The 57,671-nt window shown below is 35.1% G+C and carries 50 protein-coding genes (1 of these 50 running past the window's edge); 36 read left to right on the top strand and 14 right to left on the bottom strand.

Annotation, left to right across the window (positions count from 1 at the left end; genetic code table 11):
• The 19 genes from murC to DYH56_RS11745 all read left to right on the top strand — a co-directional run.
• A protein-coding gene (gene murC / locus DYH56_RS16010) for a UDP-N-acetylmuramate--L-alanine ligase (protein ID WP_158539146.1) crosses the window boundary here: on the top strand, positions 1–997 show its 3' portion. It extends 332 nt beyond the left edge of the window; only the last 997 of its 1,329 coding nucleotides appear in the window; its start codon lies beyond the left edge, outside the window; its stop codon occupies positions 995–997.
• On the top strand, positions 994–1,836 hold the full coding sequence (murB, locus tag DYH56_RS11830; RefSeq protein WP_114643083.1) for a UDP-N-acetylmuramate dehydrogenase: 843 nt from the start codon (positions 994–996) through the stop codon (positions 1,834–1,836). Before murC ends, murB begins: the two co-directional genes overlap by 4 nt.
• Positions 1,837–1,846: 10 nt before the next feature.
• A complete protein-coding gene (locus tag DYH56_RS11825) occupies positions 1,847–2,716 on the top strand; it encodes a D-alanine--D-alanine ligase (RefSeq protein WP_114643082.1) in 870 nt (289 codons plus the stop codon).
• 73 nt (positions 2,717–2,789) lie between these two features.
• A complete protein-coding gene (locus DYH56_RS11820) occupies positions 2,790–3,479 on the top strand; it encodes a cell division protein FtsQ/DivIB (RefSeq protein ID WP_158539145.1) in 690 nt (229 codons plus the stop codon).
• Positions 3,476–4,786 carry a cell division protein FtsA gene (ftsA, locus tag DYH56_RS11815; RefSeq protein WP_114643080.1) on the top strand — a complete coding sequence of 437 codons (1,311 nt, stop codon included), beginning with the start codon at positions 3,476–3,478 and terminating at the stop codon, positions 4,784–4,786. Before DYH56_RS11820 ends, ftsA begins: the two co-directional genes overlap by 4 nt.
• A 26-nt stretch (positions 4,787–4,812) precedes the next feature.
• On the top strand, positions 4,813–5,871 hold the full coding sequence (gene ftsZ / locus DYH56_RS11810) for a cell division protein FtsZ (protein WP_114643079.1): 1,059 nt from the start codon (positions 4,813–4,815) through the stop codon (positions 5,869–5,871).
• Positions 5,872–6,014: 143 nt separating this feature from the next.
• Complete coding sequence (rpsF, locus tag DYH56_RS11805) at positions 6,015–6,296, top strand: 30S ribosomal protein S6 (protein WP_114643078.1); 282 nt, start codon at positions 6,015–6,017, stop codon at positions 6,294–6,296.
• Positions 6,297–6,333: 37 nt separating this feature from the next.
• Positions 6,334–6,774 (top strand): single-stranded DNA-binding protein, encoded by a 441-nt coding sequence (locus tag DYH56_RS11800; protein ID WP_233500034.1) that lies wholly within the window; start codon positions 6,334–6,336, stop codon positions 6,772–6,774.
• Positions 6,775–6,792: 18 nt separating this feature from the next.
• Positions 6,793–7,017, top strand: a complete 225-nt coding sequence (gene rpsR / locus DYH56_RS11795) for a 30S ribosomal protein S18 (RefSeq protein ID WP_114643077.1) — start codon at positions 6,793–6,795, stop codon at positions 7,015–7,017.
• A gap of 518 nt (positions 7,018–7,535) precedes the next feature.
• On the top strand, positions 7,536–8,066 hold the full coding sequence (locus tag DYH56_RS11790) for a hypothetical protein (RefSeq protein ID WP_114643076.1): 531 nt from the start codon (positions 7,536–7,538) through the stop codon (positions 8,064–8,066).
• Positions 8,038–14,979 carry a vWA domain-containing protein gene (locus tag DYH56_RS11785; protein WP_114643075.1) on the top strand — a complete coding sequence of 2,314 codons (6,942 nt, stop codon included), beginning with the start codon at positions 8,038–8,040 and terminating at the stop codon, positions 14,977–14,979. The genes DYH56_RS11790 and DYH56_RS11785 overlap by 29 nt, the downstream gene beginning before the upstream one ends.
• Before the next feature lie 119 nt (positions 14,980–15,098).
• Positions 15,099–16,442: a hypothetical protein gene (locus DYH56_RS11780; protein ID WP_114643074.1), complete on the top strand. Its 1,344-nt coding sequence runs from the start codon at positions 15,099–15,101 to the stop codon at positions 16,440–16,442.
• 158 nt (positions 16,443–16,600) lie between these two features.
• Entirely contained in the window at positions 16,601–23,365 is a 6,765-nt protein-coding gene (locus DYH56_RS11775) for a vWA domain-containing protein (RefSeq protein WP_114643073.1), read from the top strand.
• 166 nt (positions 23,366–23,531) lie between these two features.
• The gene (gene pilB, locus DYH56_RS11770; RefSeq protein ID WP_114643072.1) at positions 23,532–25,256 is read left to right on the top strand and encodes a type IV-A pilus assembly ATPase PilB; all 1,725 of its coding nucleotides are present in this window, start codon (positions 23,532–23,534) and stop codon (positions 25,254–25,256) included.
• A gap of 26 nt (positions 25,257–25,282) precedes the next feature.
• Positions 25,283–26,482 carry a type II secretion system F family protein gene (locus DYH56_RS11765; protein ID WP_114643071.1) on the top strand — a complete coding sequence of 400 codons (1,200 nt, stop codon included), beginning with the start codon at positions 25,283–25,285 and terminating at the stop codon, positions 26,480–26,482.
• Between the two features lie 18 nt (positions 26,483–26,500).
• Positions 26,501–27,259, top strand: coding sequence for an ABC transporter ATP-binding protein (locus tag DYH56_RS11760; RefSeq protein ID WP_114643070.1), 759 nt, complete (start codon positions 26,501–26,503; stop codon positions 27,257–27,259).
• Position 27,260: 1 nt separating this feature from the next.
• A complete protein-coding gene (locus DYH56_RS11755) occupies positions 27,261–28,013 on the top strand; it encodes an ABC transporter permease (protein WP_114643069.1) in 753 nt (250 codons plus the stop codon).
• 783 nt (positions 28,014–28,796) lie between these two features.
• Positions 28,797–29,435 (top strand): tetratricopeptide repeat protein, encoded by a 639-nt coding sequence (locus DYH56_RS11750; protein ID WP_147269614.1) that lies wholly within the window; start codon positions 28,797–28,799, stop codon positions 29,433–29,435.
• A gap of 277 nt (positions 29,436–29,712) precedes the next feature.
• On the top strand, positions 29,713–30,204 hold the full coding sequence (locus tag DYH56_RS11745) for a pilin (protein ID WP_114643067.1): 492 nt from the start codon (positions 29,713–29,715) through the stop codon (positions 30,202–30,204).
• A gap of 496 nt (positions 30,205–30,700) precedes the next feature.
• Here DYH56_RS11745 and gshAB read toward each other — a convergent pair whose 3' ends face one another.
• From gshAB to DYH56_RS11725, 3 genes are all read right to left on the bottom strand, one after another.
• Positions 30,701–33,028: a bifunctional glutamate--cysteine ligase GshA/glutathione synthetase GshB gene (gene gshAB / locus DYH56_RS11740; protein WP_114643066.1), complete on the bottom strand. Its 2,328-nt coding sequence runs from the start codon at positions 33,026–33,028 to the stop codon at positions 30,701–30,703.
• A gap of 308 nt (positions 33,029–33,336) precedes the next feature.
• Positions 33,337–34,692 carry an MATE family efflux transporter gene (locus DYH56_RS11730; RefSeq protein WP_114643064.1) on the bottom strand — a complete coding sequence of 452 codons (1,356 nt, stop codon included), beginning with the start codon at positions 34,690–34,692 and terminating at the stop codon, positions 33,337–33,339.
• Positions 34,693–34,918: 226 nt separating this feature from the next.
• Complete coding sequence (locus DYH56_RS11725; protein WP_114643063.1) at positions 34,919–35,212, bottom strand: ArsR/SmtB family transcription factor; 294 nt, start codon at positions 35,210–35,212, stop codon at positions 34,919–34,921.
• Positions 35,213–35,399: 187 nt separating this feature from the next.
• Between DYH56_RS11725 and DYH56_RS11720 the strand changes: the two genes are divergently transcribed.
• The 11 genes from DYH56_RS11720 (at position 35,400) to rplQ (ending at position 41,513) form a co-directional block, all read left to right on the top strand.
• Positions 35,400–35,801 carry an arsenate-mycothiol transferase ArsC gene (locus DYH56_RS11720; RefSeq protein ID WP_114643062.1) on the top strand — a complete coding sequence of 134 codons (402 nt, stop codon included), beginning with the start codon at positions 35,400–35,402 and terminating at the stop codon, positions 35,799–35,801.
• Between the two features lie 72 nt (positions 35,802–35,873).
• Entirely contained in the window at positions 35,874–36,068 is a 195-nt protein-coding gene (locus DYH56_RS11715) for a (2Fe-2S)-binding protein (RefSeq protein ID WP_114643061.1), read from the top strand.
• Positions 36,069–36,203: 135 nt separating this feature from the next.
• Positions 36,204–36,845: an adenylate kinase gene (locus DYH56_RS11710; protein WP_114643060.1), complete on the top strand. Its 642-nt coding sequence runs from the start codon at positions 36,204–36,206 to the stop codon at positions 36,843–36,845.
• 302 nt (positions 36,846–37,147) lie between these two features.
• Positions 37,148–37,918, top strand: a complete 771-nt coding sequence (gene map / locus DYH56_RS11705) for a type I methionyl aminopeptidase (RefSeq protein ID WP_114643059.1) — start codon at positions 37,148–37,150, stop codon at positions 37,916–37,918.
• Between the two features lie 196 nt (positions 37,919–38,114).
• On the top strand, positions 38,115–38,333 hold the full coding sequence (infA, locus tag DYH56_RS11700; protein ID WP_028854821.1) for a translation initiation factor IF-1: 219 nt from the start codon (positions 38,115–38,117) through the stop codon (positions 38,331–38,333).
• A gap of 24 nt (positions 38,334–38,357) precedes the next feature.
• Positions 38,358–38,474 carry a 50S ribosomal protein L36 gene (rpmJ, locus tag DYH56_RS11695; protein WP_114643058.1) on the top strand — a complete coding sequence of 39 codons (117 nt, stop codon included), beginning with the start codon at positions 38,358–38,360 and terminating at the stop codon, positions 38,472–38,474.
• A gap of 164 nt (positions 38,475–38,638) precedes the next feature.
• On the top strand, positions 38,639–38,998 hold the full coding sequence (rpsM, locus tag DYH56_RS11690) for a 30S ribosomal protein S13 (RefSeq protein WP_028854823.1): 360 nt from the start codon (positions 38,639–38,641) through the stop codon (positions 38,996–38,998).
• Positions 38,999–39,050: 52 nt separating this feature from the next.
• Positions 39,051–39,443, top strand: coding sequence for a 30S ribosomal protein S11 (gene rpsK, locus DYH56_RS11685; protein WP_028854824.1), 393 nt, complete (start codon positions 39,051–39,053; stop codon positions 39,441–39,443).
• Between the two features lie 81 nt (positions 39,444–39,524).
• A complete protein-coding gene (gene rpsD, locus DYH56_RS11680) occupies positions 39,525–40,112 on the top strand; it encodes a 30S ribosomal protein S4 (protein WP_114643057.1) in 588 nt (195 codons plus the stop codon).
• Positions 40,113–40,152: 40 nt separating this feature from the next.
• Complete coding sequence (locus DYH56_RS11675; RefSeq protein WP_114643056.1) at positions 40,153–41,133, top strand: DNA-directed RNA polymerase subunit alpha; 981 nt, start codon at positions 40,153–40,155, stop codon at positions 41,131–41,133.
• 29 nt (positions 41,134–41,162) lie between these two features.
• Complete coding sequence (gene rplQ, locus DYH56_RS11670; RefSeq protein WP_114643055.1) at positions 41,163–41,513, top strand: 50S ribosomal protein L17; 351 nt, start codon at positions 41,163–41,165, stop codon at positions 41,511–41,513.
• 102 nt (positions 41,514–41,615) lie between these two features.
• Here rplQ and DYH56_RS11665 read toward each other — a convergent pair whose 3' ends face one another.
• The 6 genes from DYH56_RS11665 to DYH56_RS11640 form a co-directional block, all read right to left on the bottom strand.
• A complete protein-coding gene (locus DYH56_RS11665; protein ID WP_114643054.1) occupies positions 41,616–42,512 on the bottom strand; it encodes a DMT family transporter in 897 nt (298 codons plus the stop codon).
• A gap of 14 nt (positions 42,513–42,526) precedes the next feature.
• Positions 42,527–43,096, bottom strand: a complete 570-nt coding sequence (pth, locus tag DYH56_RS11660; protein ID WP_114643053.1) for an aminoacyl-tRNA hydrolase — start codon at positions 43,094–43,096, stop codon at positions 42,527–42,529.
• Between the two features lie 212 nt (positions 43,097–43,308).
• A complete protein-coding gene (locus DYH56_RS11655; protein ID WP_158539144.1) occupies positions 43,309–44,430 on the bottom strand; it encodes a TetR/AcrR family transcriptional regulator in 1,122 nt (373 codons plus the stop codon).
• 130 nt (positions 44,431–44,560) lie between these two features.
• Complete coding sequence (locus DYH56_RS11650) at positions 44,561–45,571, bottom strand: electron transfer flavoprotein subunit alpha/FixB family protein (protein WP_114643051.1); 1,011 nt, start codon at positions 45,569–45,571, stop codon at positions 44,561–44,563.
• A 12-nt stretch (positions 45,572–45,583) separates the two neighbouring features.
• Positions 45,584–46,369: an electron transfer flavoprotein subunit beta/FixA family protein gene (locus DYH56_RS11645; protein ID WP_114643050.1), complete on the bottom strand. Its 786-nt coding sequence runs from the start codon at positions 46,367–46,369 to the stop codon at positions 45,584–45,586.
• A 186-nt stretch (positions 46,370–46,555) separates the two neighbouring features.
• Complete coding sequence (locus tag DYH56_RS11640; RefSeq protein ID WP_114643049.1) at positions 46,556–47,701, bottom strand: acyl-CoA dehydrogenase; 1,146 nt, start codon at positions 47,699–47,701, stop codon at positions 46,556–46,558.
• A gap of 454 nt (positions 47,702–48,155) precedes the next feature.
• Here DYH56_RS11640 and fabG point away from each other — a divergent pair, with 454 nt between their 5' ends.
• Both fabG and DYH56_RS11630 read left to right on the top strand, forming a co-directional pair.
• Complete coding sequence (gene fabG, locus DYH56_RS11635) at positions 48,156–48,875, top strand: 3-oxoacyl-ACP reductase FabG (RefSeq protein WP_114643048.1); 720 nt, start codon at positions 48,156–48,158, stop codon at positions 48,873–48,875.
• 71 nt (positions 48,876–48,946) lie between these two features.
• Entirely contained in the window at positions 48,947–50,155 is a 1,209-nt protein-coding gene (locus tag DYH56_RS11630; protein WP_114643047.1) for an acetyl-CoA C-acetyltransferase, read from the top strand.
• A gap of 118 nt (positions 50,156–50,273) precedes the next feature.
• Here DYH56_RS11630 and DYH56_RS11625 read toward each other — a convergent pair whose 3' ends face one another.
• On the bottom strand, positions 50,274–51,248 hold the full coding sequence (locus DYH56_RS11625) for an NAD(P)/FAD-dependent oxidoreductase (protein ID WP_114643046.1): 975 nt from the start codon (positions 51,246–51,248) through the stop codon (positions 50,274–50,276).
• Between the two features lie 154 nt (positions 51,249–51,402).
• Here DYH56_RS11625 and DYH56_RS16475 point away from each other — a divergent pair, with 154 nt between their 5' ends.
• Both DYH56_RS16475 and DYH56_RS11615 read left to right on the top strand, forming a co-directional pair.
• Positions 51,403–51,867, top strand: coding sequence for an HU family DNA-binding protein (locus tag DYH56_RS16475; protein ID WP_158539143.1), 465 nt, complete (start codon positions 51,403–51,405; stop codon positions 51,865–51,867).
• A 75-nt stretch (positions 51,868–51,942) separates the two neighbouring features.
• Positions 51,943–52,365 (top strand): hypothetical protein, encoded by a 423-nt coding sequence (locus DYH56_RS11615; RefSeq protein ID WP_114643044.1) that lies wholly within the window; start codon positions 51,943–51,945, stop codon positions 52,363–52,365.
• A gap of 137 nt (positions 52,366–52,502) precedes the next feature.
• Here the strand turns inward: DYH56_RS11615 and DYH56_RS11610 are convergent, their stop codons facing one another.
• From DYH56_RS11610 to DYH56_RS11595, 4 genes are all read right to left on the bottom strand, one after another.
• Positions 52,503–52,745: a hypothetical protein gene (locus DYH56_RS11610; RefSeq protein WP_114643043.1), complete on the bottom strand. Its 243-nt coding sequence runs from the start codon at positions 52,743–52,745 to the stop codon at positions 52,503–52,505.
• A 12-nt stretch (positions 52,746–52,757) separates the two neighbouring features.
• Positions 52,758–53,570, bottom strand: a complete 813-nt coding sequence (locus DYH56_RS11605; RefSeq protein WP_233500035.1) for an ATP-binding cassette domain-containing protein — start codon at positions 53,568–53,570, stop codon at positions 52,758–52,760.
• A 218-nt stretch (positions 53,571–53,788) separates the two neighbouring features.
• Complete coding sequence (locus DYH56_RS11600) at positions 53,789–54,484, bottom strand: GTP-binding protein (RefSeq protein ID WP_114643041.1); 696 nt, start codon at positions 54,482–54,484, stop codon at positions 53,789–53,791.
• Between the two features lie 293 nt (positions 54,485–54,777).
• A complete protein-coding gene (locus DYH56_RS11595) occupies positions 54,778–55,992 on the bottom strand; it encodes an ABC transporter substrate-binding protein (protein ID WP_114643040.1) in 1,215 nt (404 codons plus the stop codon).
• Positions 55,993–56,184: 192 nt separating this feature from the next.
• Here DYH56_RS11595 and DYH56_RS11590 point away from each other — a divergent pair, with 192 nt between their 5' ends.
• The gene (locus tag DYH56_RS11590) at positions 56,185–56,859 is read left to right on the top strand and encodes a Crp/Fnr family transcriptional regulator (protein ID WP_114643039.1); all 675 of its coding nucleotides are present in this window, start codon (positions 56,185–56,187) and stop codon (positions 56,857–56,859) included.
• Between the two features lie 346 nt (positions 56,860–57,205).
• On the top strand, positions 57,206–57,385 hold the full coding sequence (locus DYH56_RS11585; RefSeq protein ID WP_114643038.1) for a hypothetical protein: 180 nt from the start codon (positions 57,206–57,208) through the stop codon (positions 57,383–57,385).
• The last annotated feature ends 286 nt before the right edge of the window (positions 57,386–57,671 follow it).

Here is a 57,671-nt window from a genome sequence, read left to right as displayed (position 1 = left end):
GAAAACTACTACCAGCTCTATGTTAGGAGCTGTGATGCTGCCCTTAGATCCATCCATTGTAGTAGGAGGAATCTTACCTGAGATAAACTCCAATGCACATTGTGGTACTGGGGAATTTTTGATAGCAGAAGCAGATGAAAGTGATAATTCATTTTTATATCTACTGCCGGAATACTCTATCATAACCAATATAGAGGCGGATCATTTAGAAAATCACGGCAGTTTTGAAAACATAAAGAAATCATTTGTCCAATTTTATGAGCAGACTAAAAAACTCACTCTGCTGAATATAGATTGTTTGGAATCTGAAAATATACTGGGATCCAAGGATAAAATTGTGACTTATAGTATAGAAAAAAAAGCTGGGATATATGCAGATAATATCAGAATAATAGACGGAAAGAGTGTCTATGATGTAATCTTGGACGGAAAACTTTTAGGAGAATTCAGGTTGTCTGTACCAGGAAGACATAATATTTCCAATAGTTTAGGGGTTATATACCTGGCTTATACTTTAGGAGTATCTCTAGAAGAGATAAAAATCAGGCTGGAAAAATTTAAGGGTGCCAAAAGAAGGTATGACATTCTTTTAGATGGAGATACAAGGATCATAGATGATTACGCACATCATCCGACTGAAATAAGAGCTACGTTGGAAGGTGCTAAAAAAATAGAAACTAAAAAAATCACAGCGATCTTTCAGCCCCATAGATACAGCAGAGTAAAGTTTTTATATGAAGAATTTAAAGGGTGTTTTGATCTGGCAGATGAGGTAATCTTACTTCCTGTATATTCTGCAGGAGAGGAAGATATCTACGGAATTACACTGGAAGAATTGGCTGCGGATATCTACACTTCTGGAAATGCAAAGATTTTAACTACTGTGGAAGAAATATTGGAAGAAGTGAGAGCTGAAGACAGAACCTATATCTTTATGGGAGCAGGAACAATATCACAGATGGCATATAAGGTAGTTGAAAAGTTGGAGGTAAGATGAAAATATACAAAAATCATCATATGAAGGAATATTCTAATATGAAAATTGGTGGAATGGCCAAAGAATTGATAATAATAGAGAAAAAAGAGGAAGCTGTTGAAGTTTTAAAAACCAGAAAAAAAACTTTTCTTATAGGTAATGGAACTAATACACTGATCCCGGATAGAGATATGGATATATCCTTTATAAGTTTAAATAAATTAAATAATATAGAGGATCTGGGAGATGGAAGAATCTATGTAGAGTCGGGATTAAATTTTGATGACCTGATCGATTTTACAGCAGAAAAAAATTATTCAGGATTAGAAAATCTAGCGGGGATTCCCGGAAGTGTAGGAGGTCTGATCTATATGAATGGAGGAGCTTATGGTTCTGAAGTTTTTGACTATATAGAAGAGATCGAGATAATAGATGAAAATTTTGAGATCAGAAAAATAAAGAAATCAGAGATCTATGTGACTTACAGGAATACAGAGATTCAGGAAAAAAAATGGGTAGTCATAAGTGCTGTATTTAAATTTGAAATGGGATTTGACAGGGAGAGAGTTTTAGAATTAAAGGGAAAAAGAGAAAGCAGACACCCTTTAAGTATGCCTAATCTGGGAAGTACTTTTAAAAATCCAGAGGGACATTTTTCAGCTAAATTAATAATCGCAGCCGGTGTACAGGGACATAAAGTAGGAGATATGCAGGTTTCCAATGTTCATCCGAATTTTTTGGAAAATCATGGAAGTGCTAAATATAATGATGTTATTGAGATAATCAGGACAGTGAAGGAAAAAGTAAAACTGGATTCAGGGATTGAACTAGAGGAAGAGATTGTAATTATAGAAGACTAGGAGAGAAAATATGAGAATAGCAGTATTGATGGGGGGGGTCTCCTCAGAAAGAGAGATATCACTAATGAGTGGAGGAGCCATATTGCAGGGGCTTCTAAATTTAGGATATGATGCTTTTAAGATAGATCTGGTGGAAGAAAATTATTTGACTGCACTTATGGAAAATGAATATGACTTAGCATATGTAGCTTTACACGGGGAATTTGGTGAAGATGGAAGAGTGCAGGCAGTCTTAGATATTTTAAAAAAGCCATACACAGGATCAGGTGTAACAGCCAGTGCTGTATCTATGGATAAAGTTTTAACAAAAATAATTGTAGATGATTTTGGAATTAAAACACCAATGAAGTATACTAGTATAGATGAGGTGGAAAAATATCCAATAGTTATAAAACCTTCTAAAGAGGGGTCCAGTGTGGGTCTCTATATCTGCCAAAATTCAGAGGAAGCATATCTGGCAGTAGAGAAATTAAAAGGGATAGATCTGGTGATAGAGGAATTCATCGCTGGGGAAGAACTGACTGCCGGAATCTTAAATGGTGAAAAATTAGGAGTAGTAAAGATAATACCTAATTCGGGAACCTATGATTTTGAGTCAAAATATACAGTCGGAAAAACTATTTATGAAGTTCCTGCTATAATAGAGGAAAACTACTATGAGGAAGCTATGGAAATTGCATCTAAAGTGCATGATATATTAAATCTTAGAGGGATGAGCAGAAGTGATTTTATTCTGTCGAAAGATGGATTATATTTTTTAGAAGTAAATACCAGTCCCGGGATGACCACTACAAGCCTGCTGCCTAAATTAGGAAAGCTAAAAGGTTATAGTTTTGAAACAATATTAGAAAAAATAGTATCAGAACTTAATATTTTATAATAGTTTTAGGTATATATTGTAAAAAGCAGCTAAAAATGTTATATTTTAAAATAATAGACTAGGTGAAATGAATATGAAAAAAATATTGCAGATAATATTCATAGGGATAATATGTTGGTATACCTATACTGAATATGGAGACTTTAAAAAAGCCTCCTTATTTGACGTTACCGAAGTAAATATAAATGTGAAAAATTTAGAGTTAATAGACGATTTGGTAAAGGGTATAAAAACCCTGAAAGGTAGAAATATATTAGAGATAGATAAAGAAAAAATGAAAGAAAAAATTTTAGAGGATGTAAGGGTAAAAGATGTAGTTATAAAAACTTGGATGCCTGATATTTTAATATTTAATATAAAGGAAAAGGAACCTTTTGTATATATAGAATATAGAGGTAAGATTTATATATCCGATGAATTGGGGAAAGTATACGGATATATGAAAGAGAGTAAAAAATATAATATGCCTTTATTTCGGATAGATCATGAGGATGAAATAAAAAAATTTATTGAAATCATGGAAAAAATTAGTTTTAAAGATGAAATATCTCAGGTGTATAAGGTAGATAACGGAATAGCGATCACAACAAATACAGGACTTAAAATAATCACGAATATAGATGTAGCCACTAAAAAATATGGAGTTGTGAAGAAGCTATACGATCAAGTAAGACCTAAAAATAGAAATAAAAAACAGATAGAATATATTGATTTGAGGTTTGAAGACTACATTATAAAAAGGGTAGAGGGTGATCAAAGATGATGAGAAGGATAAGAACGGGAATAGATATAGGGTCATCTAAAACAACTATTATTGTAGGTGAATTATATGATTCCGGAAAAAATATAAAAATATTGGGACAGACTATTATCCCGTCCAATGGAATAAAAAAAGGGGAAATAATCGATGGGGAATTATTCAGCAGGACCCTGAGATTGGGAAAGGAAAGACTGGAAGAGCAGATTGGGATTGTAATAAAAAAGGCTACTATAGGAGTCAGTGGAAGTGACATAAAATCCAGTACCACAGACATTGAATATAAACTTTCCGATGAGGATATAGAAGTTACCGAAGATCACTGTGATGAAATTTTTAAAATCTCTAAAGAAAAGGTGGTTAAAGAGGACGAACAGGTGATAGCCAAGGAAATCTATAACTACAGAGTGGATGATTCTGGAATAATGAAAAATCCAGTGGGGAAAATTGGAAATAAATTAAAGGTAAATGTTCACCTCATAAGGATACCGAAGTTAAAGGTTAAAAAAATAGTAGAAACACTAAATAAAGCTAAGATAGAGGTAGACAGCCTCGTATATAACGGCGAAGCATCATCTAAAGCCACTCTAAAAAAAATAGATAAGGTAAACGGTGTAGCACTGGTAGATATCGGGTATGGTTTAACAGAGATAACAATTTTTAAAAATAACAGGCTTATCAATACAAATGTAATCCCCATAGGCGGGATGCACTATGTCAATGATCTTAAGTATGTGCTGGAATTAAATAGTGAAGTAGTGAAGAACATCCTGTCAGAGATAAAAAATAAAGATATAGATGAAAAAATTACCGTGTCTTATCTGGAAAATGGTGAAAGCATGACTAAGACCTTTGAAGTTAGATATTTAAGGGAGATAATAGATGCCAGGACCGATGAGATATTGGAGTACATTTCAAAGAGTATAGAGGCTTCCGGATATAAGGAATACCTGAAAAGCGGTATAGTATTGGCTGGAGGAGTCGTAGGAGACTACGGGATTCTAGAGAAATTAAAAGCTCTGCTGAACTATGATATCAGGATAGGAACAACTATTAAGATAGATGGAATGACAACTACACTAAAAAATCCTGCCTGTATTACGGGAATGGGAGTACTGCTTACAGCTCTTGAAGATGAATACAGCGACCTGCAAAAAACAAATGTAGAAGATAAGATAGAAAAAGTAAAGGAAAAAACAGAAACTGTGAATGTAACAACTGTGAATAAGGCAGAAAAAAAAGAAGCAGCTAAGAAAAAGAATGTAACTAAAAGCCCGTCGAAGTTTAAAAAATGGTTGGGGAATTTTATATAGAGTCTATAGTCTAAGGAGGAAGATGGATGATACACACAAATGAGCATTTGGTGAAGATAAAGGTAATGGGGATAGGGGGTTCCGGAGGGAATGCAATAAATGATATGATTGAAGCAGGAGTAACAGGAGTAGAATATATTGCAGCCAATACAGATGCCCAAGATCTACACAACTCTTTAGCTGATATAAGAATACAGCTGGGGGAAAAATCAACAAGAGGATTGGGAGCGGGAGCTAACCCAGAGATTGGAAAACAAGCAGCAGAGGAAGATATAGACAAGATAAAAACTCTATTAGAGGAAACAGATATGTTATTCATAACATCTGGAATGGGTGGGGGTACAGGTACAGGTGCAGCACCGGTAATAGCCAGAGTAGCAAAAGATATGGGAATTCTGACAGTTGCGGTAGTTACAAAACCATTTACTTTTGAAGGAAAGAACAGAATGAAAAATGCAGATATGGGAATAGTTAATTTAAAAGAATCTGTAGATGCACTTATTATAATACCGAACGATAAATTGTTCGAACTTCCAGAAAAAACTATAACACTACAAAATGCTTTTATGGAAGCTAATAATGTTTTAAAAATTGGAATTAAAGGCCTGGCTGACTTAATATTAAAAACAGGATTAATAAATTTAGACTTTGCTGATATTAAAACGACAATGTTGGATTCAGGGGTAGCCATGATAGGATTTGGAGAAATGGAAGGGGAAAACAGAGCCATTAAAGCTACTGAAAAAGCTCTTCAAAGTCCGTTATTGGAAAAATCAATATCTGGAGCAAGCAAGATCCTAATCAATATATCAGGATCATCGGCACTGGGATTAAATGAAGCTTTTGCAATTTCAAATATGGTAAAAGAAGCTGCAGGAAAATCTGTAGATGATGTGATGTTTGGTGTTACAACTGATGATGAGATGGGAGACAGGCTGCAGGTAACTCTGGTAGCTACTAATTTTAGTGATGAGGCTACAGAAAAAAAAGTAGTAGCAATAGAAAAACCAAGCTTAGCTAAAACAGTAGAGAAAAAAGAAGAGGAAGATTTAGAGATCCCTGCGTGGATGAGAAGAAATAATTAATTAATATAAAAAACTAATCTAAATTTATTTGGGTTAGTTTTTTATTTATCCTTGCTTTACTTTTACAGATATGATATAATTAATGCACCCTGTTTGAGTGATTTATCACTTGGACAAAATCCAGAGGGAAGGAGGTCAAATTGATGACAAATTACGAAATAATGTACATTATCAACCCAACAGTTATGGAAGATGCAAGAGGTGCAATCATTGAGAAAGTAGAAGCTATCTTAACTGCAGCAACTGCAACTGAATTAAAAACTACAAAAATGGGTGAAAGAAAGTTAGCTTATCCAATCGAAAAGAAAGGAACAGGTTTCTACGTATTAACTACGTTCAAAGCTGAAGGGCAAAACTTACAAGCTGCAGAAAACAAGTTAAACATTACTGAAGAAGTTATGAGATACATGATAACTAAGAACTAATAAGTTTAAGTAAATTGTTTGATTTAGGAGGTATATTATGTCTATGAACTTAGTAGTTTTAACAGGCAGACTGGTTAGAGATCCAGAATTAAAGTATGGGCAAAGTGGAATGGCTTATTGCAAATTTACACTAGCAGTCAATAGAATGAGAAAAGATGATCCAGCAGATTTTATTAGTTGTGCTGCCTTTGGTAAGACAGCTGAATTGATTGGAGAATACCTAAGAAAGGGTAACAATACCGGAGTACAGGGTAGAATTCAAACAAGTACTTTTGAAGTCAACGGTGAAAAAAGATACAGAACAGAAGTTGTTGTGGATAGAATCGAATTTTTAGAGTCTAGAAGCAGTGGAGCAAATAGTTTTGAATCTGATTCAAATTCTAAACCTAAAACAACAAATAGCTATAATCAACCAAAGTATACAGAACCAAAGCAATCGGGCGTTGTCGAAGAAGAAGATGACGAATTCCCGTTCTAATTTTAGGAGGTGGCTGAGTTGGCAGAATTCAGAAAGAGAAGAAAAAGAGCAAAATTAAGAGTTAAAGCTGAAGAGTTAAACTATAAGAATGCAGATTTATTAAAAAGATTTATGTCTGATAAAGGTAGAATCAATCCTGCAAGAGTAACTGGTGCAAGTGCTAAGTTACAAAGAAAGTTAACTAGAGCAATAAAGCAAGCTAGAAACATTGCTTTATTACCTTACACAAACATAGAAAAGTAAGAAATTACTTTTTTGAGCCAAGAATTTATTTCTTGGCTTTTTTTGTAACTGAAAAAAAGATAACAAAGGCGATATATCATAGTAAAATATCCGGAAATAGTGTAATATTAAAAGTGTAATGACAGGGAATAATTGAAAATAGTCTGAAAGGAGTCTTAATAATTAAAACTTAGTCACGAATTACGCAAAAGATATACGAATATTAAAGTCGGTTCACGATTATTAAAATTAAGTGTACTAAAAAAACTTGGTTTTAAATGTGAATTAATAAAGAAATTTAAATGTATCACGAAAAAATGGAACGCGGATGCTTGTAGCATACACAGATAAAATACAGATTATCGCAGATAATTTAAATTTTTAGGTTTTAAAACCTAAAGAAGAGATCCGTGAAAATCCATTAGATCTACGTCATCCGTGTTCTATAGTGATCTGTGTCAAAAAAAATTTTGAATGTAATTATACATTGTTAATTATTAATTATACATTCGACCAAAGGTCGTACAGGGGGGAGAATTATGAAAAAAAAACATTTGATATTAGGAGCTATACTGCTTGGAATCTTGGGATTATTTATACTGTTTCCGAAAAAAGAGGAAGTGGTAATAAAAAGCAGGGAAGAAATAATAAAGATAGAGAAAGAAAAGAAGTTACAGGAAGATTTAAAAGAAGCTAAAAAAGAATTGGAAGAAACTGTAAAAAGAAACAAAGCTATGATAAAAGAGATGGAAGAGAAGGAAATAGAGGAAGAGAAAGCCTTGGAGGAGATAAAAAAAGAAATTTTATCTGAAATAGACGAGGTTAAAAGATCGGAAAAGTTAGATGGCTTATTAGAGGAGATAGATAAGTATAAATACAGCAGGGAGTTCAGTATCCCGGCATTGGTAGAATTAAAGGGAAAGTTACCGGAAACCGAAATTAGGAAAATAAACGAAAGACTTTATAAACTATACAGAAGCACAGATGAATTTGATAAGGCAGAGAAGATAGAGAAGGAATTAAATGGGGGAGGAAATATAGATGGGGAAGATGATAAGAAAGAGTTATAGGATATTCGTATTATTTTTGCTGGTGAGTATGAGTGTTTTTGCATTAAGCTATGAAAGAGTCGCAATAGAGGGGATTGATTCAGAAAATTACGATCAAATAAAGATAAATTTAGTCAGTATTACCGATAAGGATTTAAATCGGGTAGAACTTTTAAATGTAAAGGAAGTAAGAGATGGAGTAAGAAAAAATTATGATCCTATAGAGACTAAAAAAATTAGATTTAGTAATGGGGATAAAGTTACTATCGCTGGAAATGAATATAAAGTATCGAACAATAAAATACAGATAAACAGAAAAGATCAATTTGTATATAAATGGAATGGAAGTTATTATAGCAATTTTTTGGAAGAAGAAGGGGAAGTGCGGACAGTTTCTTTTAAAGAAAAAAGATATTTTAAAGTAGGAGGTAGTTATTCTAAGCTTGTTTTAACTGAAGAATATACAGAACCAACTAAAGCAGAGCCTAGTCCAAAGATTGGAGAGCAATGGATCTATTCACAAATAACAATGGGATCGTTAGTTAATTCAGAGAAGTATACAATTGATTTCTATGAAAATATAGATAGGATAAAAACAATAGATGAAGATGGAAGTTTAGAGGAGTTATTAACTAATAATAAGTCTTATGATGATGATGTTTTTACTCATGATGAGTTAGAAAGATATAGTTATGCTGGAACTCCTAAGCCTATTGTAGAATTTAAACTGAAAGAAACTTTGGAAACACCTAAAAATGGAAAATTTGAACTGACAATCGAAGAAAATAATGTTTTCAAAAGAAAGATAAATGAAAGTTATACAATACCTGTTCCTATCACTGATTTTGAGGAGGAGGATTTAGAATCATCTAAAAATACATTTACTTATAAAGATAAGTATGAATTAGAAAATTTGAAAGCCTATAAATACCAGGAAGTGGTGTTTAGACTCTATACAGGGTCTAAGCATGATGAAGTACGTCCAATAAAAAGAATAGAAGAGAATGATTTAAATAATATAAAAAATAGTTATGTAGACTTTGTTTTTGAAAATAACGGCTCTGCACAGGAGATAGAAAAAGATGGAATAAAGGGAAGGTTTATAGAGGGAAAATTTGAAATTATGGGTTTAGAAAATGGTATTGATTATAATTTAGATTTTTATACCCTGAGATATAGGAATAACAACAATAAGGGGAACTATGCAGCTATAACCTATGAGGGGAGTATTGGAAAATTTAAGGGGAAGAATATAGCTTCTACAGATGATACCATCTGGTTGGAAGATATAGATACATCTGGATATAAAAATATACAACTAAATATGATAAGTATAACGACTGATAATTTATCGCTATTAAATTTAGAAAATTTAAAAGAAAAGAGAAATAATGATACTAAAAATGTTTTGAATCCCCCTCTTACTTTACAAGCGATACCTGTAATTGGAAAAATTATAAACATTGGCAGTAACAGTTATACAGTAAATGAGGATAATCAGATAATATTAGATCCAAATAATAAAAGATATGTCTATAGATGGAAAGCAGAATATAAAACAATTTTTGATGACAAAAGTGGGGTAGAAAGGGAAGTTAAATTTGATGTATTAGGAAATGATATTGCTAAATTATCTTTAACAGGTAAATATATTGAACCTGCAAAAATAGAAGAAGATAAGACCCCTTCCCATCAATGGGTAATATTTGAGTTTGATCCTGCAAAAGAATTTAAAGATCAAAATTATGAGATTGAAGACAGGGTTTTAAGCCCTGAAAGAAAAGGATATAGGCGTCTAAAAACTGTAGATTATGAAAGTAATTTGGATGATGTTTTATATGGTAGAAATGGATATAAGGCAATAAATGAATTTGATTACAGTGATGGAGTATGGAATTATAGGGAGCCAATTCCAGAAAAAATTAGTTCTGCAGGTCTAATAATCGAAAAGACCATAACCGAATCTAAGGGAACTTTAAAAGATGAAGATGAAAATACTTTATTATTTTATACGGATAACAAAGGTGATGGAATAGAAAAAATAGTTAGTGAATCTAAAGGGAATAAAGCGACCTTTAGATGGAATGAGGGGCCGCTAAATACCAACGGGGAGATATTAAACTATGATAAGGTGATTTTTAGAATAACTAAAAAAAGTGCTGGTGCAGATTATTCTTGGGATCCCTATGAGAATAGTAACTCTATAAATTTAATAGAGCCAACAGTTGAGGGGAATAAAGAATTAGAAGAGTTTTTGTATGGAAATGTTAATGATGAAACATATAGCTCAAATTATGTGGATATAGTACTGGATGCCAGTACCAGTAAAACTATGACCTTTACTAACGCCATAATTTCATATGAACAGACCAATAAAGAACTCCGAATAGTTGGTCTTCCGGTAGACAATTATACCATTCAATTTTATAGTGTAAAAAGGGGGCATGACGGCAGATATAAAGTTATTACCCGGGAAAATCAGAGGGAATTTAAGATGGATGTGTCGGACATTGCCAGTCTGGATTTTGAGAAGGAAAAGAATATTCATAAGATAGATTTTATAACTACTGGTACCAGCGGTGGAGCTATCCAGGTAAATGTAAACTTTATTACCAAGATGGAGAGGGAGATAGACTTAACAGTTGATAATCTAAAATCTGGTAAATTTAAAATCGAAGAAAAAAATGAGGGGACAGGAAAAATAGAGGGAATTGGAGAGGCTGGAAATATAAGCTTGAAGGAATCAGGGATGAAAAAGTTCCTATTCCCGCTGGATGTAGTCTTTGTCATAGATAACTCTGGTTCCATGCAAAATGAGATAAATAACGTAAAAGACGGGCTGTCAGCCTTCGGACAGGAACTCTATGACAGGGGATTTGATGTGAAATATAATCTGATTACCTTTGGTCCCCAACAGAATCGAACTTATGAAGACTGGGGGAACTATGTTGTTCCTACAGGGGACTGGAAAAATAAAATAGCAGAGTATTATGATTATAGTTATATGGCTATTTATAAAGATAAGTGGTTTGACGGAGCTGCTTTGGATAAAACTTCATCCCGTGAAAATGATTTAGAAGAATTGCTAGATGCCTTTGAAGAAATAAACTCTATTTCTGGATATTATGGAGGTCAGGAAAATAGTGCCTGGGGGATCCACTACGCCATAGAAAAACTACGTACCAATGGAAGATATCTGAGTTATTCTGGGGAGATAGTAGAAAAAGGAGAAAAAGGGGCATATATGCCATCGGAAAAGATGATAATCTTCCTGACCGATGAAGATATGGATGAAGATAATCTTCCTTCTGGTTATGAAAATAAAAATATATTGGAAGAATTATCTAAAGAGTTAGCGGATGAAGAATTTAATGGTCTGCCAGATGTAATAGATTTAAATGGTATTTTCCATGTAAGAAAGAGAGGTAATGATGCACCGGGTGCAAATAATACTAAAACTACTTATGATGAAGTTCCAGGTTTAGGATACAAATATTCAACTGGAAGACGGCGACCTGATGGAAGAGCTCATTATTGGGAAGAATGGGATGACAATGAAATCCCCATACTGGGAGAAGATACATCAAATGTATCGAATCGAAATGATCCACCTGAAATCTCCCATACTGACTTTAAGTACTATAATACCGCTAACAACTTTTTCATGTATGAGATGAAAAATAATGGAAGCGGTGTAGAGGGTGCATTAAATCGTGCGATAAATAATTTGGGAATTATCCAGAGATGGGATCTGTCCTATCTGACACCGTTCAACGAATATGACGGAACGACGAGAACTGTTGATTTTGAATTAGTAGGTCTTAAGGGAAGAGATGAAAAATCTATTGATGGAGAAATTACCAACTTAAACGAAGAGGAAGATAAACAGTACACTGTAAAAGAGGAAAAATTAGCCTTGGAATTTAAAGACCCTAGTGTAGATAACTTGAAGTTATCCATAGCAGACGGTAGGGGAACGATAACTTTTAGAGGGAAGGCAAGATACAATGAATTTGATGAAGATAATCATCCAATAGTGGTAGAAGACATGATAAATGAATATAAATTGGATGTATTAGATAGCAGCAATAAATTATTATTTAGCAGAAATACAGATAATATAACTATGAGTTTATCTGATGATGGGTGGTTAGAAACCAAAGTTACTAAAAATGGAATTTCTAAAATCTTAGAAGGAAGAGAAAAATCATGGGTAGAAGTTATAAATAACTCAGGGAAAGATATTTTGAGTTATATAGATAAGGTCAGATATACGGTAGAAGGAGAGAATACCTATAAGATTGAGTTAATGGTTTCTGAGGTAGAGAAAATAAAAACACTTAGTACAGGTGATCTGAAATTAAAGGTAGGAGGATATGACATTGAAGTTGATGAAAAAGAGTTTGAAGAATTAATGAAGGACAGATCGGATACCTGGTATGAATTAAAAAACACTTCTAAAACTTCCAATTTGTTGGATGATATTAAAAATGAAGATTTTGAGAAAATTAAAGATAATGAATACAGGATAAAACTAAGAGATTTAGGATTAGAAAATTTACTAAATGGAGTTAGTGGAAATGAGGAAGGGATAGAATTAAAAATTAGTAACACCAAGCTGGAAGAATTATCGGATACGGAAAGCTTGGAAGATACCTTTGGAGACCAGGGGTGGTATGAATTTAAAGTTGATTTAACAGAGGAAGAGATGCAAGCATTAATAAATTCAGAAGCTGTAAAATCATCCGAAAAAATCAATTTAGAAGCAAGGATAGTTACCGATTTATTTAACAAAACAGGGATACTGAAAGATGTAAAGGTGGATCTATCTACTCCTAAGATTATAAATGTGGATTTAAAGAATAAAACTATATTGAATTTTTTAAAAACCATGGTAGATTTAGATGGTACAGGTGTAGAGAACCCCGAAAAATATTCAGGCTATATTGATGAAGTGGATGGGAACTTTACTTTGCCGGAAGTTGGAAGTACAGGAAAGGTCGGAGATGAAATAGAGTTAGAAACAATTGTAGAGGGAAAAAACATAGATGAATTTGATGTCTATAATGGTATAGATGTAGAGGGGTGGACAGGAAAAACAGTTGAAGAAATATCGGACGCAGGTAATGATATAAAAAGATTCAAGGTTACTTGGACCGATAGAGTGGAAAAAGGCGATAAGATAACTTTGGTAAATGATGTAAAGAACTCCTATGGAATATCTAAAAACCAAAGTATAGACGTTTTAAAAGTGGATAATACGAGTATAGGTGTAGAGCCAGAAGTAAAAACTGCGGGAAATTCTGTAAATAAAATAGGTGGAACTTATTATATTAATTCTAATAGTGCGATTAATATAAATCCTAAGAGTGATAAGAGTATGGCTGGAATAGTTCTATTTGAGTACGATAAAGAGGTCGCAGATAAAAATAGTGATGGAAATTTGGGAAATCCAAAATATCCTAAGATAGGAGTTAGTGATAGCGGTAAGGGGTTATACGCAGGTGGAGTAATGGGTAATACTATTTCAATGGAGGTAGATACTACAGACAAACATACAACCGATGGCCAGTATATAGGTAGTGTTTATGGAATGAGTAAGAGCGGGAAATTAAATGAGATAACGGGATATGATGGAACATTTAATGAAATATTATTAGGGGACATTTCAAGACCTAAAAATTTAACTGTTATAGTAGATACAATAATTCCTAAAATCACCAATATATTGATAGAAGAATCAGCTGAAATTTCAGAAAAAAATTATTATTACTTTAATCTATCTTTTGATATCGAAGACTTCAATGCTAGTTATGAAAAATTAGAGGATAGCATTAAAGGTGGATATTTATTGGGAATAAAAAATGATAATACAGAAATTTTGGAAGAACCAGTTTACGGTGGCGATAAAACTGTAACGTATAAGATTAAAGTAAAGAAACCAGAGACTTCAAATGGATTAATAACAGAAATTACAATAACAGCAGAAGATAAAGCTGGAAATAGAAAAGAAGAAAAAGTAAAAATCAGAGTACCTAAGGATATAAAATTAAAAGTTTATGAAGATGTTCAGGGCTGGGGTGATTGGAAAAAAACAAAGATAAAAGATTCTGACAGAGAATATACCTTTACAAAGGGGGGATCAATTTCTTTAATTAATGATCCGGCAATATATGCTGTTGTTCCTAAAAGTACAGGTCCAGATGACGATACTGAAATAACTAAATTAAAAATTGAAAAGTTAAATGAAAACGAAAATCCTGTAGCTAAAAAAACATTAGATTTACCGGGAGGATCAGAGAATATTGAGATAAAATTTAATTTTTCTAGAGAAGGGAAAAATATAGTCAGGGTAACCCCAATAAGTAAAGCTGGGATAGAAGGAAAATCTAAAATGCTGAATTTTATAGTAGATACCAAGATAAATACTTCTTATTTAGATAATGAAATAATAGGCAGCTTAAATGGTAAAAATGTTGAGGTAGATCTTTCTAGGATAGAAGAATTGTCTGGCGTGGAAGGATATGAATATGTTTTTACTGTAGAAGGAAAAAAATCTGAAAAAATTACCAAAAGAAATTTAAAAGGAACATCATTTACTACTCCTACAAAAGGGTCTATAAGTGGAATTATAACAATTGAGACTTCTGGATTCATAGGCGGATCGAAAGGAACTTTACTCTTTTCAGTCTATGATAAACTAGGGCATAAAAAAGACTTTAGAAAAACTTATTTTATTCCTACAAAACCTAGTGGAATAATAGCAAAAGTAAGTGGTGAAACGAAGCAGAGGAACAGTAAAATAACGATACTGGCAGAGGGAAGCGGCGATAAATTTGAAGTAGAGAGCAATGTAGACGGAAGTTCAGAGGAAGAAACCGGTGCAAGCGTAAGTTCAGAGGAGGAAAAAGAAACTACTGTAAGTAGAAGTTAAAAAAAATTACAGCTATAGGCTGGGAGCAGAAATGCTTCCAGCCTATTTTGTTTTTTTATAGGAAATAAAAATAAACAAGGGTATATTAATAAACGGAAGATTTATAGGGAGGACGGCAGATGAAGAGTTATAAAATATTTATATTGTTTTTGCTGGTGAGTATGTCGATTTTTGCAGATAAACCAGCGACACCACCTGGTCAAGAAAAAAAAGTGCCTGTTGTAACTACCAAAAATGATGTGATTAAGGGAACTGCCATACCTTATGAAATGACAATAACATCAGGAAATGGCGGAGGAAATGAAATTGTGAAGGGATGGGTAGATTACCTGGTTTACAAGAGTGATACTAGAGAAATACAAATAGTTTTAGAATGTAAGAATAGTGGTGAGAAAGATGTTAAGGAACTGTATGAAAAAATAGCTGAAAATGAACCGGTTACAACATTTGAGAATGAAGTAAAAATAGGGAGATACTATACCTTAAGCCAGGATGGAAATATATGGACATTGACTTATACTTCGAACTTAAAAGCTGAGCCGGGAGATGAAGTGGAGATATCTTTTTATATTGGAAAAGGAGGCTTAAATGGAAATGGAAACCTGATAACGGTAAAATATAGAGTGCCTTATTCCCCTTTTGATATAGAGGTAAAAACCTATGAAGAGCTATATCAAAAGGAAAAATCAAATTCAATAAAAGATGGGTATAAGTTTACCAAGGGAGGATTAGGGTCAAATAATCTAAATCCAGCAATTTATGTTGTCGTTCCTGAAAATAAAGATAGTGACAAGAAAGGACAGAGAATAAAAAAAATAAAAATAGAAAAATTAAATGCAGATGGAAGCCTTATAGCTGAAAAAACATTGGATTTATCAGGAAAAACAGGTGATGTTGGGATAAGCTTTAATTTTTCCAGAGAAGGAGCCAATAGAGTGAGGATAACCCCTGTAAATGAATATGGAATGGAAGGAAAATCAGAAGAACTTAAGTTTGTAGTGGATACCAGGGTAAATACCTCTTATCTAGATAATGAAATAATAGGCAGCTTAAATGGTGAAGATGTTGAGGTAGATCTTTCTAAGATTGAAGAACTGTCTGGTGTGGAAGGGTATGAATATATGTTTACTGTAGAAGGAAAAAAATCTGAAAAAATTATTAAAAGAGATTTAGAAGGAAAATCATTTACTGCTCCTGCAGAAGGATCCATAGATGGAATTATAACAATTGACACTTCCGGATTCACAGGAGGATCCAAAGGAACTTTACTTTTCACCGTCTATGATAAACTAGGAAATAAAAAAACCTATGAAAAAACTTATTTTATCCCTGCAAAACCTACTGGAATAATAGCCAAGGTAAGCGGTGAAATGAAGCAGAGGAACAGTAGAATAAAGATAGTAACAGAGGGTAGCGAGGATAACTTTGGAGTAGACAGTAATATAGATAGGAGTTCAGAGTAAGAAGATGCTGCCATAAGTAGAAGTTAAATAAAATTACAGCTACAGGCTGGGAGCAGAAAGAAAATGCTACCAGTCTATTTTGTTTTTTGTCATAGAAGGAAATAAAAATAAACAAGAGTATATTAAGAAATAGAAGATTTATAGGGAGGGCGGGGCAGATGAAGAGTTTTCAAGTGTGGGCATTATTTTTACTCCTAAGTATCACGGTGTTTTCAAGTGATCAATATATATATTCACAGATAACAAAGGATAATTTAGTGGTAACGGACCAATATATCGTAGATAGATTTAATCTAGATGGGGAGGAGTCTGTATTCTCAGTTGAAACAGGGGATATAAATTTGGAAAATTTTTTAAACTCCGGCACCGCCTATGATGAGACAGTATTTACTAGAATAGAAAATGAACGGCATGATTATAATGGCGTTCCTAGATCTATGGTGAAGTTTAATCTAAACAAAAACACAGGAATACCCAAAGAAGCTGATTTTAATCTGACTCAAACGGATGAAAGCGGGGATATTCTGATATATAAAAGGTTGATAGATGAAAACTATACCATACCTGCTCCTACAAGTAATTTTAGAGAAGAAGAATTGGAAAAATCTAAAAATACTTTTCTTTACGATGACGAATACCGGCTGGAGCACCTCATAGCCTATAAATATCAAGAGGTAGTATACAGACTCTATACAGGAGCAAAACATGATGGAATTCGTCCTATAAAAAAAATAGAAACTGGAGATAATTTATCTGAATTTTTAAATGGAAATATTAATTATATAGATTTTATTTTTGAAAATAATGGAACTGTACAGACAATGGAAAAAAGTGGGATTACAGGTAAATTTATAGATGGCAAGTTTGAACTTATGGGATTAGAAGATGGAAAATCTTATAATTTAGACCTGTATACCCTGAGATATAGAAACAATAACAATACAGGAAACTATGTGGTAGCTACCTATGAAAGCAGTTTGACTTTTAATGGGAAAAATCAAAGCTCTATCCAAGGGAATACAGGATGGCTGGAAGATATAGATATATCCAATTATAAAAATATAGGTTTAAATGTAATCACTCTAACCAATGATGATTTATCCCAGATAAAGTTAAAGGATATAAGTGAGAAAAGGGAGATAGCTGTAAATACAGTTTCGGATATAGTTATAGATGCTCCTGCAGGTCTCAGCGGATCCAGTATAAATATAGGGGGAACCACCTATAAGGTCACAAATAATCAGATAGTGGTAGGGAGTACAACGTATAGTGAGTATGTAGAAGTAAGCGGAGTAAAATATCCGGTTATCAATACGAAAGTAACAATAGCAGGAACAGTATATACTGTAGCGGATGATAAGATAACTATAGGAACTATTAATTATTCTGTAGTAAGTGAAGATTTAATAGTAGATGAAAAAAAATATGTGTACAGGTGGACAGGCATCTATGATAGCGGTTTTACCCAGGAGGAGGGGAAAAAAAGGGTAGTTTCCTTTGATATAGAGGGAACTGATATCCCGCTAAATAGACAAATTGGAATATACATTGAGCCGGCTCCGGTAGTAAAAGATGAAAGGTATCCCCACCAAAGGGTGATCTTTGAAAGAAAGGATGGTTCGGGGAATCTAATAAACTATGAACTAAAAGATCAAAATTATAAAATGACAGACAGGATCTTGATACCGGCCAGACTGGGATACCGTCAGATGAAATCTATAGATTATGGGTCGACCTTGGGAGAATATCTATTAGGCGGGAACTATAAAAATATAAATGAATTTAAATTTGAAAATAATAACTGGAGCTATCTGGTGGATGAAGGTGTAGAAGGGATAATGGCGGAAAAAGTTATTTCGGAAGCTGCAGCTGAGCTGACAGATGAAGATGGAGAGAGCATCTTATTCTATACAGATGATGTGGGACACGGCCTGAACAAAGTGGAAGAGGGAGGAGACAAAGTTGTATACAACTGGACTGAGGGACCAACAAATACAAATGGGGTAATATTAAACTACGATAAAGTTATGTTTAGAATTATCAAGGTGCCTGAAGATGGAGTTATTACAGAAAATGTCAGCTATATGGTGGGAGAAGATGAACATACAGCAGAATTACCTAAATATTACTGGAATCCATATGATAACGCTAACCCTATAAATTACTTAGATGAAACAACAGATGGAAACTTAAGGTTAGAAGCATTTTTATTCGGTAATCCAGATGGCGGCACAAATGAAGAAAACTATATAGATCTAGTGATGGATGCCGGTTCAGATAAGGAGATAACATTCTCAAATGCAGTAATCTCGTATGAAGCTGCTAATAAAAATCTGAGATTGATAGGCTTGTCTATAGGAAAATATGCAGTGCAGCTTTATACGGTAAAAAGAGGTCATGACGGGACTTATAAGGTGATCACCTATGAAAATTATGACACCTTTGCCATGGATATACCAGAGATAGCCAGTGAGGAATTTGACAAGGAAAATAATATACATAAGATCGATTTTATAACTACCGGTACCAGCAGTGGAGCTATCCAGGTAAATGTAAACTTTATTACCAAGATGGAAAGAGAGATAAATTTAACAACTTCCAACCTTCAATCTGTTGGTCTGCCAGCTTTCAAACTATCGGAAAAAAACGAGGGGACAGGAGAATCAGAGGGAGTAGGAGACATTGGTCAGATAAGTCTGAGGGAATCGAATCAAAAGAGATTCTTATTTCCTTTAGATGTGGTATTTGTAATAGATAATTCGGGGTCTATGCAAAATGAAATAGATGCAGTAAAGGATGGATTATCAGCTTTTGGGCAGGAACTCTATGACAGGGGATTTGATGTTAAATATAATTTAATTACCTTTGGACCAGAACAAACTTCAAATACGATTAGAAATTGGTCAACTAAGGTAGATCAATATCTTGATGTTAGAAATTCGTGGTGGGGAGGAACTTCTCATTATATGGCTATTTATAAGGAAAAATGGTTTGATGGGTTGACACTGGGAGGAGTTAATCCTGAAAATAGGAGAGAAAAAGAAAAAGATGAACTAATCGACGCTTTTAATAATATAAGGGCAAGTTCTGGATATTATAGAGGGCAGGAAAATAGTGCCTGGGGACTCCATTATGCCATAGAGAAACTCCGTGCCAATGGCAGGTATTTGGATTATTCAGGGGAAATAACAGATGACAGCAGCAGCGGGTATATGCCGTCCCAGAAAATGATAATATTCTTGACCGATGAAAATATGGATACAGATAATATCGGTAGTCTGGGATATAACTCGGGAGATGTGCTGCAAAAATTATACGCTAAATTAAACAGCACTCATAACGGGATGGCTGATAACATCAATTTAACCGGATTATTCCATGTAAGAAGAAGAGGAAATACAGCTGATAGTGCAAATACGGAGTTAACTAAATATGAAGAGGAAGGAGTCCCAGATCTAGGTTATAAATATTCATGGGGAAAAAACAAAAATAATAATTATTGGGAGGAGTGGGATGATAGAGAAATTCCTATCTTAGGGATAGATCCATCAGATACCGGAAATGTCTATCATACGGATTTTAAATATTACAATACAGGAAACAACTTCTTCATGTATGAGATGGGATCTAGCGGGGAACATGTAGGAGATGCTCTTCAAAGTGCAATCAGTAATATAGGAATCATCCAGAGATGGGAACTTTCCTACCTTACTCCATTCAATGAATATGACGGTACTACCAGGACTGTTGATTTTAAATTAATAGATGTAAAGGGAAAAGATGGAACGCCAATATCCAAAACAATCAGAGATTTAGACGAATACCAGGATAAACAATATGCGGTACAGGAAGAAAAATTAGTTGTAGAGTTTAAAGATCCTACCGGGACTTCTCCTAAACTAAGTATAGTGGATGGAAGGGGAGTTATAACATTCTTGGCTAAATCCAGATATCATGAGATGAACAGCAGCGGGGAAACTATAATAATAGAAGATGTTATCAAGGAACGCAGCTTGAATGTATTAAAAACCGACGGGACTCTGTTATTCAGCAGAACTACAGATGATATAACTATGAGTTTATCGGAAGACGGATGGTCACCTCTTAAAATAACTGTGGTAAATCTAGAAACAATATTAGATAACAGGGCAGAATCCTGGGTAGGAGTAGAAAATCTTCCCATAGGAACAGATCCTGTAAAAGAGATACTCAGTTATATCGATAAGGTGAAATACAGGGTAGATGGTTCAAACAACTATGAGATGTGGTTAAAAAAATCAGAGGTGGATGGATTGATAGCTCATGATCTGGGAGATAATCCGGCAGTACCTTATTTTAACCTGGTAATAGCCGGCTCTCCTGCACGGGTAGATGAGGAATATTTTAAAGGTTTGATGGGAGACAGATCCGATGCATGGTATGAACTGAAAAATAGCTCCAGCGACCCGGACTTATTTTCTGGAATATCAAGTGATGATTTTGAGAAATTAGATGGGACCAGATATAGGATAAAATTGGGTGACCTGGATCTAAAGGAACTCCTGACAAGTACTGATGGGGAAGATATAGAACTCAAGATAAGTAAAACAAAGCTGGAAGCTATAGATGGAGATTCGGCTAATTTTGAAGACTTTGGCCAGCAGGGTTGGTATGAATTTAATGTAGTTTTAACAGAGACAGAGATGCAGATATTGAGGGATGCAGAGTTAAACGGAAACCCTATAGAGTATATTGATCTGGAAGCTACAGCAGTTACCGACCTGTTTACTCAGACTAAGATTTTAGAAGATGTAGCAATAGATGTAATACCTCCAAAGATAGTGGAAATAAGGGTAATAGATACAACGTTGAGAGCATTTTTAAAATCAATGAAAGTACTTGAGGATACGCAAGTATTTACAAATACAGAAGCTGAAAATTATTCCGGGTATTCAGCAGCCAATGAATCGGAGCTGGAAGACCTCCTGAGTAATGTTGGAAGTTATGTGAAGAAAGGGGACCTGCTGGATATTACTCTGATAATTGAAGATAAAAATTTAACTGAAGATGATATCTATATCGGTATAGACGAGTTGGGATGGAGGGTGCCTGATATCGATCCAGAACCCGATGGTCCTAATGGGGAGAAAAGATTCAAACTTAGCTGGCCAGGGGTAGAAGTAGGAGGAGCATCAGGTACCATAGGGATTGAAAATACTATAGAGGACAGGTATGGAAACACAGGGGATCAAAATATAAGTATATTAAATATCAATATGACAGATATCGTACCTGGCAGGACAATGACGGATATTAGTGATAATCCTATAAATGCTCATCCATCAGACGGCAAATACTATGTAAACTCCGATTATAATATTACTTTAACTGGAATTGGAAATATGTATCGTGCTGGAATAGCAGCTTTTAAATATGATAATACTAAGTCGGATAACAAAGATGGAGTGCCGACATACCATCATTCAGAGAATGGGCTTTATACAGGCGGGATAAAAGAGACTGAATTTGAAATTGAGATAGATAGTACTCATAAAACAGACGGAGAATATATAGGTAAGATCTTTGGGATGAGTAAGAGCGGGAAATTAATAGATATCAGCGACTATTCAGACGATGATTTTGATAAGATATTGGATACAAACTATGCCAGTTCCCCACTGAGTCAAACTACTATTATGGTAGATACAGTAGAGCCGGTGATATCAAATGTATCGATAATAAACAGGACATTTATGGATGTATACGGGGTAAATAGTGTAAATAGCAGTGGTACAACCTATGTAAAGGATGGGGATAAGGTAGAAATTTCCTACGATATCAAAGATTTTAACATGCATGATAAAGAGATTGTAAGTGGTATCAAAGGTGGATATCTATTGGATCTAAAAGGATATAGCGTGGATAATTTAAGTAGTGAGATAGCTTCACCTGCTGAAACAGGATTAGCAGATACCTATACTGTGACTTATACATTTACAATCAATGACTCTGGTACGACTGAAACAGATATAGATTTTAATATAAAAGGTGAAGATAAAGCTGGAAATCAAAGGGAACAAGAAGAAATTATTGTCTTGAATAACAATAAGCCAAAAGCCGTAATATTGAAAGTCTACGAGGGGGTAAAAGATTGGGACAATACAACTACCCAAAGAACTGGAGACAGCGGTCTTTCATCAGGGGGCTATGAATTCACCAAGGGAGGAGCAGGATCTTTAATAAGTGATCCCATGATCTATGCTGAGATCAGTGGAACAGGTGCAGATGTAAGGTATTTAAAAATAGATAAAAATGGAACTATAGATCCATTACTTGATATCTTGGGGGAGACAAGTGAAATCAAAATAGACGGCAGCAATGGTACAAAGTTTGGTACCGATACTACGAATATTGCTGTGATTACCCCTATAAGTGTATCAGGAGTACCAGGAGATGAAATGGAGTTTAAATTTATTGTGGATACAAGGATAAATACTTCCTACCTGGAAGGCGGGATCATCGGAAGTTTGACAGGGGGACATATAAATATAGATCTATCTGATTTGGAAGAATTAGTAGGAATAGACGGATATAACTATGATTTTGTTGTAGGAGGAAAGGTTGTGCAGCAAGGTGGAGAAGATGATCTTAACGGGAACAGCTTCACCACGGTACAGGGTGGATCTATAACAAGTAATAATATTGATATAGATACTTCGTTATTTACAGAGGGATCCAGAGGAGATTTAATAATTACGGTCTGGGATAGACTGGGACATGAAAAAATCTTTGAGAAAGCCTATTTTATACCTACAGAATCTCTGGGTGTTAAAGCCACTATAGAAGATGAACTCAAACAAAGAGAGAGTAAGTTAAAGATCATTGGTGAAGGAACCAGTGATAAATTTGAACTGGAAAGCAGCGTGGATAAGAGTAGTGAATAAAAGATAAAAAAGGGGTTTACCTGCTAGCAGGTAAACTTCTCTTTTAAAAGTTTCCGATGCAGAAAAAAAGAGTTAATTGGACATAGGGGGTAGAAAAAAATATCATTATAATATAATATATAAGGTATAGAAAAAATAAGTTATGATGTGAACAGAGGGGAAAATTATGGTAGTAGTAAAAAGAAGGATGGGGATCGGAGAGATACTAATAGAGAAAAAATTGATAACCAGAGATGCTTTGGAAAAAGCCCTGGAAGAACAAAAAAAAACTGGGGAAAAATTAGGAGAAATTTTAATAGAGATGGGTTATTTAGATGAGGAAAATATGCTGGGTGCCCTGGGTGAGCAAAATAAAGTAAATGTAAAAGTAATAGATGAAAAAGATCTGAAATTAGATGTGTTGGCAGTCCTGCCGGAAGAGTATATGAGGGAAAAAATTGTCCTGCCATTGCGGATAAATGGAAAAAAACTCATGATAGCCATGGAAAATCCAAAAGATACCTTTTTGATAGATGAATTGCAGATGAAAACCAACATGGTTATTAAACCGGTACTTGCCATGAAATCCAATATAATGGAATATTTGGGTAAATATATCCATAAAAGAGATGAGAAAACAGAGACTCAAACGGACAGTGTATTGGACGAATTGAATAAATTTGCAGAGGAAGATATAGAGATTGAGAGTAACTATAAAGACGAAGATATAGTTAGCAGTCTGGGGTCGGATAGTGCACCTGTGGTAAAGGGTGTAAATGCTATAATAGTAAAAGCTGTAAAACTGCAGGCCAGTGATATCCATATAGAACCCTATGATAAGGAGATAAGAATAAGATATAGATTGGATGGACTGTTAATAACTGTAAAAAAGATGCCTAAGCATATTATGAATGCAATAGTTTCGAGAATAAAAATTATGTGTGACCTGGATATCGCAGAAAAAAGACTCCCGCAGGATGGAAGATTCAGGATAAAAATGGGAGATAGACAGGTTGACTTTCGTGTGTCTACTCTAAAAACTATCCATGGGGAAAAAGTAGTAATGAGAATACTGGATAGAGGATCGGTGAAACTGGATCTGTCCAGTTTGGGTTATAATGAAAAAGCATTGGAAATAATAAATAGAGTTATTCAAAATCCATACGGAATTATACTGGTGACAGGACCCACAGGATCCGGGAAATCCACCACTCTATACTCTATATTGGATAAATTAAATCAGGAACATGTAAATATATCTACAGCAGAAGATCCGGTGGAATATGAACTGGAAGGAATAAATCAGGTACAGTGCAAGCCGGATATAGGGCTGACCTTTGCTGCTTCCCTTCGAAGTTTTTTGAGACAGGATCCGGATATTATAATGGTGGGAGAGATAAGAGACGGAGAAACTGCAGAGATCTCTATTAAAGCTGCCCTGACAGGACATTTGGTACTATCGACCCTTCATACCAATGATGCACCCAGTTCCATCCATAGATTATTAAATATGGGTGTAGAGCCATTTTTGATCTCAGCTTCTATATCTATGGTTATAGCTCAAAGATTAGTCAGAAAAATTTGTCCTCATTGTATAGGAAAGGATGGAGAAGCAGCCAATAAATTAATGGCTATGGATCTGAATAAAAATGATTATGAAGGTATGAGTTTTCAAATAGGATCCGGTTGCGGAAAATGCAATAATACAGGTTACAAGGGAAGAAGTGTTATATATGAAATAATGGAAGTAGATGATGAGATGAAAAATCTTATTTCCGGAAATACAACAAGTATAGAGATAAAAGATCTGGCGGTAAAAAAAGGTATGGACACCTTGAGGGAGTCAGGGATGAAAAAAGCTATATTAGGAGTGACTAGTTTGGACGAGGTGATGAGAGTCACGCTGTCATAAAAAAATAACAGACAGGAGAGTGAATCATGTTATATAAATATACTGCCTTGGATAGTCGTGGTAAAAAAGTTAACGGAGAGACGGAAGCTAAATCTCCTATAGAACTCAGAAAAATATTGAGACAGGAAAAATTAATCCTTGTAAAATCAACTAAAAAGACTAATTTTAGTATGAAAAACGGGATGTTTGAAAGGGTGAAAGCTAAGGATATAGCAGTCTTTACAAGGGGACTGTCCACCATGATAAATGCAGGAGTAGGGCTTATCAGATGTTTCGAAATTCTGGAATCCCAGGTTGAAAAACCTAAATTAAAAGCAGTCATCTCCCAGGTAAGGGAGGAGATAAGTGCAGGGATGCCCCTGGCAGTATGTTTAGCCAAACATCCTAAATATTTTGATAAATTATATATAAGTATGGTAAAAGCAGGAGAAGCATCTGGGATGTTAGATTCGGTGCTCCTGAAGGTAGCCACATCCCTGGAAAAATCTGAAGAGATAAAGGGGAAAGTAAAGGGAGCGATGATCTATCCATCCATAGTATTTTTTACTGCTATGGTTGTAATGTTTCTCATGCTTGCCTTTGTAATCCCGAAATTTATGTTGCTGTTTGAAGGAACAGGGGTAGAAATGCCGCTGCTTACCAGGATGGTTATGAGAGCCAGTGAGATTGCTTCTAAATATTGGTATCTATTCTTTGCAGGAGTGGGAGGAATTTTCTATGGTGTAAAAAAATCCATGATGACACCTAAAGGGAAGAGGTTTTTTGATGTTCTTCTATTAAAAATGCCGCTCATGGGAACATTTGTGAGAAAGACAGCCATGGCCAGGTTTACAAGAACCATGTCTACTCTTTTAAACAGCGGGGTGACGATTCTTATGGCCTTTGATATATCTGGTGAGATCGTGGGAAATACACTGATAGAAGAAGCCATATTAGGGGCAAAGGATAGTATAAGAGATGGAGCCAGCATATATAAACCGTTGGCAGACAGCGGACAATTCCCGCCTATGGTAACGGACATGATAGAGGTAGGGGAAGAGAGTGGACAATTATCTGAAATTTTGGAAAAAGTAGCGGATTTTACCGAGATGGAATTGGAGGAAGCTGTGAGAAATTTACTTTCTGCTTTTGAGCCTCTAATAATTTTATTTATGGCAGTGGGAGTAGGAATTTTGATCATATCTATGTTCCTGCCGTTATTTAAGATGTCGGATATGGTGGGATAATAAAAAAGGAGTAGAAGGATGGAAAAGGTTATTTCTGTAAAAAATATTTCCCTGGATTATAAGGAGAGGGATATATTTAAAAAGATAAAAGGGTCCAATGGGAGTACAGGGGTGGAAAATATCTCCTTTGATGTAAAGGAAGGAGATATTTTTTCCATAATAGGGCTCAATGGAGCAGGGAAGACAAGTACACTGAAGTGTATCTTAGGATTGATGAAACCGGATAAGGGCGAGATAGAGGTATTTGGAAAGAAAGAATTAAAGGGGATGGATTTTGAGAAAGTAGGTTATCTGCCGGAAATCTCCTACTATCCCAAGAGTATTAAGCTCATAGATCTCATGAGGTATTATGGGGAACTCTATAATATCCCCAAGGGTGAATTAGATAAAAAAATAGAAGTAATATTAAGAAAGCTAGGTCTGATCTCCAGGAAGGGTGACAGGCTGGAGAAGTTTTCCAAGGGGATGCTGCAAAAGGTTGGGATAGCTCAGGCCATCTTAAATAACCCTAAACTGTTATTTTTAGATGAACCCATGTCAGGGTTGGACCCCCTGGCCCGTGAACTGGTAATAGAAATAATATTGGAATTAAAATCCAAGGGAACCACGATATTTTTTAATACCCATATATTGGAGGATGTAGCCAGTATATCGGACAGGGTAGCTATAATTGATAAAGGCAGATTAGTAGAGGTATTGGATATGAAAAAAGTTATGTTGGAACAGGATGATTTTTTATTGAAGGATCATTTTATAAAAACAGTAGGAGAGAAGTAAAATGAAAAAAGTGCTGACTATTGGGAAGTATACACTGAAAGAAAACATATCTAATAAGGTATTTAACGGGATCCTCTATTTTGGGGTTCTATCCATATTCCTTACCACCTTATTGGATGAGGTAGCCCTCTACGAGGGGGGGAGAGTTATTCGGGATGGTGGATTATTTCTTACGGAAATTCTGATAATGCTGATAACCGTATATATATCTTCTACCTATGTGATAAAAGCTGTGGCTGAAAAATCTATCTATTTGGTTCTGACCAAAGCTGTGACTAAATCCAAATATATTATGGGGCTAAACCTAGGGATGATTTATTCTGTATTCTGCAATGTGTTTGTCATGGGAGGAATATTGGGATTGGTTCTGTATACCAAGGGAGAATTTGACTGGTGGTATATACGTGCATTGTTTTTTATAGGATTAAAACTGTCTATCGTGAGCAGTTTAGGAATATTTTTTTCCATAATCTCTGATTCCTTTGTGACCTCTACAATCTTTACCTTATTTGCCTATATATTGGGACATGGGGTTATGGAGATAAAAGCCCTCTCAGAAAAATTAAATGGGAGTGTATTTCAATGGATATTGGATCTGCTGTATATTATCCTGCCTAAGTTTAACCTGTTAAATTACAGGGATTATTTGAAACCGGCGGATACCGATTATTTATTGATTATTGGCTATGCAGCGGTCTATATAACCTGTGTTGTGGTGGCTACCAATATAGCTTTTGAAAAGAAAAGACTGTGATGAATCGAAGATTCATAATTGAAAATTAAGATCAAAAATGTACCACGAATGACGCAAATGTATGCGAAAAAAGATATGAAATTATTTTGGTTAAAACCTAAAAACAAAGGTTTTATTCGTGAGCATTAGTGAATATTAGCGGTAAAAAATATTTTGAATTTAATTTTGTGTTCATCTGTGTAATCTGCGTCAAAAAAAGGTTCTAAAGATTCCATCTTTAATACGGATTCATTTACTTTTTATCTGAAAAAGAAACGAACCAAAGAAAAGCAGACTTTTTCTAAATGATGTTATAGGGGTAAGTCAGAGGTGATTTACGTCTTTTTACAGCTACAGTCCTCGTTTCACTGTGGAACTTATTCTGTTGGACGACTTAGTAGAAAATCTACTGTGAAGTAGGGTAACACCTAGAAAAAGGATTAAAGTCAAAAAAAAGTGATAGAAAAGTTCAAGAAAATTCTTGAGCTTCCTCGTTATGGTTTCTCTTAAATAGAGAAGCCGAAGCAATAACCTCTGTCACGATTGTCATTGTAGGAACAGTACTGCTGAAGTAGAACGACTATAAACTTCAAGTGAAAGTCCAAAAATAAAGTCAGATTTTAGTCTGCGTCAAAGATAGGGTTTAAAACCAAGAAGAAAAGATTCAACTCTGAGAACCTTTGTGATCTCTAAAACTCTGCGTTGGAAGGTTTTGATTTTATAAATTCGTGACAAAAAGAAAAAAAGGTTGTGGTGTAAGTGATAAAAGACAGTAAAATATATATACTCCTGGGATGTTTGGGTTTGTTATTTTGGTTAAATCCATATCTCAAAAAAGATGAAGATGTCTTAGTGAAAAGCGGGTACAGGGGAACAGATGGGATGAGTCAGAATACCCTCCTCCTGCGGACTATGGGAATGAAGAAAGCCGGGACAGCATTTATATGGGTCGATCAGGTATTGACCGTGGGAGAGGGAGGAACCCCGGACCTAACCATAGAAAAGATAAAGGACAACTCTGATGAGATGGCATATTTAGACCCTTATTTTGTGACTAACTATAATTTCAGCGGGAGTATACTGGCACTTGTTAAAATTTACAAAAGGTTTGATCTGGCCAGTGAGATATATGAAAAAGGAATAGAGTATAACCCAGATGATCTGGTGTTAAAAAACTATTTTGCAGGGATGATGGCAGCTTCTAAAAATAATATGGAAGGATTGATGGTAAATTTTGAAAGGGTAGTGAATGAGACCAGGGATGATCTTCTGACCAGTATAGTGGCGTACCTATATGAAAAGCAGTATAAAAAACTAGGGGATAAGAAGGATCTGGAGAAGGCTGTTAAATACTGGAAGATCCTGGAGAATTCCAAGGATGAAAAATACAGGGAGATAGGGAAGAGGAAGATTAACAATTATCAATTAGGAATTAACAATTAAAAATTAAAAATAAAGATATTTAGCCGCCAATGACACAGATAAAACTAATTGAGAATTAAAAGATGAAAAATTAATATGTACAATTCACGGGAAAAGGTATTGTAAAAAGGATTGAAGAATTAAATTTTACTAATAAACCCTAATATCCTTGACATAAACTGCCGATATCATATAAAATACAATAGTTGCAAGGATAAAAACCAAAAAAAAAAGGATTTTTTATTTTTTGGTGTAAGATAAGGTAGAGCATAGAAAAAATTTTATTGGAGGTACGGATATGAAAAGATTGAAAAAAGGATTCACGCTGATTGAATTATTGGTAGTAATCGCAATAATCGGAATATTGGCAACAACGTTGGCACCAAAGTTAAGAGAGCAGTTAGCAAAGGCTAAGGACTCGAAGGCAATTGCAGTATTAGGAGCAGCAAGAACAGGGGTAAGCATATTGTCATTGGATAAAATGGTTCAAACAACAGGAACAACTATGACAGCTATCAAATTTAGTGAGATAATAGGTAAACTAGATAAAAGATCTAATGAGTTGATAGATTCTACTGGAGGTATAGCTATAGGTGGCTCAAGAACTGCTGCAGATGCCGCAGCTCTTACATACGGAGGAAAAGTTGCTTTTTCTTCAACTTCAAGTGGTTCTATTATGAGTGAAACAGGGACTACACCAGTTACGGATGATGGTGCTGATATATATTTAATGAAATCTACTGGTGCGGAAGCGTATAGTACAGAAGGAAAAGCTTGGTTAGCTTATTAAGTTAAAAAGTTAGATATGAAAGGATTTGAGAATTTTCTTAGATCCTTTTTTCTTGGTTTTTAAAACCTATTTTTGATGCTGACTAGAATCTGACTTTTTTAATCTCGACTTTTATTTTGACTCTAAAAATGAAGTTTATAGTCGTTGAGCTTCAGCTGTACTGTTCCTACAATGACAATCGTGACGTACTCATTAAGACAATTATAAACCTTCTTGATCCTCTTTGGTTCTGTTTCTCAGATCAAGCTGAGAAATGAACCCCGTTAAGGGCGGAACCCTTAGAATTTTCTTTGTCACGAATTACACAAATTTACAAACCTCTACTCCTACAGCACAGGTGTTTTTTTCCTGTCGCGGATTGTACAGATTTACTCAGATTTTTTAAACTCTTACTGCTATAATATAGAAGGGAAATTGTGGTTAGACTATTAACTGATAGTAAGATGATAAGGTATTTTAAAAGGTAGAAATCACAATTGATTTCTACCTTTTTGTTTTAAAACCCCAAACTATCCAGGATCTTCTCTCCTAACTTCCTATTTTTACCCTTATATGGATAACAGTGAATATGGATAGCGGGATTAAAGTTGATCTCGATGATTCCGTGATTACTGTCATTTGGAAGTTCCTTGATATCCTTGATCATCATATCCACACCGCAGATGGTAGCATCGGCAGCTCTGGCTGAATCTATGGCAATCTCCTTATATTCATCCAGAATATCATCGGTGAAGTCTATACTGTCTCCCCCGGTGCTGATATTTGAGTTCTCCCTGAGATATACAGTTTCATCTTTTTGAGGTATATAGTCAAAATTCAGGTTCTGGCCGGCTAAAAATGTCTCCTCGGCCTCTCCCAAAGCAATCTTCTGCAGGGGTTTTTTGTAGCCGGTTCCCCGTAAAGGATCTTTGTTTTTGTCCTCCACCAATGTTCTGATGGAGTGTTTTCCGTCACCTACAACATTTGCCGGTACCCTGTGGAGGATTCCCACAACTTTATTCTTTAAGACAAAAACCCTGTATTCCTTCCCCTCAATAAATTCCTCTACCAGAATGGAATCATCCTCTTTGAAGGCAAACTTCAGGGCATTTTGATAATCTTCTGGAGTAAAATCCTTGGGCAGGATAGTTATTCCCAATCCAAAATTAGTGGAGTTGGGTTTAACCACCGTCTTACTCCCCTGATATCTATAAAAATCATCCACAGCATCCTCTGAGTTGGTATAATATCCCCCCTTGGGAACCTTTATCTTGTTTTTTTCCAGTATCTTTTTAGTAACTAATTTATTTTCCATGATCAAAACTGTACTGTATGAATCCAGGGAAGTTTTAGTAGCCTGGACTATATATTCTGTCTTCCCGTCCACAGTCAGGGAAATAAAATTTTCCTTTCGGTCCAGGATCTCAAATCTTATCCCCCTTTTGATGGCATCCTTGAGTAAAATCTGGGTGGAAAGTTCCAAATCCTCATATCCCCGGAGGGCGAAGTTATCAACCAGGCTCTCTTTATAGTATTTTTTAGCCAAATTCAGGTTGAAATCTATAAATCCTTCTTCCCTGATTCCGCTTTCGATTTTGCTGGAGATAAGCAGGTCGGTGTCGTAAAATGATTCCACAGCCTCCCTAAGGGTATTTATATAATTTAAATCAGAAATTCCCAAGTCCTCTACAATTTTTTCCATCTTTGAAATTATATCTAACCCCAGGTCTTTTAAAAATTTAAATTCCCCCTGATTAAATAACTCCAAATCCGTTTTCCTGCCATAGTGGGCTACAAGCTCATGATTTTTATTCCCTTCCCAGATCTCCTTCTCTGTGAGGCTGTCTTCATCTGTAAACAGGCAGAACAACAGGAACAGGTGTACAAAGTATAACTGATCTATGGAGATACCTGTTTTTATCATGGGGTTCAGATCTAATAATCTGACCTCTAAATATTCGATCCCATCTTCTTCGATGGATTTCAATAAGTTTGTATTGTCTTTAGCTTTCAACCTGATGGGGCTGTAGTATTCCTTCTCATTGATTAATTTTTCCTGAGAGATCAATTTTTTTATGTCTTTTACATATTCTGCTCTGGAATTATATGAGATGTTGAATACTTCCTTGTTTTTATACCCGCACATCCCGTTTCTGAAGGAATTTCCTGAGGTGTAGGAGAATGAATCGGGTGCTACTTCATCCAGCATATCCACACATTTCCGGCTGTATGTACCGTGGATACTCGGGTTGGCTCCAAACAGGTATATGAGGATCCATCTGTATTTAAAGAAATTTCTGGATATTTTCAGGTAGATCTCATCTTTAAATAATTTGAAATCGGAAGTTTTAGATTCTTTGTGTAAAAGGTATAAAAATTCATCTTTAAAGGAGAAGTTATAGTGGATTCCCGATAAAAGTTGTTTTTGTTTACCGTATTTTTTCGACAGATAATCCCTGTATTTTTGAGCACGATTCCCTTCACAGGTTTCTTCAAATATAGAAACAGGGATATCCTCCTCGGCTGGCAGGGATGGAGGAGTGCTTTGCGGCCAGAGATATTCTTCCTTCAGTTCCAAGCTCACCATATCGTGTAAACTCTCTAAGAAATTATAAGTTTCCTCCACGGTGTCCATGGAGGGGGTAATCATCTCCACCTGACTCTCGGAAAAATCAGTTGTGATATATGGGTTTTTTAACTTATCTCCGAAGATCTCAGGGTGTTTTGTCATGGCAAGGTGACCGCTGGAATCTACCCTGACATTTTCTTTTTCTATCCCAAAATTACACTTAGTTAAGAATCTATTTAATTTTTTATCATTTATAATATTTATTAAGTTTTGCATATATATCCCCCTGACGGCTTTCAGCCCAATGAATAGTTGAAAATGAATAATGAATGATTAAATTTAAAACCTTTTCTTTACCACGAATTACACAAATTTTAAAATCTGATTTACATAGATATTTTTCAGCACAAAGAACCCCTTCTACTCTTTGAGCATCTCCCCCTTTATTAAAGGGGGAGAACAAAAGAGAGGGTTCGGTACTCCTCTTTTCTTTGTGATTAATTGTCTTCTTGGATTTTTATCTGATTTTACTTCTTTTAAATCTGTGTATACTTTAGTATCCGTGTGCCATTTACTTTATTTGTTTAATTTGTGACTAAGTTTTTTTCTTCTTTAAATCTTTTTAGATGGATCATAAACCAAATTGGAAGTGCTATCCCTTTGAGTATACTACTGATTGTGATACTCCACCAAATACCATTTAACTCCAATACTGTAGCCGACAGCAGGAGAGCCATGGGTATCCTGGCTCCTGTAAGAATTATACTTACAATAGATGGAGGCAATGTTTTTCCGATACCCTGGAACCCTCCTACAGTGGTCATCTCAACTACCATAAAGAGCTGTGAGACACCTAGTATTCGCAGGTAACTAGCCCCTAAACTGACTATATGATCATCCTGTAAAAATATCCGAAATATGGGCTCTGGAAAGACTATCAGGATGAAACTTACAAAGATTCCTAAAACAGAGATGATTCCAATGGCATTGAAATACCCCTTTTTTATCCTGTCATATTTTTTAGCACCATAATTTTGTCCTACAAAGGCAGCCAGTGCTCCCTGGAACCCCCCTGCTGTAATCCATGAAAGGGATTCTATCTGCACCCCTATCCTTTGGACAGCTATGGCATCTGCTCCCCAATTGGCTATGATCCTGGCTATGAACACAGAGAATCCTGTGAAAAGAATTCTTTGGGCAGCTATGGGAGTGCCTATTTTAAAGATATCCCTGGTTTTTTTCATATCATAGGTAAATCCATGGGTAAATATCTTATAATTTTTTCTCAAATAGATGAATAAGATAGTAGAAACTATTGTCTGGGCCAGGACTGTGGCTGTGGCAGCTCCTATGACTTCCAGCCTTGGGAACCCGAATAATCCAAAGATTAAGACGGGGTCTAAGATGATATTTAAGATAAGCCCGATACTGGTTATTAAAAATGGTGTCTTACTGTCTCCATGGCCATTGAATATCCGGGTGAAAACCAATGACAGGGCTGAAAAAAATATCCCAAAAGCTGTGATGGTCATATAATCTGCAGCCATCTTTTCAATTTCCGGGTTGTTTAGTTTAAAAAATCCTATAAGCTGGTATCGAAAAATTAAAATTCCAACTATAAAGACGGTGATAAGACCTATGGTATTGATAATAGAAGTTTCTGCGTAGGAGTTTGCTTTTTCATAATCTTTTTCTCCTACAGACTGGGATGTTCTGATCCCTGTACCTATAAAGATAAGGGCAGTTATTGCGAATCCGAAATTCAAAAAAAATCCAGCTGTACCGACTGCAGCTACTGCCCCATTTCCCAATCGTCCAATCCAAATCATATCTATCATGTTGTATGCCATCTGAATCAACGACATCCCCATGATGGGCAGGGAAAGGAGGGTCAGTTTATAGAGGATATTCCCCTCGGTTAAATCATATTTTTTCTTCATGTTTCCTCCAAATTACCCTCTCTTGCCTCGTCTTAACTCCTTTCTTGTTGTCGTTTCCACGAGGTCACGAATATTAGGAAATTCTTATAGTTAAAAAGAATTTTCTAAATGTGATATCAGAGGAAACTATCGAAATTGCTTCGAAGTATTTACGTTGGTTTCTCTATTTTTAGAGAAACTGTAAAAGGGAGGAGTAAGGAGAGTGCCGACAGTCGAGAGAGGGTTGTTATAATAGTTTTTTTATATAGTTAGCAGCTATATCTTCACAGTGGGCCAAAAGATCGATAGTTTTATCATCCGATATACGGTAGTGGGAATAATTCCCCTCCTTTCTTTTGACAATTAAACCTGCATTGCTGAGAATCTTTAGATGCTGAGATAGGTTTGCCTGGGTAAATTCAGTATCATCTACTAATTTACACACACAGAGTTCTCCGCTCACTAATTTTTTTAAGATCTTCAGTCTTAATGGGTGACCTAAAGCTTTGAATATTCTGGCTTGAAAATCAATGTTATTCATTCTTGCCTCCTTAAGTATTTAACTAATTAATTATTTGCTTATATAATAAACGGTTTCAAATATAAAAGCAAGAGGAATTTTTTAGAAGGAACAAATTTTTGTGCGTAACTTGGTGATAACATTTTAATTCTTTACTAAATTGGTGTATAATAAATAATATTATTTATAAAAAAAAGGGGTGTAGGAGATGAAAATAGCATTTGTGTGTAACGGAAATTCCTTTAAATCTATTATAGGTGAAAGGTTCGGGAATGAATTTAATGACGGAACTTTTGAGATCTATTCGGCAGGAACAAAACCGGCGGAAAAATTAAATGAAGCAGGGAAAAAAATAATGGAATCCAAGGGTTATTCTATGGAGGGTTATTTTCCTAAAGATATGGATACCCTGCCTCGTAAATTAGATGTGCTGGTAAAGATGGGATGTAACATAGATTGTCCGATCCATATGGCAGATAAAGTGGTAAATTTTGGATTAGAGGATGTAGATGATAAGGAAAAATGTATAGAGTTAATAGAGGTAAAAGTAAAGGAGTTATTGGAGACTTTAAAAAGAGGCAAAAAAGATGAGCCGGCAAAAGACTGTTGAGGAAATACAGCAGATAATTCCGGGATAGAATTAAAAGGAGATAAAAAAATAAAAACTCCCAGAGAGAAAAAGATGTATGAATATATCTGTTATTGTGACAAGGTAACCAAGGGAGACATAGCTAGTGCTGTATTTAAAGGGGCGAAAACTTTGAAAGAAGTGGTGGCAGTCACAGGAGCAATGATGAACCCTGATTGTGAGAGGAATAATCCAAAAGGAATCTGCTGCGGCAAGGATATAGTGGAATTAATAAAAGAATACAGCTGAGATAAAGTCAATTAATAAATGAGTAAAATGAAGGCAGGCTAAAAGTTAGGCGGGGAAAATAAAGGGGTGTTAAAAATAACAGATATATAGTATAATGCCCTGTAAAATATAATAAATTTAAGGAGTGATTATTCAATGAATATCATGTTATTTGGAGCACCTGGTGCCGGTAAAGGTACACAAGCAAAATTTCTAATAGAGAAATACGATATACCTCAAATCTCAACAGGAGATATTTTGAGAGCAGCTATAAAAGCTGGAACAGAGATGGGATTAGAAGCTAAGAAATTTATGGATGAAGGGAAATTAGTGCCTGACTCAACTATTATCGGAATAATAAGAGATAGATTAACTGAAGAAGACTGTAAGGAAGGATTTATCTTAGACGGGTTCCCTAGAACAATTCCTCAGGCAGAGGCATTGGAAAAATTGATGAAAGATATGAAAATATCGTTGGACAGGGTAATATCTCTAAATGTCCCTGATGATCTGATCGTAGACAGGATTACCGGGAGAAGGGTATGTCCTAAGTGCGGAGCATCTTTCCATGTGGAATTCAACCCGCCAAAATCTACAGATATCTGTGACTACTGTGGAGAAGGTTTGATCATAAGAAAAGATGATACAGCTGAGACTGTTGTAAACAGGTTAGCTTCATACCATGCTCAAACTGCACCATTATTTGATTTTTATACAGCTAGAGGAGTAATGGCGGAAGTAGATGGAACTCGTGAAGTTTCAGAAGTAAAGGAAGATATATTTAAAATATTAGGATAAAGTTATCTAAAAAGGTGAGGTGACTCACCTTTTTTATTAGACAGCAATTGAAATAACTCTTTCCTTGTTAGCGTTTTCCGAACTCTTTTATTCTTATTTTCCCCTGATTGACGAGTACAAAAAATTTATTTTTAGTAAAAGTAAATTTTATGATGTCAAAAGGGAAAAGAAAGTTTGAACAATGAAGAAATTTCATAAAACTATGACTTAGTGAGTTTATATAGATCCCCCTCACTTTAATAAAGAGAGGGGACTAGGGAGAGAGTTGAAAAAAATAAAAAAGAAAATGTAAGGAGGATTAAATGTCAATAACAATTAAAACAAGAGAAGAGATCGAAAAGATAAAGGCAGCAAACCAGATAATTGCCAGATTATACAATGAAATATTACCTAGTAAGATTGTTCCAGGGGTATCAACGAATGAACTCAATAAAATAATCGAGGATTATGTCAGAAGCCAGGGTGCAATTCCTGCAACAATAGGAGTAGGAGGGCCATCTAACCCTTATCCGGCTGGATCTTGTATATCTGTAAATGAAGAGGTAGTGCACGGAATCCCCGGGGATAGAATCTTACAGGAGGGAGATATAGTAAGTATCGATACTGTAACTAATTTGGATGGTTACTTTGGAGATGCAGCTATAACTTTTCCTGTAGGAGAGATAGATGAGGAGTCTAAAAAATTACTGAAAGTAACTAGGGAAGCTTTAGAAATAGGGATTGAACAATGTTACGCAGGCAATAGGTTAGGAGATCTCGGGAATGCCATCGAAACCCATGTAAAGAAAAATAAATTCACAGTGGTAAGAGATTTCTGCGGTCATGGAGTGGGACATACTATGCACGAAGATCCCATGGTAATGAATTTTGGAAGAAAAGGCAGAGGGATAAAATTAGAAGAAGGAATGGTAATTGCCATAGAGCCTATGGTAAATGCAGGATCATATAAGGTAGGAATTTTAGATGATGGCTGGACAGCAGTTACTAAAGATGGAAAAAGAAGTGCACACTTCGAACATTCGGTAGCCATTGTAGATGGAAAACCACTGGTTTTAAGTAGGTATGAAAAATAAAAATTCTCTTTACTGATATCAGATCTAAACCAGTAAAATAGAGTTTTTGAAGGGGATAACTGCAGATCTGTAAAACAATATTTTTATCTTTGTCAAAAACTAAAAAAAATAGGATGAAACAAAAATAAAAAGTAGACTTCTTGTGTGACTTATGATATAATAATTCGGTATTAACAATAAGTTTCGAGGAGGAAGTATGGCGAAACAAGACGTAATAGAATTAGAAGGAGTAATACTTGAAACGTTACCTAATGCTATGTTTAAGGTAGAATTAGAGAACGGACATGTGATTTTAGGTCACATATCAGGAAAGATGAGGATGCATTACATTAGAATCTTGCCTGGAGATAAAGTATTGGTTCAAGTTTCACCTTATGATTTATCAAGAGGTAGAATTGTTTACAGAAAAAAATAATTTTTTTGTGAGAGGAGGTTTCAAATGAAAGTAAGAGCATCAGTAAAGCCTATTTGCGACAAGTGCAAACTTATTAAAAGACATGGAAAGTTAAGAGTAATCTGTAAAACTAATCCAAAGCACAAGCAAGTTCAAGGGTAATTGAAAGCAACACACATTTGAAAAACGCGTACTGTAAAGACATGTTGACCTGTAGAGGCGATACTTTTGGGTGAAAATTCGGAGTAATCAAAAGGCATGTCGAGGAAAGTGTTTAGCTGGTTATTATACCAAGCGATATATAAAGTAAACGAGGAGGAAAATACGTGGCAAGAGTAGCAGGAGTAGATATCCCTAGAAATAAGAGAATCGTAATCGCATTAACTTATGTCTTTGGAATCGGACAAACAACTTCAGAAAGAGTTTTAACGGAAGCTGGAATCAGTTTTGATGTTAGAGTTAAAGATATGACTGAAGAAGAATTAAATAAGATCAGAGCTATAGTTGACGGGATCAAAGTTGAGGGTGACTTAAGAAAAGACATCAGACTTGATATCAAGAGATTATTAGACATCAGATGTTACAGAGGTTCTAGACATAGAGCAAACTTACCTGTAAGAGGGCAAAAGTCTAAAACAAATGCAAGAACTGTTAAAGGTCCAAAGAAAGCAGTTAATAAGAAATAATAATAATAATAAATCTAATTATATAGAAAAATTTAAGTAAGGAGGAGTTAACTTGGCTAAGAAAAGAGGCGCAGTTAAGACTAAGAAGAAATTAAAGAATATTCCTTTAGGAATAGCTCATATACATTCAACTTTTAACAACACTATCATCGCTATCACAGATACTGAAGGAAGAGTTGTAGCTTGGAAATCTGGAGGAACTTCAGGATTCAAGAACACTAAAAAAGGAACTCCATTCGCAGCTCAAATAGCAGCGGAAGAAGTAGCTAAAGCAGCTATGGAGCATGGAATGAAAAAGGTAGAAGTAAGAGTGAAGGGACCTGGTTCTGGAAGAGAAGCTACTATCAGATCATTACAAGCAGCTGGATTAGAAGTATCAAAAATTGTTGATGCTACACCAGTTCCACATAACGGATGTAGACCACCTAAAAAGAGAAGAGTGTAGTTCACTTATTCAAAATTATTGTAGATAAAAACAATTCTGATTATCGGAGTTAAATACGAAAAAAAAGGAGGATATAGGTCAATGGCAATTAATAGACAGCCTGTATTAAAGAGATGTAGAGCTCTTGGATTAGATCCAATAGTTTTAGGAATAAATAAAAAATCAAACAGAGGTCCTAGACCAAATGCAAATCAAAAACCAACTGAATATGCTATTCAATTAAGAGAGAAGCAAAAAGCGAAATTCGTATATGCTGTAATGGAAAAGCAATTCAGAAAGTTATATGAAGAAGCTTCAAGAAAAGATGGAGTAACTGGTCTTAACTTAATTCAATATTTAGAGAGAAGATTAGAAAATGTAGTATACAGAATGGGGTTTGCTTCTACTAGAAGACAAGCTAGACAAGTTGTATCTCATGGACATGTTTCTGTAAATGGAAGAAGAGTAAATATCGCGTCTTACAGAGTTAAAGCTGGAGATGTTGTAGCAGTTATAGAAAATTCAAAAAATGTTGACTTAATCAAGACATCTATAGAAGAGGCTAACGCACCTGCTTGGATCGAATTAGATAAAGCTAACTTTGCTGGAAAAATCTTACAAAACCCTACAAAAGACGATATGGACTTCGAATTAGATGAAGCATTAATCGTAGAATTCTACTCAAGATAATAAGTTTTGAGAGCACAAAATTTTATGTAGGAGTGATTCAATGTTAAAGATCGAAAAATTAGCAAGAAATATAAACATTACAGAAGAAAAAACTAGTGAATTTAGTGGAAGCTATGTAGTGGAGCCATTATATAGAGGGTATGGAAATACGATTGGTAACGCACTTAGAAGAGTGTTGTTATCATCTATTCCAGGAACAGCTATTAAAGGTGTAAGAATTGACGGTGTTTTAAATGAATTTTCTACTATGGAAGGTGTTAAAGAGGCGGTAACTGATGTTGTCCTTAATGTTAAGGAGATCATCGTTAAAGCTGATGAGCCTGGTGAGAAAAAAATGACATTATCAATAGAAGGGCCAAGAGTTGTTACAGCTGCTGACATCATTCCTGATGCTGGTATCGAAGTAATAAATCCTGATCATGTTATCTGTACAGTTACTACTGACAGAAGAGTAGATATGGAATTTATTGTTGATACTGGAGAAGGATTTGTAGTTGCAGATGAAATCGACAATACAGATTGGTCTGTAGAGTATATTCCGGTTGATGCGATATATACTCCAATCAAAAAAGTTTCTTACTCTGTGGTAGATACTATGGTAGGAAGACAAACTGATTTTGATAAATTAACATTAAATGTTGCAACTGATGGAAGTGTTGAAATCAGAGATGCAATTTCATATGCAGTTGAGCTGTTAAGTTTCCATTTGAACCCATTCTTAGAGATTGGTGATAGAATGGACAGCTTAAGAGATCAAGAAGAAGAAGAATTAAATGATGAGCCTGTAACTACTGTTGTAGTAAACAATGTAGCAGGAACAAAAATTGAGGAGTTAGATCTTACTGTAAGATCATTCAATTGTCTTAAAAAGGCTGGAATTGAAGATGTTGGTCAACTTTCTGAGATGGGATTAACTGAATTGTTAAAGATCAAGAACTTGGGAAGAAAATCATTGGATGAAATTTTAGATAAAATGAGAGAATTAGGTTTTGACTTACAGGGTAACAATACCTCTAATTAATTTTATAAGCAAAGGAGGCTAGCTTAAAAATGAATCATAATAAATCATATAGAAAGTTAGGTAGAAGATCAGAACATAGATTAGCTATGTTAATGAACTTAACTATTTCTTTAATAAATGAAGAAAGAATAGAAACAACTGTAACTAGAGCAAAGGAATTAAGAAAGTTTGCTGAAAGAATGGTTACTTTAGGAAAAAAAGGAGACTTAGCGTCAAGAAGAAGAGCACTTGCATTCTTAAGAGACAAAGATACTGTAGCAAAGTTATTTGCTGAAGTAGCTCCTAAGTACACAGAAAGAAACGGTGGATATACTAGAATTATGAAAACTGGTATTAGAAGAGGAGACTCTTCACAAATGGCAATAATCGAATTAGTATAAAACTATTATAAATAGCTAGATCACTATGTGATCTAGCTATTTTTTTTACTAATAAAAATTAAATTTAAATAAGAAATGAGAAGCCAACCGGCTTCTCATTTCTTATTTTTTTGAAAACCTATGATTTACTATGAGTGCCCCGAACACACATCCCATTCCGATAAAGGAAATAAGGTTTGGAGACTCATTGGGTAAGATGCTCCAGCTGATGATGGCTCCAGAAACAGGAATAAAAAACTTAAACATATTTAATTCCGATACCTTTACCCCGTCTACCTGAATTAAGAAAAACCAGATAGAGAAGGCAACAGCTGAGACTAAAGCCAGCCAAACCAAAGCTATATAAAAATTAACTGGCTGGTTCAATTGGATCTTTCCTTCGAAAATTCTTCCCATCCCCAAAAGGATAAGTCCCCCCCATAACATCTGATTGGTAGTTAAAAATACTCCTGAAATTCCTTTTTTTATCTGTGCTACCTTGATATTGGCAAAACTGGTCAGGGTGGAATTAGTCAGGAGCAGGAGAATTCCAAAGATCTCTTTTTGGCCAACGGGTGTAAGAGGTTTGGAGTTGACCATAATAACAACTATTCCTATCAATCCCAATAATATACTTAACCCCTTATATCTGTCCATCCTGTCATCAGCCATGGTAAAGTGAGTCATAACAGCTGTGATAAGCGGCCCAGACCCGATAACGATAGCAGCAGTAGCTCCTCCTACATAACTCATGGCTATATAGTAAAGTGCATAACCTACAGCAGTATTTAGAAAAACTACATATGTGATTACCCTTCTATGGAGGATAAGCTGGCTAAAACTGTCTCTTTTCCAGGAAAATGGGATCAAGAGGAGTCCCGCTAAGGTAAAGCGAAGTCCCGCAAATGTAAAGGGCTTCGGCATATATTCAAATCCGATTTTGACCCCTGCAAATGCAGTGGACCAGAGGAGGCAGGCCAGTATGGCCAATCCTGCAACATATTTTTTCTTTAATTTCATTAAATGCTCCCAGATTATTTTCTGTTAAATTTCTCTATAACCCTGTCGATACTTTTGGCAGTGATCATGGATTTAGCGGCTTTAGATGCAGTTTCTATAAGAGGTTCTATCTCCTCAACCCTGTCTTTTTTACTGAATGTATCTAAAACAAAGTTCACAACTTCCTCGGTTCTTTTAGGTTTTCCGATACCGCACTTTATCCTGATAAACTCTTCCCCAAGGTGGGAAATAATAGATTTTATTCCATTGTGTCCCCCGGCTCTTCCCTTTCTCTTTATTTTAAGTTTCCCCAATGTAATATCCATATCATCATAGATGACTATGAGATCTTCAACGGGATCCAGCTTATAGAATTTTACAGCTTCCCTGATGGAATCGCCGCTGAGATTCATAAATGTCATAGGTTTCAGTAAAAACACCTTCTCTCCATCCACAACAGCTTCTCCAAAATCAGCGTTGAATTTATCTCTGAAATTAGTCACTCCTAATTCTTCCGCTAAATAGTCGATTACATCAAATCCTATATTATGCCTTGTCTTATCATACCTGTTTCCTGGATTACCCAGTCCTGCTATTAATTTCATTCTTTTGTTCTCCTTATCTTAAAATTTATTCATCATAAAGAACCCCTACTGTCCTTTGGACATCTCCCCCTTTATTAAAGGGGGAGAACAAAAGAGAGGGTTCGGTGAATCTCTTTTTCTTTTTTCTCTGTGCAACTCTATATTTTCTCTGTGTAACTCAGTGACCAAATTTCATTTCTTTTAATTTATATGATTAACAGTTAAGTTATTCACTATTTATTCAGTCCATCTGCAAAATAATTTTTCATCTCTTTTAAAAATTCGCCCTTATCTTTAATATTATTTGTAAAGAAGAATTCAATACCCATATAATGAGCTACTCCTAGTAGGACCGATGATATTATTCTTTTTTCTTCAAATTTATAGGGAAGATCTTCCATGGTTTTTATATACAGCTCATCCAGGGAATTATTATAATCTATAACCATATCTTCAGCTATAAATTCCGATCTTCTCAAAAGTTCATATTTATGAGGCGATTTCCCATAAAATTCCAATAACAGATAGAGGAAAAGTATATGAGTTTCATTTTGAGAGAAACCCTTTTGAACATTATCTTTAAGGAAACAAAGGGTTGTCCTTTTTAAATTTTCCACGATTTCCCGTAGAAAAATTTCTTTATTTTCGTAAAAATGATAAAAACTGCCTACACCTATCTGAGCTTCTCCGGCAATATCATTTATGGTAACCTTGTAATAATTTGTCTCGCCAAAAAGTTTTTCCCCTACCTCTAAAAGTTTATGTTTCTTATTGCTGCTATTAAATAAAACCCTCAAATAAAAATCCATATCTTCAAAAGTTTCGACTTCTAAATCACTTCTATTAAAAAATCCATGGAGGAGGATGTGTGCTAAAAACTTTTCATCTATCTCAAGGCCTCTTTTTACAAAATTAACATTGATATACCTTATTCCTGACATTATAAAGAGATATTCTAATTCCTTTAATTCCCTTCCATACACAACTTTCAATGCTTCCAGATAAACTTTTCTGAGTTTCTGTTCATATTCGATAAATTTATACTGTCCCTCCCGGTAGACTCTGATAAGGGGAAATTCCTTCACAGTTATATCGAAATTTAGAAGGATAAAATTTTCCATCCTGGATCGGAGATCATCCCCCTCTATATTTTTAAACTGCTCCTCGATCCTGTTGCTGGTTTCCTCCAAAAGATATGTAAATAACTCCTCCTTATTTCTGAAATAGTTATAAATTATACCGTTTGAAATTTTTGCATTTTTACAGATTTGAGCTATTGAAACTTTTCCATATGAATCTCTTGAAAAAAGATCAATGGCTGAATCTATAATTTTCTGTTTAGTCTTTATTTTCATACTTCCTCCAATAGCAGTGTTATTTTGTTCACCACTGAACACCGATTTATTCTCTCTATTATAACACGAAAGAAAAGACCATAAACAATTAATTTTGTCCATGGTCTTTTCTCTCTCTTTCAGTATTTGACTATGCTTTTTTTTCAGTTAATTTACTGATTTCATTGTTTAAAAGTGGTAAGATCTTATTGACATCTCCCACGATACCAAGATCTGCCGTATTGAATATAGGGGCTCCCTTGTCTTTATTTATAGCTATAATATATTCAGATTCCTCCATCCCGGCAATATGCTGGATAGCTCCAGAGATTCCCAAGGCAAAGTAGATATCCGGTCTAACAGTCTTTCCTGTTTGTCCCACCTGTCTGTCATGACTCATAACTCCGGCATCTACCATGGCACGAGAAGTAGAAACTGTAGCCCCGATATTATCAGCTAATTTTTCTAGATTTTTAAAGTTTTCAGCTGTTCCAACTCCACGACCACCTGAAACTAAAATATGAGCATCCTCTATCTTAACCATTTGCTTAGCTTCCTTTACTTCTTCAATTAATCTAACTTTGAACTTGCTGTCATCAAAATTCACACCAAATTCTACGATTTCACCGGTTCTGGCAGTGTCCACTGCTAATTTTTGCATTACTCCAGGTCTAACACTGGACATCTGTGGTCTGTGATCCGGGCAGACTATGGTAGCCATCAAATTTCCGCCAAAGGCAGGACGTGTCATAAGCAGTTCCCTCTCTTCAGAAATTTCAAGAGATGTACAGTCTGCTGTAAGTCCTGTAGATAACCTTGCAGATACTCTAGGAGCCAGATCCCTTCCTGTAGAAGTGGCACCGATTAAAATTATATTTGGTTTTTCAAATTTTGAGATAGTATCAAGTGCCTGGGCATAAGGTTCAGTCAGATATTTATCTAGTCTAGAATCATCTACATAGATTACCCTGTCTGCTCCGTGTGAAATAAGATCTTGACATTGATCTTTAATCCCATATCCTAAAAATACTGCTACCAGTTCCTCTTTCAAGGTATCAGCAAGCCCTCTACCTCTGCCTAATAGTTCCAGGGAAACATTTTGAATTTCCCTAGATTTTTGTTCTATAAATACATATACGCCTTTATATTCGTTTAAATTCATAGCTCCCCCTACCTATATAATGAAATTTTCTTTTAATTTATCCACAATTATTGTAACAGCTTCCAGTGGTGTAACTTCATGAATTTTACCTGCTGTTTTAGCACCCTTGGTAAATGATTTTTTTACCTTTGTAGGAGAACCGGCAAGCCCAAGAACTTCTAGATCGATATCGATCATACTGGTATTCCAAACTTCTATTTCTTTCTCTCTCACAGCCTCTATTATTTTAGATACCGACATATATCTTGGGTTATTTGCTTCAGATAGTATAGTAAGTACACAAGGAGTTTCTGCCTCTAATACTTGGTAACCATCCTCTACTCCTCTTTTTACTCTGATTAGATTTTCTCCTGCGATACTCATCTCTTTTACATATGACATTTGAGGTAAACCAAGGTGTTCCGCTAACTGGGGACCAACTTGTGCTGTATCTCCGTCGATGGCCTGTCTTCCTGTGATTACTACATCAAAATCTAATTTTCTTAATGCACCTGCTAAGGCATTTGAAGTCGCCAGTGAATCTGCCCCTGCAAATTTTCTATCTGTTAATAATATTCCTCTGTCCACACCCATTGCAAAAGCTTCTTTTAGAACTTGCTCTGCCTGAGGAGGTCCCATTGTAATTGCCGTGATATGTGCTCCATGAAGATCTTTTAATTTTAAAGCTTCCTCTAAGCCAGCCTTATCATCTGGATTGATAATACTAGGAACTCCGTCTCTGATCAATGTTCCTGTGATTGGATCTAATCTGATTTCTGTGGTATCTGGTACCTGTTTTATACAAACTACTATATTCATAAAATCCCCCATAACGGCTTTTAGCCGAATTAACAATTGATAATTAAGAATTTATAATTAAATTCAAAACATTTTTGAACACAGAGGTTCACAGAGTATTTTTCGGTATATCTCTTTTTATTCTCTATCTCTGTGACCACTGAGTTTTTACGTCGATTCGTGTAATTCGTGGTTAAATTTTCTTTGTTATTTTAGTAAACTTCCTGCTATTACCATTTTTTGAACTTCAGAAGTTCCCTCATATATCTCAGTTATCTTGGCATCCCTCATCATTCTTTCTACAGGATAGTCTCTAGTATAACCATATCCTCCATGGAGTTGGACAGCTTTTGTAGTTACCTCCATAGCTGTTTCCGAGGCAAATAATTTTGCCATGGCAGCTTCTACAGAATATTTTTCTTTCTTATCTTTCTTTGTAGCAGCTTTTCTAACTAATAATCTGGAAGCCTCTACTTTTGTATCCATATCAGCCAGCTGGAATTGGGTGTTTTGGAATTTAGAAATTGTTCTTCCGAATTGAGCTCTCTCTTTTACATATTTCACAGTTTCATCCAATGCACCTTGGGCAATTCCAAGAGCTTGAGAAGCTATACCAATACGCCCTCCATCAAGGGTCATCATAGCTATTTTAAACCCTTTTCCAACAGCTCCTAACAGATTTTCTTTAGGAATTCTGCAATCTTCAAATATAAGTTCGCATGTAGCCGATGCCTTTATCCCTAATTTTTTTTCTTTCTTTCCAACACTGAATCCCTTCCTGTCTGCTTCTACAATAAATGCCGTGATCCCCTTCAATCCCTTAGATTTATCGGTCATAGCAAAAATAACATATACATGTGCATACCCGGCATTGGTTATAAATATCTTGGAACCGTTGAGTACCCACTCATTGGTTTCTTCATCTAAATAAGCTGTAGTTTGCTGACCAGCAGCGTCGGTTCCCGCATTAGGTTCAGTTAACCCGAATGCACCAATCCATTCACCGCTGCACATCTTAGGTAAATATCTTTGTTTTTGCTCCTCTGTACCAAACTCATAGATAGGAGCCATTCCAAGTGAAGTGTGTGCAGATATAATTACTCCTGTAGTTCCGCAAGCTTTGGAAAGTTCCTCTACTACCATAGAATACATGAGGTTGTCCCCGCCTTCCCCTCCGTATTCCTTAGCTATAGGAATACCAAAAAGTCCTAATTTAGCCATTTTTTTCACTGTTTCTACAGGAAATCTTTCCTCTTCATCGATCTCCCCAGCTATAGGTTTAACTTCTTTCTCTGTGAATTCACTGATCATCTTTTCTAATATTCTGTATTCTTCATTCAATCCAAAATTCAATTTATGCCCCCCTTTTGTTACAAAAAGTTATTTTTTTCACTTTTTTCTATAAAAAATTATTTCTTACTAAGTTTATATAACTTTTTATTCCCACTGTCAATAGTTTTTTTTTATTTTAGTGATTTTTTTTGAATAGTCACTCACTAAAGTACAGGAGGTTATTTTAAAAAAAAATAAATTATTTTTTGCTGATTTTATTTATAATGTAAATAAGAATAGTTTGTTTATGGATTTTAAGCATAAAAAAAGCATACTTTTATTACGCATTTATTATTGACTAAATTAGGTATTGGTGGTAATATTTTATTGTTTATTGAATTGTCTCTCAAAAAAATGAGGGTGTATAAATATAACTGTCATAGATCAATGAAAGAAAAAAGTGTTGTAAAATGTTTATAAAATGCAGAAATTGTAGTATATATTAGTAGTGAAGAAAGATTAAAGGGGGGTAAAAATGAGATTAGAAGGAAAAGTGTGTGTAGTAACAGGGGGAGCTAATGGAATAGGTGCCGAGATGTCAAAATTATTTGCTAAAAACGGGGCAAAAGTAATTGCGGCAGATATGGGCGATTTGGCCTATACAGCAGAAAATGTAGAGGGATATAAACTCAATGTAACAGATACGGAAGCTTGTGAGACATTTTTTAATTTTGTAGTGGAAAAATACGGAAAGATAGATGTTTTGGTAAATAATGCCGGGATAACTAGAGATGCACTTACTCATAAAATCACAGATGACATGTGGAATATGGTGATAGATGTTAATTTAAAAGGTGTATTTAATCTGACTAAATTTGTAGGACCTCATATGATGACTTCAGGGTCAGGATCTATCATCAATATATCATCGGTAGTAGGAGAATATGGAAATGTGGGTCAGGCTAACTATGCGGCTACAAAAGCAGGAGTTATCGGGCTTACTAAAACCTGGGCAAAGGAATTCGCTAGAAAAGGTGCAGCAGTAAGGGTAAATGCCATAGCCCCAGGTTATGTAATGACCGATATATTAAAGACTGTTCCACAGGACCTGTTGGATAAATTTGCTAAAAAGACAATGCTTGGCAGATTAGGTCAGCCAGAAGAGGTAGCAACGGTAGCATTATTTTTAGCAAGTGATGATGCAAGTTATGTAACAGGACATACTCTCAGCACAAATGGTGGAATGAGGTTATAGGTAAAAAAAAAAGAAAAGTAGTTATAAATTTCACTTTATAACTGGTGGGATTTTTTATAAGGGGTGTTGAGATGTCAAAGGTATATATAGTTTCGGCTAAGAGAACAGCAGTAGGTAGATTTATGGGAAGCTTAAGTGGGGTGAAAGCGGCAAAATTAGGTGGAGCAGTCATAAGAAACATAATTGAAGAAACTAAGATAGATCCTAAAAATATAGATGAAGTAATCTTGGGGAATGTACTTTCGGCAGGACAGGGTCAGGGAGTAGGAAGACAGGCAGCTTTAGATGGTGGAGTTCCAACGGAAGTCCCGGCGTACACAGTCAATATAATCTGTGGAAGTGGGATGAAAACTCTCATGTTGGCATATAATGCCATAAAATGTGGAGAAGCTAACCTGATAATGGCTGGAGGAGTGGAGTCCATGTCTACAGCACCATACTTGATCCCTGGATCTACGAGGTCCGGGCATAAGATGGGAGATTTCAAAACTATAGACCATATGGTTTTTGATGCTCTTACAGACGCTTTCGAAGGTTGTCATATGGGAGTTACAGCTGAAAATATAGCCGAGAAATACAATTTATCTAAGGACTCTCAAGATGCCTTTGCCATGGAATCTCAAAAGAGAGCAGCAGCTGCTGTAGACAGCGGCAGGTTTAAAGATGAAATAGTACCTATGGAGGTAAGATCTGGAAGGGAAACTGTTATTTTTGATACCGATGAACATCCAAACAGAAAAACAAGTTTAGAAAAATTAGGAAAACTGAAGACTATCTTCAAAAAAGATGGAACAGTCACAGCAGGAAATGCTTCTGGAATAAATGACGGAGCAAGTGTAATGCTGGTGGCTTCAGAGGAAGCTGTAAAAAAATATGATCTGACTCCCCTGGTGGAAATAGTTGCCACTGGACAGGGCGGGGTAGATCCGTCTATCATGGGGATGGGACCGGTTCCTGCTATTAAAAATGCTTTGGAGAAAGCTGATATGACATTAAAAGAGATGGAATTATTGGAGTTAAACGAAGCCTTTGCAGCACAATCTCTTGGAGTGATGACAGAACTGACTAAGCAATATGATGTGACTTTAGATTGGTTTACCGATAAAACTAATGTAAATGGAGGAGCTATAGCCTTGGGGCATCCTGTAGGAGCCAGTGGAAATAGGATTACCACGACTCTTATCCATGAGATGAAAAAAAGTGAAGTGAATTTTGGACTGGCATCCCTCTGTATTGGAGGAGGAATGGGAACAGCAGTGATCCTAAAAAATGTAAAATAAACTATGATTAAAAAAGGGAGTTAATCGGTCTAAATGACCGATCAACCCCCTTTTTCTTATCTAAAAAATTATAAAACCCTAGATTATGCCTGTCTGGATGCAACGTCATGTTGTTTTTTTAATTAAAATTCTCTTCCACATATTTCTCACTGACTACAGCAGCTACCGCGCCGTCAGCAGAAGCAGTTATTACCTGATATAATAATTTTTCCCTGCAATCTCCTGCAACATACACACCTTCTAGATTTTCTCCGGTAGAAGAAAGTTCTGCGTTTAGAGTTTTTTCATCTGCGATTAAGAAACCACCGGAATTAACCACTAGTTTATCTTTAAATAACTCGGTATTCGGGACATTTCCAACCAGAACAAATACACCAATTGGTTTATCTCCTCCGTTATACTCTGTAACCTCCCCGGTTATCTTGTTTTTTAGAACGATACTCACAAGGCCTTTAATGGGGTCTCCCTTCATCTCTTCTACAACGGTATCCCAAATAAAGTTTATCTTCTCATTTTTAAATGCTTTTTCCTGGATGGATTTAGCAGCTCTTAACTTATCTCTTCTATGGACCACATTTACTTTTTTAGCAAATTTAGTTAAAAATATAGCTTCCTCTACAGCTGTATCTCCCCCTCCAATGACAAAGACCTCTAAATCCCTTACGAAAAATCCGTCACAGGTAGCACAGTAGGAAACTCCTCTGCCGGTATATTCTTTTTCACCAGGGGCACCGGCCAATCTAGGAGATGCTCCGGTAGCCAGGATAACCGACTTAGCTTTGTACTCTATTCCTGATTCACCAGTTAGGGTTTTTATCTTCGATTCCAAATCAACCTCAATGATGGTATCGGTTTTAAACTCACATCCGAAATTTACAGCCTGATTTTTCATCCTCATTGTAAGCTCAGTACCTGATTCGGAAATCATTCCGCCGGGATAATTTTCAATCTCGGATGTGGTGGAAATTTGACCTCCTACCAGCATATTTTTTTCGATTATCAGTGTTTTCATCATTCCTCTAGCGCCGTAAAGACCGGCGGATAAACCAGCAGGGCCGGCTCCTAATATAATTAAATCATATAAAATTTCCATAAACATACCTCCTAAAACATTACTATTACATAATATAACTATATACTTATTTTACTTAAATAACAAGAATAATTTATTTTCTCTTTTTCCCCTTGCAATTGAGTAAAATGGAGGTATAATTGTATTAAAATATAAAAAAATGGAGGATGAACCTATGAAGGAAAAAATTTTAAAGTTGTTAGCTAAATCGGAACCACTAAAAACTGGGGATATCGCTAAGATGTTGAAGGTCGACAGTAAGGAAGTTACCAAAGCTATAAAAGCCTTGAAAAAGGAAGGAAAAATTATTTCTCCTAAAAAGTATTTCTATACAGTTGAAAAAGTGGAGGAGAAATTAGTTGTGAGCAAGAAAGATTTCGTGTCTCTTTATAAAGAAAAAGGAACTTTTAAAACTAAGGTGGAAGCTGAAACAAATTTAAATGCCTTCATAGATCTTGTGGGAGAATTGTTGGCCTCTGGAAAAGAAGTGAACTTCACAGGATGGGGAAAGTTTAAAATAGTTGAAAGGGAGGAAAGAAAGGGAAGAAATCCTCAGACAGGGGAAGAAATCACTATTTCTGCAAAAAAATTAATTAAATTTAAATCTGGGAAAAAATTAGACGAGAAAGTAAATAATTAATCTGGAAAACAAAAAAGATTCATATATAATTTCTATTAGTATTTTTGTCATTGATATTAAAAAAGGAGGAATTAGATGAGTAAGATAAAAGTGAATAGTGTACAGGATGTAAGAACAGAATTGTTGTTTAATTCAGAAAATGATATAAAAATAAGAACCAGAAATGTAAAAGTGAAATATGAAAATGGAATTTCTAGGGTTATCAGACACTTACCAATAGAAGCTTTTTTACATATATCGGAAGATGAAAAATTATTAAAAAAAGCAAAGATAACAGATTTTTATATAATGCGTGAAGATGCGGATGTCATAGTGTTTTTAGATAGCAGTATGGATGTATCAGCATATGATTCAGTTTCATATAAAGCATTAAAAGAGTTAAATGATAGAGATGTGGTGAAAACTATAGTTATAAAAAATGGAGAAGATCTTTATGAAGAGTATAAAGAAAAAATTAAAAATACGTTGGAAAAAGTAGTTATAAAAAATGTAGAATAGACCAAAATTTAGTTTAATTTAAATCTTCTTAGTTAATGGGGTAGAATCTGTTAATTAGGGGGATTTTTTATTGAAACAATAAAAAAGATGGAAGCAGGAACCTCCATCTTTAGCATATAATTAGTCCATAGGAAGGCTTAGTAGTTTTCCCCTGCTGCCATAATATTGTTGATATCAAAGGCATGACAGGGAGTTACTCCGTATACCATCCCACAGTGGGGGCAAGTATATTCCATAGTTACCATTGTGATTTCTTCATTACATTCATGACATTTAAAAACAGCCGGGATTGGCATAGACTGCTGACTGAATCCCATCATTCTTACCTTATCAACCACTTGCTTTCCATTTTCAAAACTTCCGTTACATCCATCATGCATATTTTTTTCCTCCTAATTTTTTATTATCTCAAAATTTGCTTCTAATTCCTGGCCGTACCTAAGTTTAGTTCTCATCCCCTGGATAACATCATCCAAAGATTCTAATTTATGTAAGATAGCCTTCTCTTCAACTGTGATCTCCATTACTTTGTCGATCCCGCCATTACTGATGATTATTCTTTTATCTCCCATAAGTGCCAGGATAGGATCGTGGGTAGCCATAAGAACTATCTTTTCTTCTCCTACCAGCAGATCCAATGCTTTCTTTCTGTCGATCCCGGCGTTTTCTATCTCATCTATTAGTACAATTGGTGATTTACTCAAAATAGCTACATCGGCGATCATAAGAGCCCTGGACTGGCCGCCGCTAAGGCTGGTGATAGGTGTATCTAAGGCAAATTTTTCTCCGGCCAATTCATTGGCTTTATTAAATATTTTTTCTATGACCTCCCTTTCATTTTCTACCATCCTGCTCTTGGCGTGGAGCTCGATAAACTCCTCCACGCTGAGATCCATGACAAAGTTCATATTTTGTGATAATTGTGCTACCAACTTATTGTTGCTGGAAAATCTGCTTTCTATATTCATAGTTTTTCCATCGATAAGGATAGTTCTGTTTGTGGGGGTATCTGCGTTAGCTCCCCACTCTATATCAGCCAACAATCTGCTTTTCCCGCTTCCGGTGGGGCCGACGATGGCGATTATCTCACCTTTATTTATAGTTAATTCCTCAAAAGTTTCAGCTTCCTTATATTTATTAAATCCTGGTTTTAGAGTGATACTTTGAACTCTTTTGTCCTCTTTAATTCCTAAGAAGTCTATCATTTGGTTGGTGTATACGATAAATGAATCGATGAGCTCATCCGGAATGATGGCTTTTTCCTCTAAGATTTCCGGGTCTAAAAGGTTTAGGTGAGCAATAAGTGTCGTGTCTTTAGCGTCGTCTAAATCAATGAGATGGTCCGTTAAAAAATCTTCGATGAAGGGGTATAAATTAAGTAATTCTGCTATGGTTTTTCTGTCTACTATATTTTTATTTATCATTATTTATCCTCCAAATCTATTTTTCTGACATTTCCCATTTGATGTTCTTCGCCAATCCTGGTCTCTCCTAAACAATAAGAGCATAGAGCGGAAGGCATAGAGAATCTTAATTTCTTACCTTTTAAAGTTTTTATTTCCTCATCTTTGCTGTAGATAAGGGTAGAAAATTCATATGCACCCTGACCAGTCAATCCGTTGACATGCATTGTAGTAGCTCTGGGGTTTACAGATGTCACCCTGGACATAAATACTTCCCTTTCAGCCTGAGATACGATATCTCCCTTTGTAATTACAACTATATCTGCTGTTTTAAGCATAGGTCCGATTTTTTTAGGAGTATTGATTCCGCTTAAGTTATCGATAACACAGATAGCTTTTATATCCTGTATATAGGGTGAACATCTGTTGCATAATCCTGCACTCTCTGTGATGAGGAGATCTAACCCTTGTTTTATCCCCCACTGGGTTACTTCTTCTATATTACTTACAAAATAATGATCGGGACAGAGTGATGCAGATAAACCTTTTTTAACAGGAACACCGATTTTTTCATATAAGATATCGTCATCGGTATACAGACAGTCAAACTTTACGACTCCTACTTTGACACCTCTGGATTTTAAATTGTCTATTGTTTTTATTATTAAAGCTGTTTTCCCTGATGAAGGGGGGCCGGATACTGTTATTAAATTCATAATTTATATTCTCCTTATATGCTCATGGCAAAATTTATTGATTACTGATTTTTTGATACAGATTATTCAGCACTAAGTAACCGCTGAGGTCATCACCAAAGAACTATTAGTTTATTACATAAGCATAGAACTTTGAGAAAGTGAGATAAAGAGGTACATAAAGTTAAGCAATTCAGAATTCTTAAATCAGAATTTAAAATTATTTTCTCTGTGTATCTCGGTGTTCTCTTTTCTTCGTGTTGAACTTTTTTTTATATTCGTATATCATCTGTGTCCAATTTTTTATTTGTAAATTAGGCTTTCTTAGCTTCTTGAAAAAATAGTTTCTCACAATGTTTTAAGATGGCTCCGATATCGTTGTTTTTTATATAATCCCATCCTACCCACATAAACTTCTTGTCTCCTAAGTTGTTTTCAACTTCAGGGTTTACAGTCGGGAATAGCCCTTGGTGGGATAAGATTTCGCCGATCTCCTTGGATGCAAAGAAGTCTGCCAGGGGCTTTAATTCTTTTTCCTTGGATTTTTTAGTCAGCATAAATATTGGTGATAGTGCAGCACCATCTTCCGGCCATTGTGCTACCATTGGTCCCCCTTGTCCGGTCATCTTAGTGAAAAAATACGGCATGATTGTCACTGCGGGAACATCTACTTTCAGTTTATTTGATTTAACCATTTGAGATGGATGCATATTTTGCAGGAGTGTTTTTCCTAATTTTTTTACTCCATCTTCTCCATAGTTTTTATAGATACTGATCAAGATCGCATTAAACAGATCAAAATCAGATATGGGTAAGCTTACTGAATTTTCAAACTCAGGTTTTAATAAGTCAGCCCAAGATTTTGGGAAAGGCCTATCCCCTAAGGCATCTGTATTGACTAAAAATACAGCTGGAACCACTGCCAGCATAGAATAATCTCCATCGGGGTCTTTCAGCGATATATTTTCATTGTTGAAATCTTTATTGTATTCTGTCAATCCGGTGATATCTTTAAAGATCCCCTCATGTTTGAATTTGCCCATTAGTTCATCTTCGAAAAAAAGATCAAATCCGGCTGAGATAAACATATCTGCTAGTTTTTCAGGATGATTGGCCTTTATAACATCTTCCTTTAGCCAGTCAAGCCCGCTGGATGCAGCTTTTAATTCGTGATTTATCTTCATCCCTGTTTCTGACTGGAATTTTTTTAATCCCTCCAGAAGCGGGTTTTTAACCGGGCAAGGCAGAAGTCCCATGACAGATACAGCGCCTTCATCGCTAATTTTTTTACTTAAATTAACATCTTCCGAATTTCTATCCTGCTCAATTATGTCATTTAACAGTTCTAAAAATGTATCTACATTTATTTTTTTAGCTTCCAAAGCTTTTTGTATAGTGATCTTTCCTATTGTATTGAGTAAATTTTTATTGTCTAATCCCTTAAATCCCTTTGAATTAAAAAAATCAATAGTTTCTGGGTAAGTGTTTACAATTTCTTTTAAGGTCATCTCTTTTTTTATATGATTCATTCTTTGCCACCTCGACTTTTTATTTTATGATTTAGTATACTATAGAAAGAGATGAAACACCTGTAACATAGGTTACGAAAATTTATTTTTTTAAAATTATTTAAAGTTGAAATTTATTCTTGACTTGGTATATAATGAATTATAAATGTTATGCTGATATATTGAAGCAATATAAAGATTGGGGGAAATTTTATGGATATATTTGAAAAGTTAAAAAATGTAGAGATATTTAAGGGTATAGATGATGAAAATTTAAAAACTTTGTTGATTGAATTAAAGTATAAAGTTAAAAAATTTGATAAAAATGAAGTTGTAGCTTTTAGGGGAGATGAGATAAAGGATCTGATAATAGTCACTGAGGGAGAGGTCTATACCGAGATGCAAAAATTAAATGGCGATTCCATAGTGGTGGACAGATTGCCAGAGGGAAGTGTTTTAGCGGGGGCATTTATATTTGGAAAGGACAACAGATTTCCGGTAGACGTGGTGACTGCTTCAGATTCGGAATTAATCTATATATCTAAAGATGAGGTTATAAGAATGTTTCAGCTGAATGAAAGGCTGCTACAGAATTATTTAGGAGTAATAAGTAACAAAACTCAATTTTTATCCAAGAAAATTTGGTTTTCATTTACCAATAAAAGTATAAACAATAAGTTGATAGCTTACCTTCTCAACAATATGAATAGAAATAATTATGTGCTGCTGCAAAACTCTATGAAAGAGATTGCCCAGATGTTTGGTGTTGCCAGGCCGTCCTTATCTCGTGTGCTGAAAGAATTTATAGATGAAGGAGTAATAATAAGAAAGGAAAAAAACTTATTGGAGATCCCGTCCAAAGATGTTTTGTTGGAAAAAGTAGATTAATTAAAAAATTAAACTTTTTTGAAGCACACCGCGTCTGATAGGTATAAGCAAATGGAAATAGTAATATTTTTTTCATTTCTTTCTTTCCTTAAAGAATAGATAAATAAAAATCTCCTAACTGTGTGACTATTACAGGTAGGAGATTTTTATTTTGCTTTTATCGCAGTTTGCACAAATTAAAAAGGATTAATACATTTAACTTTTTTCTTTAAGTATGAAAATTTTTAATGCTCGTATATCTGTCAGACCTTAGTCAGCGTCAAAAATAAATATGTGAAAATGAGGTTTTAAAAATCTGTGTAATCCGTGACCAAAATAAAGGTTTTGAATTTACGAGGGGTAATTTATGAATTATCCGTACAGTTTAGAAGGAGAAGTGAAAATTTTTTTTTTGATTTTTTTATTGTTGGGAATAGATGTGTTTTATCGGTTGGAAGTCAATGAAATTAAAGAAAATCGTGTTTTGTGTGTGTTGACCTTGGAGTTGAATAAAAATGAAAATAAAAAAAACTTTATAAAAAAATAAAAAAATCCTTGACGAAAATTTGTAAACGCGGTATACTTCTTCTTGTCCGCGAGGGAAAGCGAAAGCGACCTGAAGCGAGGCAGACAACAGGACATTAGCAATTAAATAGAGAAAGAAAGTGTAAATTAAAAACTCAATTGTCGTTTGAAACTTGTTTCAAACAATCGATTAAGGTGTACAGTGGAATGAACCACTATAAAAATAATTATCTTTTAATAGATAGCTAAACTTCATTTATGAAGTTAGGATATAAATTTGAATGTAGAGTTTGATCCTGGCTCAGGAT

Source organism: Psychrilyobacter piezotolerans (genome assembly GCF_003391055.1).
GTDB classification, from domain to species: domain Bacteria; phylum Fusobacteriota; class Fusobacteriia; order Fusobacteriales; family Fusobacteriaceae; genus Psychrilyobacter; species Psychrilyobacter piezotolerans.
Note: the sequence above shows the minus strand (reverse complement) of the source record. Positions and strands in the feature narration are given on the sequence as shown.

Excerpts from the sequence above, each read along its gene's own strand:
- DYH56_RS11615 (WP_114643044.1), top strand. The coding sequence starts at position 51,943 with ATGAGTAAGATAAAAGTGAATAGTGTACAGGATGTAAGAACAGAATTG.
- DYH56_RS11585 (WP_114643038.1), top strand. The coding sequence starts at position 57,206 with ATGAATTATCCGTACAGTTTAGAAGGAGAAGTGAAAATTTTTTTTTTG.
- rpmJ (WP_114643058.1), top strand. The coding sequence starts at position 38,358 with ATGAAAGTAAGAGCATCAGTAAAGCCTATTTGCGACAAGTGCAAACTT.
- DYH56_RS16475 (WP_158539143.1), top strand. The coding sequence starts at position 51,403 with ATGAAGGAAAAAATTTTAAAGTTGTTAGCTAAATCGGAACCACTAAAA.
- DYH56_RS11825 (WP_114643082.1), top strand. The coding sequence starts at position 1,847 with ATGAGAATAGCAGTATTGATGGGGGGGGTCTCCTCAGAAAGAGAGATA.
- fabG (WP_114643048.1), top strand. The coding sequence starts at position 48,156 with ATGAGATTAGAAGGAAAAGTGTGTGTAGTAACAGGGGGAGCTAATGGA.
- DYH56_RS11785 (WP_114643075.1), top strand. The coding sequence starts at position 8,038 with ATGGGGAAGATGATAAGAAAGAGTTATAGGATATTCGTATTATTTTTG.
- DYH56_RS11730 (WP_114643064.1), bottom strand. The coding sequence starts at position 34,692 with ATGAAGAAAAAATATGATTTAACCGAGGGGAATATCCTCTATAAACTG.
- DYH56_RS11655 (WP_158539144.1), bottom strand. The coding sequence starts at position 44,430 with ATGAAAATAAAGACTAAACAGAAAATTATAGATTCAGCCATTGATCTT.
- DYH56_RS11645 (WP_114643050.1), bottom strand. The coding sequence starts at position 46,369 with ATGAATATAGTAGTTTGTATAAAACAGGTACCAGATACCACAGAAATC.
- DYH56_RS11675 (WP_114643056.1), top strand. The coding sequence starts at position 40,153 with ATGTTAAAGATCGAAAAATTAGCAAGAAATATAAACATTACAGAAGAA.
- DYH56_RS11775 (WP_114643073.1), top strand. The coding sequence starts at position 16,601 with ATGAAGAGTTTTCAAGTGTGGGCATTATTTTTACTCCTAAGTATCACG.
- ftsZ (WP_114643079.1), top strand. The coding sequence starts at position 4,813 with ATGATACACACAAATGAGCATTTGGTGAAGATAAAGGTAATGGGGATA.
- DYH56_RS11625 (WP_114643046.1), bottom strand. The coding sequence starts at position 51,248 with ATGGAAATTTTATATGATTTAATTATATTAGGAGCCGGCCCTGCTGGT.
- ftsA (WP_114643080.1), top strand. The coding sequence starts at position 3,476 with ATGATGAGAAGGATAAGAACGGGAATAGATATAGGGTCATCTAAAACA.
- pilB (WP_114643072.1), top strand. The coding sequence starts at position 23,532 with ATGGTAGTAGTAAAAAGAAGGATGGGGATCGGAGAGATACTAATAGAG.
- DYH56_RS11605 (WP_233500035.1), bottom strand. The coding sequence starts at position 53,570 with ATGATAGACTTCTTAGGAATTAAAGAGGACAAAAGAGTTCAAAGTATC.
- DYH56_RS11800 (WP_233500034.1), top strand. The coding sequence starts at position 6,334 with ATGTCTATGAACTTAGTAGTTTTAACAGGCAGACTGGTTAGAGATCCA.
- DYH56_RS11665 (WP_114643054.1), bottom strand. The coding sequence starts at position 42,512 with ATGAAATTAAAGAAAAAATATGTTGCAGGATTGGCCATACTGGCCTGC.
- DYH56_RS11715 (WP_114643061.1), top strand. The coding sequence starts at position 35,874 with ATGTATGAATATATCTGTTATTGTGACAAGGTAACCAAGGGAGACATA.
- DYH56_RS11725 (WP_114643063.1), bottom strand. The coding sequence starts at position 35,212 with ATGAATAACATTGATTTTCAAGCCAGAATATTCAAAGCTTTAGGTCAC.
- DYH56_RS11650 (WP_114643051.1), bottom strand. The coding sequence starts at position 45,571 with ATGAATTTAAACGAATATAAAGGCGTATATGTATTTATAGAACAAAAA.
- DYH56_RS11610 (WP_114643043.1), bottom strand. The coding sequence starts at position 52,745 with ATGCATGATGGATGTAACGGAAGTTTTGAAAATGGAAAGCAAGTGGTT.
- DYH56_RS11600 (WP_114643041.1), bottom strand. The coding sequence starts at position 54,484 with ATGAATTTAATAACAGTATCCGGCCCCCCTTCATCAGGGAAAACAGCT.
- pth (WP_114643053.1), bottom strand. The coding sequence starts at position 43,096 with ATGAAATTAATAGCAGGACTGGGTAATCCAGGAAACAGGTATGATAAG.
- DYH56_RS11765 (WP_114643071.1), top strand. The coding sequence starts at position 25,283 with ATGTTATATAAATATACTGCCTTGGATAGTCGTGGTAAAAAAGTTAAC.
- DYH56_RS11780 (WP_114643074.1), top strand. The coding sequence starts at position 15,099 with ATGAAGAGTTATAAAATATTTATATTGTTTTTGCTGGTGAGTATGTCG.
- DYH56_RS11630 (WP_114643047.1), top strand. The coding sequence starts at position 48,947 with ATGTCAAAGGTATATATAGTTTCGGCTAAGAGAACAGCAGTAGGTAGA.
- DYH56_RS11820 (WP_158539145.1), top strand. The coding sequence starts at position 2,790 with ATGAAAAAAATATTGCAGATAATATTCATAGGGATAATATGTTGGTAT.
- DYH56_RS11790 (WP_114643076.1), top strand. The coding sequence starts at position 7,536 with ATGAAAAAAAAACATTTGATATTAGGAGCTATACTGCTTGGAATCTTG.
- infA (WP_028854821.1), top strand. The coding sequence starts at position 38,115 with ATGGCGAAACAAGACGTAATAGAATTAGAAGGAGTAATACTTGAAACG.
- rpsD (WP_114643057.1), top strand. The coding sequence starts at position 39,525 with ATGGCAATTAATAGACAGCCTGTATTAAAGAGATGTAGAGCTCTTGGA.
- map (WP_114643059.1), top strand. The coding sequence starts at position 37,148 with ATGTCAATAACAATTAAAACAAGAGAAGAGATCGAAAAGATAAAGGCA.
- rpsF (WP_114643078.1), top strand. The coding sequence starts at position 6,015 with ATGACAAATTACGAAATAATGTACATTATCAACCCAACAGTTATGGAA.
- rplQ (WP_114643055.1), top strand. The coding sequence starts at position 41,163 with ATGAATCATAATAAATCATATAGAAAGTTAGGTAGAAGATCAGAACAT.
- DYH56_RS11710 (WP_114643060.1), top strand. The coding sequence starts at position 36,204 with ATGAATATCATGTTATTTGGAGCACCTGGTGCCGGTAAAGGTACACAA.
- DYH56_RS11760 (WP_114643070.1), top strand. The coding sequence starts at position 26,501 with ATGGAAAAGGTTATTTCTGTAAAAAATATTTCCCTGGATTATAAGGAG.
- DYH56_RS11745 (WP_114643067.1), top strand. The coding sequence starts at position 29,713 with ATGAAAAGATTGAAAAAAGGATTCACGCTGATTGAATTATTGGTAGTA.
- DYH56_RS11590 (WP_114643039.1), top strand. The coding sequence starts at position 56,185 with ATGGATATATTTGAAAAGTTAAAAAATGTAGAGATATTTAAGGGTATA.
- DYH56_RS11595 (WP_114643040.1), bottom strand. The coding sequence starts at position 55,992 with ATGAATCATATAAAAAAAGAGATGACCTTAAAAGAAATTGTAAACACT.
- DYH56_RS11720 (WP_114643062.1), top strand. The coding sequence starts at position 35,400 with ATGAAAATAGCATTTGTGTGTAACGGAAATTCCTTTAAATCTATTATA.
- DYH56_RS11755 (WP_114643069.1), top strand. The coding sequence starts at position 27,261 with ATGAAAAAAGTGCTGACTATTGGGAAGTATACACTGAAAGAAAACATA.
- gshAB (WP_114643066.1), bottom strand. The coding sequence starts at position 33,028 with ATGCAAAACTTAATAAATATTATAAATGATAAAAAATTAAATAGATTC.
- murB (WP_114643083.1), top strand. The coding sequence starts at position 994 with ATGAAAATATACAAAAATCATCATATGAAGGAATATTCTAATATGAAA.